This window comes from Telluria sp. ZT3P39 (genome assembly GCF_059685935.1).
In genome coordinates, this window is record NZ_JCASIH010000016.1 from 1 (window position 1) to 57274 (window position 57274).

Below are 57274 nucleotides of genomic sequence, written 5' to 3' on the forward strand. Positions count from 1 at the left end.
GCTTCCTCCCCACGGTCGGTCACCCTTCCGCAGTTGCGTTTCGCTTCGCTCACTGTGGTCAGCTCGCGACGGGACTTTCACCCGCAAGAGTGCGCCCATGCTGGGCGCACAAAAAAACGCCGACCCTCAGGTCGGCGTTTTCATGTCAAGCGCTGACGATCAGGCAGCAAACGCATCCAGCGCCGCGTTGAAGGTCGCGCTCGGGCGCATGATGGCTTTCACCTTGGCTTCGTCGGCCTTGTAGTAGCCGCCGATGTCGGCCGGCTTGCCCTGCACTTCGAGCATCTCGGCGACGATCTTCGCCTCGTTCTCGGAGAGCTGCTTGGCCAGCGGCGCGAACTTGGCTGCCAGTGCGGCGTCTTCCGTTTGCGCGGCCAGCTCCTGCGCCCAGTACATCGACAGGTAGAACTGGCTGCCGCGGTTGTCGAGCTCGCCGGTCTTCGGCGATGGCGACTTGCGGTTGTCCAGCAGCTTGCCGGTGGCGGCGTCCAGGGTCTTGGCCAGCACGGTAGCCTGCTTGTTGCCGGTCTTCAGGCCCAGGTCTTCCAGCGACACGGCCAGTGCCAGGAACTCGCCCAGCGAATCCCAGCGCAGGTGGTTTTCTTCGGTCAGCTGCTGCACGTGCTTCGGTGCCGAGCCGCCGGCGCCGGTTTCGTACATGCCGCCGCCGGCCATCAGCGGGACGATCGACAGCATCTTGGCGCTGGTGCCCAGTTCCAGGATCGGGAACAGGTCGGTCAGGTAGTCGCGCAGGATGTTGCCGGTCACCGAGATGGTGTCCAGGCCGCGCTTGACGCGCTCCAGGGTGTAGCGCATGGCGCGGACTTGCGACATGATCTGGATGTCCAGGCCGGTGGTGTCGTGATCCTTCAGGTAGGTGCGCACCTTTTTGATCAGCTCATTCTCGTGCGGACGGTACGGGTCGAGCCAGAACACGGCCGGCATGCCCGAGTTGCGCGCGCGCGTCACGGCCAGCTTGACCCAGTCGCGGATCGGCGCGTCCTTCACCTGGCACATGCGCCAGATGTCGCCCGTCTCGACGTTCTGCGACAGCAGCACTTCGCCGGTCGCCAGGTCGGTGATGTTGGCCACGCCGGCTTCCGTGATCTCGAAGGTCTTGTCGTGCGAGCCGTATTCTTCGGCCTGCTGGGCCATCAGGCCCACGTTCGGCACGGTGCCCATGGTCTTCGGATCGAAGGCGCCATGCCATTTGCAGAAGTTGATGATCTCCTGGTAGATGCGGGCGAAGGTCGATTCAGGGATGACGGCCTTGACTTCCTTGAGCTTGCCGTTCGCGTCGTACATCTTGCCGCCGGCGCGGATCATCGCCGGCATCGAGGCGTCGACGATGACGTCGTTCGGCGAATGGAAGTTGGTGATGCCCTTGGTTGAGTCGACCATGGCCAGCGCCGGACGGTGTTCCTGGCAGGCGTGCAGGTCGCGCTCGATTTCTTCGCGCTGCGAGGCCGGCAGGTCGGCGATCTTGTTGTACAGGTCGGCCATGCCGTTGTTGACGTTGATGCCGAGGCTGTCGAACAGGGCGCCGTGCTTTTCGAAGGCTTCCTTGTAGAACATGCGCACGCAGTGACCGAACACGATCGGGTGCGAGACCTTCATCATGGTCGCCTTGACGTGCAGCGAGAACAGCACGCCGGTCTCTTTCGCGTCGTCGATCTGGGCCGCGTAGAATTCCAGCAGCGCCTTGCGGCTCATGAACATCGAGTCGATGATCTCGCCGTCCTGCAGCGCAACCTTCGGCTTGAGGACGATGGTCTGGCCGGACTTGGTCAGCAGTTCCATCTTGACTTCACGGGCGCCGTTGATGGTCATCGACTTTTCGCCGTGGTAGAAGTCGCCGTGGGTCATGTGCGACACGTGGGTGCGCGAGGCAGGCGACCATGGGGCCATCGAGTGCGGGTTCTTGCGTGCGTATTCCTTGACGGCGCGCGGCGCGCGGCGGTCGGAGTTACCTTCGCGCAGCACCGGGTTGACCGCGGAGCCGATGCACTTGCCGTAGCGTGCCTTGATGGCTTTTTCTTCGTCGGTCTTCGGGTTGGCCGGGTAGTCGGGCAGGTTGTAGCCCTTGGCCTGCAGTTCCTCGATGGCGGCGACCAGCTGGCCCACCGACGCCGAGATGTTCGGCAGCTTGACGATGTTCGCGCTCGGCTCGAGGGTCTTCTTGCCCAGCTCGGCCAGCGAATCCGGCACGCGTTGTTCCGGCGTCAGGTTTTCCGGGAAGGCAGCCAGGATACGGGCCGCGACCGAAATGTCGCTCTGCTCGACCGTGATGCCGGCCGGCTTGGTGAAGGTGCTGACCACTGGCAGGAAGGCGTGGGTCGCCAGCAGCGGCGCCTCGTCGGTCAGGGTGTAAATGATGGTCTGATCACTGCTCATACGCTTTTTCCTCGATGCGCGCGGGTTGGCGCGTTGTCTAAAACAGGTGGTATTGCTCAGGTCTTCTATAAGACATAAGACGGGCGTTTCACATTATGCACCAGTATTTTACTGGGCGCCACGGTTTTAGGGTATCCGCCATTGGCCGGGAGGGACGCCCGGGAGGCCTGCCCGCAGGCCCGGCGGCCCTGACGCTTTTCGTAGGGTGGGCGGCTCTGCCGCCCGCGCGTTCATCCCGAGCGTGCAAACCGGCTCGGCATTTCATACGTGATTTGAACGCGCGGGCGGGAGGACCCGCCCACCCTACGATACAACGGCAGATTCGGCTTTATCCCCTGCCCTTCCCACTTGCGGCAAGCAAAAAAACCCGCCGAACCAATGGTCGGGCGGGTCTTTCTTCTGCACAGAACTGCCTGCGCGGCCGAGGCCGCACGCACGGGGCTTAGGCCGACAGTGCTTTCAGGGCTGCAGCCAGGCGGCTCTTGTGGCGCGCTGCTTTGTTCTTGTGGATGATCTTCTTGTCAGCGATGCTGTCGATCTTCGACACGGATTGCTGGAAGATAGCGGTTGCAGCTTCTTTGTCGCCAGCCTGGATCGCCTTGCGGGCAGCCTTGATTGCGGTGCGCAGGGTCGAACGCTGTGCCGAGTTATGTGCGTTTTGCTTAACTGCTTGACGAGCGCGTTTGCGCGCTTGTGCGGTATTTGCCATGAAATTTCCTAAATCGGGGTCAAGTTGCGTTGGCAAACATTAGCGAGTGAAACCGGCGCTTTCAGTGCCTGCCCAACGATTGGTGTCTGCTAACAGAATTCAGTACAGCCCACGATTATAGCGAAGGAATCGGGTGACGGCAATTCATAAATCAATAATTGTCGTCTGCACCACACCTGTAAACCGAATAAATTGCCCGCGCGGCCCTGTGTGCCGGGACCGGCGCGGTGTTGCCCAAGTATAATCCCCGCCCATGAACCTGCTCCGTACCCTCGCCGCCATTTCCAGCATGACCATGGTGTCCCGCGTCACAGGCCTGTTGCGCGACAGCCTGTTCGCGGCCGCCTTCGGCGCCTCGAATTTCACCGACGCCTTCAACATCGCCTTCCGCCTGCCCAATTTGCTGCGGCGCCTGTTCGCCGAGGGCGCGTTTTCCCAGGCTTTCGTTCCGATACTCACCGAATACAAGACCAAGCACGGCCAGGACGCCACCAAGACCCTGGTCGACCATGTCGCCACCGTACTGATCTGGGCCACCATATTGGTCAGCATCGCCGGCATCGTGGCCGCCCCGGTACTGATCCTGTGGATCGGCGGCGGGCTGCAGCGCGAGCCGGCGGCCTTCGACGCCGCGGTCGTGATGACCCAGATGATGTTCCCCTACATCGCCTGCATGGCCTTCGTGGCCCTGTCGAGCGGCATCCTCAACACCTGGCGCCAGTTCAAGATCCCGGCGATTACCCCGGTGCTGCTGAACCTGTCGTTCATCTTTGCCGCCCTGGTGATGTCCGATTATTTCGAACAGCCAATCTATGCGATGGCCGTGGGCGTGTGCATCGGCGGGGTGCTGCAGGTGGCGGTGCAACTGCCTTCTCTGATCAAGCTCGGCATGCTGCCGCGCATTTCGCTCAATCCGCTGGTCGGCCTGCGCGACGCCGGCGTGCACCGCATGCTCGGCAAGATGGGGCCGGCCGTGTTCGCCGTCGCGGCGGCCCAGATCAGCCTGCTCATCAACACCACCATCGCGGCCGCGCTGGCCGCCGGCGCCGTCACGGCCCTGCAGTATGCCGACCGGCTGATGGAGCTGCCCACCGCGCTGCTTGGCGTGGCCCTGGGCACCATCCTGCTGCCGGGCCTGGCCAAGGCCAATACCGAGGGCGACACCCACGAATACTCGTCCCTGCTCGACTGGGGCCTGCGCCTGACCTTCCTGCTGTCGATCCCGTCGGCGGTGGGCCTGGCCACGCTGGCCACGCCGATGATCGCCACCCTCTTCCACTACGGTAAATTCGATGCGGCGGATGTCGCCGCCTCGTCGATGCCGCTGATGGCCTATAGCGCCGGCCTGCTCGGCTTCATCCTGGTGAAAACCCTGGCGCCGGCCTTCTTCGCGCGCCAGGAAGTGCGCACGCCGGTCAAGATCGCGGTGGGCGTGCTGGTGGCGACCCAGCTGATGAACCTGGTGTTCGTGCCGCTGTTCGGCGTCGCCGGCCTGGCCCTGTCGATCGGCGTCGGAGCCTGCATCAACGCGGCCTTCCTGTACGCCGGCCTGCGCCGCCGCCGGATCTACGTGCCGCAGCCGGGCTGGGGTAAATTCCTGTTCAAGCTGCTGGTCGCGGTGACGGTAATGGGCGCGGTCTCGTGGTTCGCCCAGGCGCAGTTCGACTGGATCGCGCTGCGGGCCACGCCGCTGCTGCGCGCCGGCCTGTTGGCGGCAATCATCTCGGCCGCGGCACTGGCCTATTTCGCGGTCTTGATCGCGCTGGGCTTCCGGCCGCGCGACTTCAAGCGACGGGCAAAGTAAGCGGCAAGTGCCCAGAAGCGCTCAGCGCCTGGCCTTCTGCGCGGGGATCGACACCATCGATGGCTTGCTGGGGTCGGGTACATAACTGAGCTTCATGTCCTCGCCCGTGCCCTGGTTGAATTCCATCGTCACGTTGCCGTCGCCGGAGACGAATTTGTTCTTCGACACTGCCTTGAGCCGCATCGGCTTTTCGGTATCGATGGTCGCGTCGATGTATGCCGGCCTGCCGCTCACTTCCAGTCGCCAGCCATTGGCCATGTCATAGGTTCCCGCAATCTGCTTGATTTCGTCAGGCATGAGCCGGATCGCCTTGGCAGGGGCCGTCACCGTTACGGTCGAGACCGGCGCAGTATCGGGCCTCGGGTAGGGTTGGGTCTGCGCACCGGCGCCAGCGGCAAGCACGAGCAGGGATGCGGACATCAGGAGGGATAGGGGTCGCATGATCGTTCCTTCGCAAAGCAGAAACCTTTGGACAGGCGTCACGCCGAATCAGCCTTGTGGCGGGCGTCGGATGCCGCAAAGCCGGCGTTGGCCTTGCGGTACTTCAGTCTAGGTCAGCGTCCATCCAGGACAAGGAAGGCAGGCGCGCGTATCACGAAACTGTCTCGAAATGGAAAAAGTCATATCCGCGCGAAATGAGCTCAGGCGGCCGGCACCGGCATGCCGCGTTTGCAATCAGGCCTTTGCATCCTCGAGGGACTTTCCAGATGCGATCCACGTCTTGACCCATGCCGGCTGGCGCCCCCGGCCACTCCATTGCTGGTTCGGATCGTCCGGATTGCGGTAGGTGACCTGCACTCGACCCTGCTTTGGCGTTTTAGCGACTTTGACGGCGCGGAGCTGCTTTTCAGACAGTCCGGCGTTCCGAGCGATGTGAAGAATTTGCTCACGCGCTTTGCTCACACTAAGGAAATGTCGAGTTTTTAACTCATCGATGATTTGTACGTCGAGGGCGCGAAGCTGAGCCAGGGAATATTTGGATAGGTCGTGCATTTTTTCGTAGTGTGTCCTGAGAATGAAGCTGCACCCTACCATGAACGAAGGCCCAAGGGCAGCTCGCCAGTACGGCGAATGCCTTACGCGAATGCAAATCTTCGTAGAACCATCTGATAGAGAGACAATCCCAGGACGGCAGCCGGAGCATTTGCATTACAGCTGAGGATGGTCCGCCTTTAAAGCCCTTGGCATGCTGCTGGGTGTACGCAGGAGTACGTGCCTTCTTCCGGCCAGTACCAGCCGATTTTCACCGGCTGCTTCCGACCGTCGGTTCAACATCACGAAATGTTTACCGGCGAAGCAATTCGTCTCAGGATTGGGTTATACGTGACTGCAGCTCGCCGCGGGTATCAATTCTTAACACTGGTTAAAGTGGCTGGAAGCCTCAGGTTTTGCCCGACTGCCAACGCGTGTCGAACAGATGAGTGATCTCTGAGCGTAACTGCGCCTCGGAAATGTGAAGCGCGCTTGTCGGGTTCGGGGTGTAGCAATCTAGAGCGGTAAAGGCTTGGTCCAGTACTTCGCATAGCTCTCGTTCGTCCGCATTTACGCCATTGCCGGTTTGAATCGCCTTCCATTGTGCGTCACGATCCGCGCGCCACTGGTCAAAGAACCGTTGCTCGAACTCTGCCACGCCAAGTGACCGATGGATGAAGTTCTGCATAAGATTACGGTAAAGATGCTCGTTTGAAAGATATGGCATTTGTTCCCCAATGACCGCTTGTGGCTGTGGATTCAACCGGTCCACGCCACCGCCGCCTCGTGCCTGACTTTGAGTGTGGCCGCATTTTTTTAAAGCGGCAGCAGGGCCACTAGCGCGACTGCTGGTCCGGAGGTTCCTTCGGCTCTTCCTTGTCCTGCTCCTCCTTCTTCCCATCGTCCGACTCGTCCTGCTCGGGCGGAACTTCCGTGGGCGGCTCCGGCTCCGGTTCTGGCTCGGCCTGGCGCGGCGGCGGCGCCACTTCCTGCATCGGGGCCTGGGCCGCGACTGCGGCGGCGGCCGGCGCGTCCGGCAACTCCGGTGGGCGCTCCATCGTGATCTGCGGCTGGAGCTGTGGCATTCCCGGGCGTGGCGCGGGCACGGCGCCCTGCCCCGCGGCCATGAACTTCCAGTCCGCCAGATGCGCCTTGTTCTCGAAATTGGCGAAGCGCTCGTCGAACTTCGCGAGCTTCAGGGGCTGCGCCTGCGACAGGCTATGCACCCCGAGGATGCGCCCACCCTCGCCCGCGCGCACCAGGCCCCATTCGGCCTGTCCGGTGACCGGGTCGACGAAGATCTTGCGCAGGTGGCGGCGCGGATTGGGGAAGCGCGGATCGCGCAGCAATTCCTGCAGCGTCAGCGGCTGCGGCGGCTGGCCGCGCGGGGTGGCCTCGGCATAGCTCTTGAGAGCGGTGCTGAACTGCGCGCCGATCTCCAGCAACTCGTTTTCGGCCTGGGCACGCTGCAGCAGCGCGCCGATCTTCATGGTCGCCGCGCCCACCATCCCGATGATGAAGACAAAGATGATCAGGCCGAGGTAGGTGAACCCGGCCTGATGGCGGCGCATGCTTGCCCGCACCTCACCACTCCGCGTAGGCCGTGCCCTTGCGGCCGGCGCCGGGCGCGCCGCTGCGGACATTGCCGACCGCGCCCTGCTCGCCTTCCGGAGGCGGCTCGACGATCCAGCCTTCGCGCGATTCCAGGATCGGGTCCATCGGCAGCTCGCGCAGGTATTTTTTCTCGACCAGCTGCTCGAGCGACTCCGGATAGCGCCCGGTATCGGCATGGAACTGGTCGATGATGGCGCGTGTGTTGCGCAGGTTCTCGAGCAGGATGGTTTCCTTGGTACTGTCGATGCTCGGGAAGAAGCGCGGCACGGCGAGCGTCAGCAACAGGGCCACGATGCCCAGCACCACCAGCAGCTCGATCAGGGTAAAGGCGCGCAGGCGCCGCGGGAGGAAGCGCATCGTGCTCACCACTTTTTGTAGGGGATACCGTTCAGGCCAAGCTTTTCGGAGCTCGAGTACACGTCGTAGACGTCGTCGCCCTCTTTCGGCTCGTCCGGTTCGCTGGCGTAGCTGCGCTTGCCCCAGGTGGCGGCGTCCGCCAGTTCCGGATCGGGATTGAAGGGGTCGCGCGGCAGGCGCCGCATGAAGTAGATCCTGGCCTGCCTGGGGCTGCGCAGGTCGCGCACGCCCTCGGCCAGCAGTTCCAGGCGCGGCGGATAGCCGGAGCTGCCTGCAGTCTTGGCCACCCGGCCTTCATCGCTGGCCTTCTTGTAGGCGTCGATCCCGGCGCGGATCTCGCGCAAGGCGCGGCGCAGCTCCACCTCGTCGCGGCGCTGGGCCGTGACCTGGGCCACCGGCAACACCAGCGTTCCCAGCAGGGCCAGGATCGCCAGCGTCACCAACAGCTCGATGAGCGTGAAGCCGCGCGTTCTCATTGCATCATTGCTGGGTGGCTGGCGTGGCCGGCGGAGGCGGCGGGACCGGAATGACCTGGATGGTCACGGGCGGCGCGGCCGGCTGCGTCGTGCCTGGCGCGGGCGCGGGCACGGCGCCGGGCGGCGCCGATGGCGGCGAGCCGACCTGCGGCGTCACCGGCAATTCGGACGGCGGCACCGAGACCGGCGCGGCCGGCGCGCCAGGCGTGGCCGCAGCACCAGCCGGAGGCTGCACCGTGCCCGCGGCGCGCGCCGCGGCGGCGGCAGCGGCGGCGCCGGCCACGCCCGGCAGCTGCACCGGTGCGCGCACTGTGCTGTCGGGACGGCGGCGGAAGCTCGCCTCGGTGCCGGCGCCGAATTCCGATGCCGACGCGGGCGGGCGCTGCACGGTGCGCACCAGGCGCGGCGTGATCGACAGCACGATCTCGGTGCGGTCGTTCTGGTCGCGGGTGCTGCCGAACAGGCGGCCGACGATCGGCAGGTCGCCGATACCCGGCACCTTGCTGCCGCTGGAGCGGTCTTCATTGCTGATCAGGCCGGCCAGCACCTGGTTCTCGCCATCCTTCAATTGCAGCAGCGTGGTCGCCGAACGCGTGCCGATGCGGTAAGCCACGGTGCCCGAACGGGTCGTCACCGATTCGCCCAGGGTGCTCACTTCCAGCGAGATGCGGATCGCCACTTCGTTGTTCAGGTAGATGGTCGGCTCGACGTTCAGGGTCAGGCCCACGTCCACGTAATTCACCGATTCCGACGCGAAGCCGCCCACGCCCGAGGAGATCGTGGTCGAGATGTTCGGGATCTTGTCGCCGATGACGACCTTGGCCTTTTCCTTGTTGCGCACGCGGATGCGCGGATTGGCCAGGGTGTTGGAGTCGCCGTCGGTCTTGTTGGCGTTGACGGTCGCGCTCAATTCGCTGATCACGCCGATGTTGCCGCGGTTCAGGCCGCGCAGGTCGTCGATGGTCAGCGGCGCGCCATCCAGCCCCGCCAGCGGGGCAAAGGACAGCGAACCGGGCCAGGCGATGCCGAGGTCGGTGATGCGGCTGCGCTTGATCTCGAGCACCTCGACGTCGAGCATGACTTCCGGCTCGGGCACGTCCTGCAGGGCCACCAATTGGGTCGCCACGCGCACCGCTTCCGGGCTGTCGCGCAGGATCACGAGGTTGAGCTTTTCGTCCACCACCACGTCGCGCGACTTCAGGATGGTCTTGAAGGTGTTGGCGATGTTCTTGGCGTCGGCATTGGCCAGGAAGAAGGTCTTGACCGTCATCTCCTGGTATTCCTTGAGCTTGGCCGCGATGTTCGGGTAGATCAGGATGGTGTTGCCGTCCATGACCTGGCGCTCGAGCTGGTTGGTCATCAACAGGTAGTACACGGCCGCCTCCACCGTGCTGTTTTTCAGGAAGATCGAGGTGCGCGTATCGGCCTTGACGTCCTTGTCGAAGACGAAGTTCAGCCCCGAGTGGCGCGAGATGATCTCGAACACCTGCTTGAGCGGGGCGTCGCGGAATTCCAGGCTGATCGGTTTGCGGAAGCTCGCGGCCAGCGCGGCTTCGCCTGCGGGCGCGGCTTCGGCCTTGGCGTTGACCTCGAGCAGCAGCTGGCGCGCCGGCTCGTGGCCCGGGCGTTCGGTCAGCACGGCGGCGAGCTTCTGGCGCGCGGTATCGAGCTCGTTCTTCTCGAAGGCGATACGGGCCGCTTCCATCATGCCGTTGTGGCGGCGGTCGGCCTCGATCGCGCGCAGGCCGGCGCGGGCGCGCTCGTTGGCCGGATCGAAGGCCAGCACGCGGCGGTAATCCTGCAGCGCCAGTTCGGCCTGGCCAGCCCCCAGGGCGGCCTCGGCCTGGCCCAGCAAACGCCCGGCGGCGCTGTCGCGCGCGCGCAGGTACGCCGTCTTGTACTGGGCGTTGTTCGGGTCGGCGTCCACCGCCTCCTGGTATTTCACGAGGCCGGCCGCGACCTGGTCCTTCGCGACCAGGGCATTGCCTTCCTGGTAGGCGCGCTGCCCCGCACAGCCGGCCAGCAGCACGAAACTCATGCAGGCTGCCAGCGCGGTATTCCGGATACGAACCATCAGTCGAATACTCCAATATTAAGCTGCTGAACCTGGTTCAGCGGCAGGTAGGTCAGGGTCAGCACCGGCGGCTTGATGGCGTCGACGCGGTAGGTGCCGTCGATGACCATGTTTTCGCGCACCAGGTGGGTACGGTCGCCGCGCGCCAGGTAGATTTCCCAGGCGCCGTCCTGCAGCGACTTGCCGATATAAGTAAAAGGCAGCGGCGGCGCGACCGGGGCCGGCGGCGGTGGCGCCGGTTCGGGCGGTGGCGGAGGCGGCGGCGGCGGGGTCCAGTCCTGGGGACCGAAGACCGCGCCCTTGTCGGCGCCGTCGGCGGCGCCGAAGCGGTCCTCGTCGCCGCCGATCAGGGTCTCGCGCGGCACCAGGCGCAGGATCGCCGGCGCACCGGTCTTCGCTGCAGGAACGGCGTCAATGCCCGCCGGCGCGGTTACGGCCACCGTGGCCGGGACACGCTCGACCGGTTCGGCCACCGCGTCCTCCGGCGTGCGGTCGCCGAACACGACCAGGCCGGCGGCCAGCACCAGCGCCGCGCCCATGGCAAGGTGGCGCGGCTTCATCGCGGCACTCCCGGTGCGGCCGACAAATACAGCGTCATGCGCAGCCGCGCTTCCACCTTGTCGATGCCGATCGCGTCGCGCCGGAAGCTTACGTCGTCGAGCGAGGCATGCGGCACCGCGCGCAGCGCGTCGAAAGCGAACTGCCAGATCGCCGCATAGTTGCCGGTCACCGGCAGATTGATCTGGTAGGTGTACAGCCTGGCGGTGCGGTCATGGCTGCTGCGGTATTCGCCCTGGCGCAGCAGCAGGCCATTCTTTTGGGCCAGCGCGAACAATACCTTGAGCTGGCGCTCGACCTGGGCGCGCTCGCCCAGCGCGCCGTAGAAATGCGCGAGGTTCTGGTCGGCGCTCGGGGGCGGTGCCGGCGCCGGAGGCGGCGCAGGCACCGCCGCCTGCAGGCGCGCCGCCGCGTATTCGCGCGCCACCTCGGCGCGCGCCATGGCGGTCCACATCATGGCGCCGGCCACCGCCAGCAGCAGCACGACGCCAGCTGCGACGAGCGGGTTGAGGCGGCGCAGCGCCAGCTGCAGGCGCAGCCACAGCGTCGGCAAGGCGGCGGTGTTCATGGCGTCCCCCATTGCGCAGCGACCTGGAAGCGCAGCGGCCGGTTCGGGTCCTGCTCCGCGATCTCATGGCGCGTCAACACGACCGAGCCGAACCAGCTTTGTTCCTGCATCCTGGCCACGTAGGCCAGCATGTCGTCGCTGTTGCGGGTCTCGGCGGTGATGCGCAGGGTGCGGCGCTTGGCATCCGGTTCCAGCGCCAGCAAGGCCACGTTGGACGGCGTGGCCGCGCGCACGGCTTCGTACAGGTCGCGCCACGGCACATTGAGCTGCATGACGGCGTCGTTGACCGCCTGCACCTGGGCTTCCGGCAGCGCCAGCTTCGGCTGCACCGCAAGCGCCGGGCGCGCGGCCTGGCTGCGCGCCGCCAGCGCCACATGCAGGGCGTCGAGCTGCTCGCGCTCTTCCCGGTAAGCCTTGAACTGCATCGCCGCGCTGAAGCACAGGGAGGCAATGGCGGCCAGCAGCGCGGCGCTGCTGGCCGGGGTGCGGAACAGGGTGCGCCGCAGCGAGCGCGGCGCGAAATCGATATGGACAGGCTTCATGCGGGGATTCCTGTGCGCGCCAGGCGCACGTGCAGCGGCCAGTCGCCGCTGCTGTCGTCTTCCAGCAGGGTGCAGGCAAATTTCAGACGGCCGGCCGAACTGGCCCAGCCGGCGGGCACCGCCCCGCACAGCTGCAGGCGTTCGGGGCGCTCCGCGCCCACCCGCAGCGCTTCCCGCGCCACGTGGGCTTCCAGCCAGTCGCGGTCGGCCCCGTCCGGAATGAGTGCGGTGCGTACGGCGGCCAGCGCCATGCCCTCGTAGGCCGCGAGCGAGAGCACGCCGCCGTGCACCAGCCCGAACCAGGCGCCAGGCCGGCGCAGGCGGCGCCACGCGTTCATCGCGGCCACCAACTGGGGCACCACCTCGACCAGGGCAAACCGGTGTTCGCGCGCCAGGCCTTCCAGCAGCTCCATCAAGCCGGCGGGAACCGCGGCGGCCAGGAACGGACGGGTGGCGTGCCAGTCGGCGCTGATGCGCCACTCGTGCGCAGGCACGCCGAACAGGCCCTGGAAGCGGAAGGCGGCGGCAGCCTGCAGGTCGCCCAGACGCGAGGCGCCGGACGGGGGCGGCACCTGCCACAGGTGCACCAGCTCGTCGGCCAGCACCACGCTTATTGGCCCACCTTTGGCCAAGCCGCGCGGGGCCTCTTCGCCCAGCAGCGCACGCAGGCCGTTGGCCAGCGCGTCCGGCGCGCCGGCTTCGACCGGCTGCACCGCCAGCACCTCGGCCGAGCGGGTCATCAGGCCGCTGATGCGCAGCAGCGCCAGGCCGTCGGCGGCGATGCCCAGGCGCAGGGATTGTCCGAAACGCCTAGGCATGCAGGGTCACCCGTTTGATTTCGTCGATGGTGGTCGCGCCGCGCTTGACCAGGTCGAGGGCGGCCAGGCGCAGGCTGCGGGTGCCGTTGGCGTGGGCCGCGGCCTTGATGCGGCGGATCGGCTGCTTGTCCACGATCAGTTCGCGGATCTCGTCGTTGAGCGTGAGGATCTCGGCAATCGAACGGCGTCCGCGGTAGCCGGTGCCGCGGCAGTCGCCGCAGCCCTTGCCGCGCATGAAGACATAGTCGAACACTTCGGCGCGCTCCAGGTGCACCGACGCCAGCTCCAGCGCATCGGGTTCGTACTGCACCGCGCAGTGCGGACAGTTCATGCGGATCAGGCGCTGGGCCCAGATGCCGTTCAGCGCAGACACGAAGGCATACGGGTCGATGCCCATGTGGGTGAAGCGGCCGAACACGTCGAACACGTTGTTGGCGTGGACGGTCGTGAGCACCAGGTGGCCGGTCAACGCCGACTGCACCGCGATCTCGGCGGTCTCGCGGTCGCGGATCTCGCCGACCATGATTTTATCGGGGTCGTGGCGCAGGATCGAGCGCAGGCCCTTGGCGAAGGTGAGGCCCTTCTTCTCATTCACCGGGATCTGCAGGATGCCAGGCAGCTGGTATTCCACCGGGTCTTCGATGGTGATGATCTTCTCGCGCCCGTTGTGGATCTCGGTCAGGGCCGCGTACAGCGTGGTGGTCTTGCCCGAACCGGTCGGTCCGGTTACCAGGAGCATGCCGTAGGCTTCCTGCGCAAGCGTGCGCAGGGTCGCCAGCGAAGGCGCGTCGAAGCCCAGCGCCTCCAGGGTGAGCGAGCCATAGGATTCGATCATGGCGCGCTTGTCGAGGATACGGATGACCGCGTCCTCGCCATGGATGCTCGGCATGATCGACACGCGCAGGTCGATGTCGCGCCCGCCGGATTCGACCCGGAAACTGCCGTCTTGCGGGATGCGGCGCTCGGCGATGTCGAGTTCGGCCAGCACCTTGATGCGCGAGATGATGTGCTCGGCCAGTTCGATGCCGCCCACCGTGGCCGCATGATCGAGCACGCCGTCGACCCGGTATTTCACCGACAGGCCGCCGGCGGTGCTTTCCAGGTGGATGTCCGAGGCGCCGGCCTTGAGCGCGTCGTACAGGGTCGAGTTGACCACCTTGACCGCCGGGCTGCCCGCTTCCGAGACCGAGGCAAAGGACAGCACCTGGTTGGCCTTGCCGTCGCGGCGCGTCTCGCCGGCGCCGCCGACCAGGTTGTCCACGGCGCGCGCGGATTCTTCCTGCTTCGACAAATAGGCCTGGATATCGGATTGCAGCGCCAGGCACAGGTCGAGCGGGTTTCTCGCGGTGGCGCGCGCCTGCGCGCCCAGCCAGGTCTGCAGATCGAGGTCGAAGGGATCGGCCAGCACGCCCGTCAGGCGGCCATCGAGGCCGCGCAGCAGCACGCAGTGGCGCGACATGGCCGAGGCCAGCGGCAGCAGGTCGAAGGCGGGCGATTGCGCCAGCATGCTTGCTGTTTCCATCACCGCCAGCCCGAAGGGCGCGGCCAGGTCGCGCACGATTTTCCGCGGCTCCTGGCCGGTCAGGCCTTCGAGTTCGGCCACCAGGCCGCGGGTGGAGACCTTGGCCAGTGCGCGGGCGCGCGCCAGCAGGGTTGCATCCAGAACGGGGCTCAAGACATGTCTCCGGCAAGGTCGAAAATCGGCATGTATAGAAGGACCACGATGGCGCCGACCACGAGGCCGATGGCCGCCATCAGCAGCGGCTCGAAGGTGCGGGTGAAGCGGTCGATCCAGCGCGTGATCTCGCCGTCGTAGAAGGCGGCCGACTGGGTCAGCATCGGCCCCATGTCGCCGGTGCGCTCGCCCACGCGCAGCATGCGCAGCGAGATCGGCGTGGTCAGGCCGTTGGCCTCGAAAGCATTCGACAGCGGCTGGCCCGATTCGATTGCCGCGCGGGCATTGGCCAGGCCACGGCGCACGACGCCGGAGACCATCGGCTGCACGGTCTCGATGGCGTTGACGATGGTGATGCCGCCTTCGGTGAGCATGCCCAGGGTCAGGTACAGGCGCGAGAGTTCATAGATGCGGGCGCGCTCGCCGATGCCGGGAATGCGCGCCAGCAGGCGGGCCACGCCGCCGCTGCGCAAGGCGTGCCGCACCCCGGCCACCAGGCTGCCGACCAGCACCAGCGCCGTGACGCCGATGGCGCTGCCATGGCTGGACGCGAACTGGCCCCAGTCGAGCAGCAACTGCGACATCCAGGGCAGCGAGCGCCCTGCCCCCTGGTAGACCTCGGCGAATTTCGGCACCACGTAGCCGATCAGGAAGCCGCTCACGCCGCCCCCGACGATCAGGAGGATGACCGGATAGATCGAGGCGCTGACGATCTTGCTGCGCACGATGTCGATGCGCTGCTGGTAGTCGATATAGCGGGTCAGCGCGCGCGGCAAGTCGCTGGTGCCCTCGGCGGCGCGCACGATGCCGACATATAAAGGGGGGAACAGGTCCGGCTGGGCTGCCAGTACGGCGGAGAAGCGCTTGCCTTCGCGCAGGCCGCCGAGCAGGCGCTCGAGCACGCTGCGCGCGCCCGGACTGGCTTCTTTTTCCAGCAGCGCTTCCAGGCTCTCGACGATGCCCAGGCCCGCATTGAGCAGCGCCAGCAGTTCCTGGCTGAACAGGACGATGGAGAGCTTGCCGGCGCGCTGGCGCGCCAGGCGGGCGCCGCCGCGGGCCGGCTCGATGGCGCTGACGAACAGGCCGCGCGCCTCGACCTGGCGGCGTGCCTCGAGCGCATCGGCGGCGTCGACGACGATGTTGGCGATCGACATGTCGGGCGCAAGGGTACGGACGGCAAACTGCATGGAGGCGTGCCCGGCTCAGTACTGGGAAAGAATGGCGCGAAAGCGGATGGCGCTTACTGCGACGAGATGTCGGCGTTGTCGCCGGTCCCGCCGGGCTGGCCGTCCTTGCCCAGCGAGAGGATCTCGTATTCGGCCTTGCTGCCCGGCGAGCGGTACTGGTAGACGCGGCCCCACGGATCTTGCGGCACGCCTTTTTTCAGGTAGGGGCCGTTCCACTTGGCGCCGGCGCTCGGCGGCGCGGTCATGAGCGCGCCCAGGCCTTCTTCGGCGCTCGGATAGCGGCCGACGTCGAGGCGATAGGTGTCGAGCGATTTGTCGAAGGCCTCGATCTGGGCCTTGGCGACGGTCACTTCGGATTTGCCGAGCTGGGAGAAATACTTCGGGCCGACATAGGCGGCGAGCAGGCCGATGATCACGATCACCACCAGCAGTTCGAGCAGCGTGAAGCCGCGGACGCGCTGGGTCTGATTTTGTTTCATTACTGCATACATCCGACGGACTCCTCTGTTGCTCGACCAATAAGACTTTTGTAGTGCGCCTGTCGCCCCTGCCTGCGGGACGGGCGGCAGGCGGGGACGCCCTGCGCCGAGCAGGCTACCACGCCGGGAATAGTTGAGACAACTTTTCTTTCAGCCTTGAAGCATGCCCTGAATTGCCCATGAGAAACAGCGTGAGGGAGAGAGCCGGGCTTGCCATAAATTCCACCGATTCGCCACCCGACATCTCACGCTTGTCGCATATTTCTGACAAAAAAACCTGATTACTTGAAACTGCACTTTGTTAGGAGAAACAGAATTTTCTGCGGTACATTTGCCCAGCCAAAAAATTTCCTACGTTAAAATTTTTTACATGATCATTATTTCCTTTGCTATATTCGGTTGCAACCCGTAACGGAAAATGCGGGGTGGAAAAACATTGCCGGGGACCGGCACAGCAATCGGCACTACCAAACATACCAACCAATAAAGGTAACCAGACTGATGAAACGCGAAAACCAAACTACCGCGCGCACCAACGCCGTGCCCGCCGTCCTGAAAAACCTGCTGTGCGCATCGGTCGTCGCCGCCCTGGGCGCCTTCGCTCCTGCTCAGGCAACCGTCCTCACGTTTGAAAACGTCGAGAACGTCGTCACCTCGGCGCTGGGCGAGTTCGATACCGCCTACAACACCGGCGACCAGTTCATGGACCAGCATTTCCTGCTGCAGGTCCAGAACAGCCCGACGGCCGACGCAAGCGATTACGGCCTGGTCGGCGCGCAGATCCAGTCTGCCAACCCTTACTCGTGCACGGTCACGGCTTGCCCGACCGGCGGCGACGGCATGTACTACGCCGGCCTGAACGACGGCTCGCTGAAGATCACCAGCACCCTGGCCAACAGCTGGTTCCAGCTGCAAGGCCTGTCGTTCGCCTTCGTCGGCCCGGTCCCCGGCCTGGTAAACGCCAGCTACGGCCGCCTGCTCCTGCGCGGCACCACCGCCGCCGGCGCAACGATCTCCACCGCCGCCGAGTTCCCGGGCCAGGACGCGGGCGGCAACTTCGTGTTCGGCGATTTCTCGGTCGGTAGCGCCTTCAACTCGGCCGTCCTGACCAGCCTGACCATCAGCTCCTGCCTGTTCGACGAAGCCGGCGCGTGCCAGCAGGCGCGCGACTTCACCCGGAACCAGGCCCAGTTCGGCGTGGACAACATCACCCTGTCCGAAGTGCCGGAGCCGGCAACCATCGGCCTGATGCTGATGGGCGTGGCCGGCCTGAGCGCCGCCCGCCGCCGCAAGAGCGCCAAGTAAGCGCTTGCCGACCCTCATAGAACAAGGAAAAAATCACATGAAACTGCGTCCTGTTTCCCTCGCCGTACTCGCGCTGCTCTCCAGCGTGGCAATGAGCGCCTCCGCCGACGAGGTGCGCCGCTCCTATATCGTGCAACTGGCCGACAAGCCGGTCGCCTCCTACACCGGCGGAGTCGCCGGCCTGCCTGCAACCAAACCGGCCGCCGGCCAGCAGCTCAACGTCAGCGCCGGCGACGTGCAAGCCTATGTCGCCTACCTCGACCAGAAGCAGGACAGCGTGCTGTCCAGCGTCACTGCGGCCCAGGTCACCCACAAGTACAAGGTCGTCTTCAACGGCTTCTCGGCCATGATGACCGAGGACGAAGTCAAGGCGCTCAAGGGTAACCCGGCCGTCGCCAACATCACCGCCGACGAAGCGCGCACCCCGGACACCAACTTCACCCCGACCTTCCTGGGCATCGACAAGAAGGACGGCACCGGCCTGTGGAGCAAGTCGGCCGGCGGCCAGGCTGGCGAAGGCATCGTCATCGGTATCGTCGATGGCGGCATCTGGCCCGAGAACAAGGCATTCGCCGACCGCGTGGACGCCAATGGCGACCCGACCTTCGACGCATCGGGCGAACTGGCCTTCGGCGCGGCGCCAAGCGGCTGGAACGGCGCCTGCGTCACCGGCGAAGGCTTCGCCGCCTCGCATTGCAACAACAAACTGATCGGCGCGCGCTATTTCAACAAGGGCTTCATCGCCAGCGGCCGCCCGATGCACTGGACCGACTTCGTGTCGCCACGCGACTCGGTGGATGGTCCTAGCGGCCACGGCGGCCACGGCACCCACACCGCCAGCACCGCCGGCGGCAACAGCAATGTCGCCGTCACCATGAACGGCATTGCGATGGGCAAGGCCAGCGGCATGGCGCCGCGTGCCCGCATCGCCGCCTATAAAGTGTGCTGGACCTTCCCGGACGCGACCAACCCTGACGGTTCGGGCACCCGCAACAGCTGCTACAACTCGGACACCGTGGCCGCGATCGACCAGGCCGTCATCGACGGCGTGGACGTGATCAACTTCTCGATCAGCGGCTCGCAGACCAGCGTGGCCGACGCGGTCGAACTGGCCTTCTTCGGCGCCGCCGACGCCAACGTCTTCGTGGCCGCCTCGGCCGGCAACAGCGGCCCGGCGAATGCCGTCGCCCACCTGAGCCCATGGGTGACGACGGTCGCCGCATCGACCCACAACCGCCTCAACGGCGCTACCGCCACCACCGGCGCCGGCACCAGCTACATCGGCGCGTCGCTCAACACGACCGCCCTGCCTGCGACCCCGGCCATTTCGGCGCGCGATGCCGGCCTGGTCCCGTTCGCTACGCTGAGCGCAGCCGACCAGCTGGCGCGCCGCCTGTGCTACACCGCGGCCGACCGCGTCACCTTCGGCGGCTCCCCGGCAGCTGCGCTGGACGCCAGCCTGGTCGCCGACAAGGTGGTCTTGTGCGAGCGCGGCAACAACGCCCGTACCGACAAGAGCCGCGCCGTCGCCGCAGTCGGCGGCAAGGGCATGGTCCTGATCGACACCGCCAATTCCCTGGTGGCGGAAGTACACAGCATTCCGACCGTGCACATCAGCCTGACGAACGGCACTGCCCTGCGCACCTACGTGCAAGCTGGCAACAACCCGACCGTGTCGATCGGCACCTGGTCGGCACAGGTCGGCAGCGCCGCTGCCCCGATGATGGCCGGCTTCTCGTCGCGCGGCCCGAACAAGGGCTATACCAGCATCCTCAAGCCTGACCTGACTGCGCCTGGCGTGGACGTCATCGCCGGCGTCACCCCGGTCAAGACCCAGGCCGAGCGCGATGCCATCGCCAACGGCAGCGCAGTACCGGGCGCCGCATGGGCGTCCTACCAGGGCACCTCGATGTCGAGCCCGCACGTGGCCGGCCTGGCCGCCGTGCTCAAGCAGCAGCACCCCGAGTGGTCGCCAGCCGCCATCAAGTCGGCCCTGATGACCACCGCCGCCAGCACCTTCAACGACGGCCAGGCAGGCGCCGCCAACGGCCTGCTGCCTTGGGGCCAGGGCGCCGGCCACGTCGTGCCGAACAAGGCAACCGACCCGGGCCTGGTGTACGACGCCGGCACCACCGACTACCTGCGCTTCATGTGCGGCGTGGGCGGCATCGTCGGCGCGGCGACCTGCTCGCAGACCGGCAGCATCGCGGCGCACAACCTGAACCTGCCGTCGCTGACCTCGGGCAGCGTGCTGGGCAAGCTGACCATGACGCGTACCGTCACCAACGTCAGCGGCCAGCCGCAGACCTTCAACGCGACCGCCTCGCTGCCGGGCTTCACCGTCACCGTCAGCCCGGCCAGCCTGACCCTGGCGCCGGGCGCCAAAGGCACGTTCAACGTCAGCCTGACCCGCACCGACGCCGTGATGAATGCCTACAGTTTCGGCGCGCTGGAATGGCGCAGCGCCGACAGCAAGTATGTGGCGCGCAGCCCGCTGACCGCCCGGCCACAGGCGTTCACCGCTCCTGCCGCACTGCATAGCGAGCAAGTGACCGGCAACCAGGTGTTCACCGTCGGTACCGGCTTCAGCGGCAAGCTGAGCGCGGTCAAAGGCGGCCTGAAGCCGGCAACCCTGGCGGTGCAGACCGTTGGCCGTACCCTGGCAGCCGATGGCGGCGTGCTCGAGTGCAAGAACGGCGGCGCAGCCGGCGTAACTGCCACCAGCGTCACCGTTCCTGCGAATACGATGGTGGCCCGCTTCTCGCTGCGCGATATCGACACCAGCGGCTTCAAGGCCGGCAAGTCGGACGACCTCGACCTGATCGTGTTCAACTCGGCCGGTGTCCAGGTCGGCTACAGCGGCAACGCGACCTCGAACGAAATGGTCACCCTGGCCGCTCCGGCAGCCGGCACCTACCGTGTCTGCGTGGCCGGCTATGCACCGAACGGCGGCAGCTCGACCTACACCCTGGCATCGTGGGTGGTGGGCAGCAGCGACACCGGCGGCGACATGAAGGTCAGCGTCCCGGCCAGCGTCTTCGTCGGCGGCACCTCGTCGGCCAGCGTCAGCTGGGGCAACCTGGTCGCAGGCCAGCGTTACCTGGGCGCGGTGAACTACCTGATGAATGGCACCACCAACATCGGCACCTCGCTGGTGACCGTGGATGCGACCAACCCGGTCCCGGTCCCAGCGGCCGAAGGCAAGGAAGTGGCAGCCAACGGCAACGTCCTGACCGGCGCAAACTAAGCGCCTGACCCGGCCGGCCCTGCCGGCCGGGTTGCAGTAGATACAAAAAAAACGCTGCGTGCCCCAGGGCACGCAGCGTTTTTTTACGTCTGGAAGAAAATGATGAGTTGGCCGGTGCTCAGCTCGCCGCGTTCTGGGCGCTGCCGAGCTGGCAGGTACCGGCCGTGCAGACCGCGCCCGGGTCGGGCATGAATCGGCAGGTGGACACCATGCCCGACTTGGCATTGGCCGCCCGGGCTTCCTGCTGGTGCTGCTCGGCCAGCGCGCGCAGCGCCGCCTCCTTGCCGCCCGCAGTCGAATACGCCAGATAGCCCTCGGGGCCGCCGCATGCGCGCGCGCCGACCGGCAGCGTGCGGCACTGGCCGCTGTCGGTGCAGGCTGCGCTGCCGACGGCGGCGCGCAGGCGCGCCAGCGTGTCCTGGCCTGGCGCCGGTGCGGTGGAAGAAGCCGGCGGAGTCGCCGGCGGATTGATACGGCCCGGATCCTGCGCCTGGGAAGTGCAGGCAGTGCAGCCGAGCATGAGGATGAGGAGGAGTTTTCGCATGGCCCCATCTTCGCCCGGGTCAAAGGCGTGGTCAAGCGAATCACAGAGTTGTCAGGAGTTCTTTTCCAAAGAGAAAAACATGTTTCCGCCGTCGTTGGCAAGCAACATTCGCCTGTTGACTCAGCGCACTATTTTCTATGAAGAATTTTTTATTGCTCTGAGGATATATGCCCTAATCTACATTAACTTCTGGAAACTCCGTTCAACACGCTTTCCAATTCTTAACATTGCAACTTATTTATCAAAATAAATTGAGCATCGGAAAAATTTACTCACTACAATAGAACCTGTTACCGACGAGCTCGCTCCAAAACGATCATGAACTCCTTCAGCTTCCGTACTGTCTCCATTATCGCCTTGAGCGCCCTCCTCACCGCCTGCGGTGCCGGCCAGCAGGACACCCAGACCACGATCCAGTTCGCCCCGATGCAGCTGGCCGCGACGGTGCAAAGCCCTGCCGCCGCATCGGCCTCCGGCACCAGCGCCGGCAGTGCCGGCATGGTCGCCACCGCCGCCGGCCCGAACAGCCCGACGCCGGACTGCGCCGCCGAAGGCTGCGCCAGCCTGCGCATCATCGACGGCAATGCCGAAGCCTACCGCATCGACGCCATGCGCCGCGCAGCAGCCGACGACAGCAGCCAGTCCTGATTTTCCCCAGGCGCCGCACAGGCGTCCTGCCCAAAGAAAAAACACACCAGCCTTGCGGCATGGTGTGTTTTTTTTATTCCGCGGCGCGCAGCCGCCTTCCCCTGCTTAGCGGGCCGAGCGGCGCAGCGTGAAACCCAGCAAGGCCAGTCCGGTTGCCATCAGCAGCCAGTCCGACGGCTCCGGCACGGCCGCGGTGACCGCGCCGATCGTGGTGAAGTCGCCGGTCACTGCCGCATCGACGCCGACACCCGGGATCAGCTCGAAGCGGGCGATGATGCCATCCATGCTGCCGAGAGCGCCGGCGTCATTGAACAGGCCGACCGTCAGCGTGCTGCCGTCGGTGCCGGCATCCAGGCTGTAGTCGTCGCTGAACAGCACGTCGAAGCCCAGCAGGCCGCCGAAGCCGACATTGAAACTCAGGTAGCTGCCGAAATCCGGGCCGTTGGCGAGCGTGAAGCTGCCGTCGGCGTTCAGGACCACGTTATCGAGGATGTCGGCCGCGCCGAAGGCGCCGCTGAAATTCGAGAAGGTGGCCGTGGCAGGCAGCGCCGGGAGCAGCCCGTTGAACTGCAGGTCGAGGAAGCCGCCGTCGGCCAGCGTGCCGGTGTCGACATCGACGTGGAAACTGATCGGCGCGGCCAGGGCTGCGAGCGAGCTGCTTGCCAGGGCCAGGGCCACGAGCGCCTGGCGCAGGAAACGGGTTGGATTGAACATGGTCTGTCTTCCTTAGAATGAACCGGAATAAATGGTCGCGCTGTAATTGATGCCGACCTTGGATGGGTTGTTGAACACGGTGGTCAGCGTCACGCTCGCACCGGGTGCGATCGAGGCCGCAGTGGCCGTGATGTAGGGCAGGCCGTTGCGGGTGCCGCTGGCGTTGGCCAGGGTCACGCCGGCAGGCAGGCCGCCCACTTCGACCTGGAAGGGTCCGTTGATGGCCGCGCCGGTCGTGTTGGTGAACCGGTAGGTGCCGCTGTACTGGCCGGTGGCACGGTTCAGGGCCAGGCCCGAACGGTAGACCGAGAAGCTTGCCGTCACGTTCGAGAAGGTCGGGGTCAGGGCCAGGCTGACGATCACCGGGTCGTGGTCCGATGCGCGGTAGGCATTGTTGGCGTACAGGTCCTGCGGCTTGTCCTCGAGGTTATAGTCGATGACTTCCGGCTCGTCGGCATTGTTGTGCCATTCGGCCGCGCCGGCCACCTGGGCGCTCAGCGACGGCGTGGTCAGTGCGTGGTCGAGGTAGCCGCTTTCGCCGCCGAAGACATACGAATATGCCATGCCGTCCGGGCGCACGAAGCGCTCGAGCTCGTTGACCAGGCCGGCGCCGGTCATGGTCGCGATCGGGTCTTCGAAGCCGTAGGCATTCATGTCGCCGATCACCAGCACGTCGTCGTCGCCCGCACTGGCCTTGACCTGCGGGATGAAGACGGTGGCAAGACGCTGGGCCTGCTGGACGCGCAGGGCGTTCCAGCAGCCCTGACCGTCGCCGCGGTCGGTGTCGGGACCGGTGCCGCCCGGGCAGCCGGCCTTGGCCTTCAGGTGGTTGACCACGACCGAGAACCTGGCGCCGTTGTTGGCCTTGAAGGTCTGCGCCATCGGCGCACGGTTGTTGAGGCCGTCGCCGTCCGACATCGACGCGCCGGCCAGCGTGAGCGCCGACGGCTTGTAGATCATGGCGACGCGGATGGCGTCGGTGCCGGTTGCAGGCGGCTTGGGCACCACCGCGTACACCGGGCCGCCCAGCGCCTCGTTGAGGCTGCCGACCAGGTAGGAAACGGCGGTGTCGCCGTTGTTCTGGATTTCCATCAGGCCCACCACGTCGGCATTCAGGGCTACCAGGGACTTGACGATCTTGTCGCGCTGGCGCACGAACTCGATCATGTTGTTCGCGCCGCGGCAGTTGGTGGCGCGGGTGGTGGTGCCGATGGTGCAGCCCTGCCCCGTGGCGCCGTTGACGTCGCTGCCGTTGTAGAAGGTGGTAAAGAAGTTCAGCACGTTGGCGCTGGCCACCTTGACGCCGGCCGGCAGCACTGGTGCGCCGGTGCGCGGGTTGCTGCGCGAGAACACCGGTGCAATCGTCGGCTGCAGCTTGAAGCCGCCGCCGCCGCCGCCGAGGGCGCCGAAATCGAGCACGCCTTCCAGGCCGGTGACGGTGTCGCCGGTGCGCACGGTAGCATCTTCACCGATGTAGGGGATGATGGTCGGGGTGACGAACAGGCCGTCGTCGAGCACGATCTCGTTGCTGGCATTGGCCGCTGCCAGCGCCAGCGCTTCCGGGGTGCCCGGGCGGTAGCGGTTGGTCGGGATTTCGCGACGGCCGCTCGACAGGGTGAGCTCGCCGCGCGCGCCGACATAGGCGTTCTGGTTGACCGTCAGCGGGCCGGTGAAGCGCACCAGCATGCCTTCGAAGGGCTCGAGGCTGGCCGCGGGCAGTGCGATGTTGGTGGCGCTGATCGCCGGGCCGGCGCCGACCACCGACGAGGTGGTATTGGTCAGTTCGGTGTAGCTGCCGGTCGAGCCCGAAGGGGTGTATTCGGTCACCAGGCCGGTGACGCGCACCAGGTCGCCTACCACGCCTGCGGTGGTACCGAAGACGAAGATGCCGTCCGAGGTCGTCGGATCCTTGTCGCCGGCGGCGTCCTGGATGAAATAGCCGCTGCCGACCTTGGCGGTGATCACGCCTTCGGTGGTCTGGATCGTGCCGGTGTAGCTGCTGGCCGCGCCCGCACCCTGAATGACCGGGATGCTGAGGTTGCCGCTGCTGCGCACGGTGACGGTGCAGCTCTTGGCCTGGCTGCCGTCGTTGGTGAAGTTGATCGTCACCGCGTGGTTGCCCGCGGCCACCGAAGCATCGGCCACCAGGGTGACCGTGGCAGTGCTGTTGTTGCTGCCGGATGCGGTGAAGTTCTCGAGGCGGATGCCGGCGACGGCGCCGGAGGTGATGACGGCGCCGGTGACGCGGCTGTCCTTGTCGATCGCGCTCAGGGCGCCGGACGCGCTCTCGTTATACGGGCGCAGGATCGATGCCGGGCAGGTGGCGATGATCGGCTCGGCGACCGCGCCGCCTCCGCCGCAGATATTGACCGGGCTGTCGCTCTTGCGCGGGGTGATGGTGCCGACGGTGAAGTCGCCGCTGTTCGAATCGGTGTCCACGCAGCCGAAGGTCTTGCGCGAGGCCGAGGTGGTATTGGTCAGGGCGGCGGTCGGGGCGCTGCCCTCGAATGCATTGGCGCCGCCGTAGCCGACCAGGTCGACCACCGGGGCGCCGGTCGGATTGGTGCCGCTCAACGCCGTCTTGGCGCTGACCAGCGCCACCTTGCCGGCGCCGCCGGCCATGGGGATCGTGCCCACGATGTCCGACGGCACGTCGGTCGTGCCGCCCGAGCCCGCCGCTTCGCGGATCATGTAGTACTGGCCCGGCTGCAATTCCACACCATCCGGGATCGCCGTCACTTGCCAGCTGTTGCCGGTGCTCGATGCGTACTGCACGCTCCAGCCGCCAATCGTCACCGCGGTGCTGCCGCGGTTGAAGATCTCGATGAAATCGTGGCGGAAGGTCGCGCCGGTGTTGCCGCCGCCCCCATACACCTGGCTGATGACGACGTTGGCCGGTTCGGCGAAAGCGGAGACCGACAGGCTGGCAAGAAGCGCGGCCAGCACGGTGCGCCGTCCGGGAGTGTGTATCGAAGCGAGGAACTTGTTCATGGGGATCCTGGTAAGGTAGAACGGATAATTGTCACAGAACATTTGTTGGCAGAACGTAATTTACCATTAGCAAAATGCATAGTAAATAAATAATTTGACAACTTGATGACAAGAAAAGAAAGCTTACAGGGGGAACTGCCGAATTAGCCCCGCGCGCACGCGAACTGTCGGGAAAGCGCGACAGTTCAAGAAGGAATACGGGGACAGGAAAACGGCAGGCGCTAGCGGCCACGATACGGCGCCGCCAGCGGCTCGCCGATGAACAGGCCCTGGGCGGGCCAGGCCACGCTCTTCCAGTAGGCTTCGATGGCGCTGTCGCCGCCGAGGTAGCGGCGCAGCAGGACGGAGGGATTCGGGAATTTCTGCCAGTGGTTGCAGGGCTCGCTCACGGTGCCGTAGCTGGCGGTGGCGCCCGCCTCGAGCCAGCGCAGGCTGCTCATCTGGCTGCTGCCGAGCAGGTCGCCACCGAGCGAGGTCAGGTGATCGGCCAGGGCGCCGGGGACGAAATGGAGGGTTTCGAGTTTGGCGACCTCGGCCATGCCGGTCTGGTAGACCAGCACGTCCTGCACGCCTTCGAGCACGTCGCCCTGCACCTGCTTGATGGCCAGGCGGCGCGCGGCCACGCGGCCAGGGGGCGGGAAGAAGCCGGCGCGGCTGTTGCGCGCCTTCTCCGAGGTGACCAGGTAGTAGGCCGTGGCCGGCACGGTGCGGAAACCCGCCGCGATACCGCGGTCGACCAGGTCTTTCGCGCCCTGGCGCGAAGGCGCTCCTTGCGCACCGGGCGCCTGCAGGCTGGTAGGCAGCAGCATCGAGGGGCGCAAGCCGTGCTCGCTCCAGGGCCGCGCCGACCTGCTGTTGAAATAGGGGCTGGGCTGGCCGGCGGCGCAGGGTTTCATGCACTGGCTGCCGTCGAAGCCGAGGGTATAGGCGCTGGTAATCGAATTGCATTCCACCGCATACGGCGCGGTCCAGACCATCAGCACGGCCTGCACGTCGGGGCCGAGCTTGTTGTCGATCTCTTCTTTCAGCAGACGGAATTGCGCGGCGCCGATGCTGCGCGGCTTGCCCGGGATCCGCACGTGCACCACATTGGCGGCGGGGATCTCGCGCCGCTTGCGGTAGTACTCGCCGACGGCCACGCTGTCGGGGTCCGCGTCGTTGATGACGATCGCCAGCTGGGCCGGCTTGAGGGCGGCGCAAGCATCACGCGGGTGGAGGGCGCCAAGGGCAAGGGCGAGGACGAGGCAGGACGGCAGGACGGCGGAGAAGCGTGGTCGCATGGAGGATCGCTGGATGAACGAAAGGCAAGGCCGGGCTCAGCCGCCATCATGCCACAGGGACGGCCGGCCCCGTTCACGGATGAGCGCACGCCCTGCCCTGCTTTGCCCGCGGCTCAGCCTTGGCGGCGGCGGCGCATTCCCGCCCAGCCCAGCACGCCCAGGCCGGCGGCGAGCATGGCGCTCGTTGCCGGTTCCGGGACGACCGACACCGAGTACATCTCGAGCGCATCGACGCGGAACAGCTGGCCGCCGCTGCTCAGGTCGATGATGCTGCGTCCCTCGGTTTCGCCTTCGAGCAGGCCGTACGAGACTTGCCAGGACAGGGCCGTATCGAGCCGGTCGTTGACCAGGAGGTCGGGGCCGGCCCCGAAGGTGGGGCCATGGTCGGGCACGTTATAGGTCTGGCGCGCGCCCCGGCTCGGCAGGACGTCATCAAGCGCCACCTGGCGCCAGACCCGCGGGTCGGTGTAGTTGAAGATGAAGGCGGTGCGCTGCCAGGAGCGCTCGGTGACGTGCCAGCCGTCCGTCGAGGACCAGCTTTGCGGGTTGTAGCCGCCGACCAGCCAGCTGTCGCCGCTGGCGTTACTCACCTGCATCAGTGTGAAGGTGGTGCCGCGGCCGTCCACGGCGGCGTGGAAATCGAGCGAGTCGTCGCCTTCCCGGCGGGTGTAGAGGTTTTGCAGGTCGAGCCGGCCGGCCCCGAGCCAGCGCTCGAGCTGGCCGTAGAGCGTGAGGTCCAGCAAGGGCGCGCTGCCTTGCGCCTGCACCGCCGGCGCCGCCAGGACGAAGGCGAGAGCTCCCGCCGCAACGATCGATTTCATGATGATCCCCCCGCTCGGTTCTCGTCAGGGGATTGTATGCCTGCTATCCGGCGTGGGTAGATTCGCTTGTTTTGGGCAATTGTTTTGCGCAAAAAAAGCCGCAATGGATGGAATACCGTTCAGTTTGCAAAAAAACGTAGGGTGGCCGGGTTTTCCCGGCCGCGCGTCCAGCTCCGATTTGATTTGCCACAGCGCATCGGTGATGTGAACGCGCGGCCGGCAAAGCCGGCCACCCTACGATGATCTGACCGCCATGGTCTTCCATGGCGGGCTGTGCAGCAGATGCGCGTGGGTCAGGCGCGTTTGTAGATGTCCTCGAAGCGGACGATGTCGTCCTCGCCCAGATAACTACCGGATTGCACTTCGATGATGTGCAGCGGCAGCTTGCCCGGGTTTTCCAGGCGGTGGTTCATGCCGATCGGGATATAGGTCGATTCGTTTTCCGACAGCAGGCTGACCTTTTCGCCGCAGGTCACGCGCGCGGTGCCCGACACCACGACCCAGTGCTCGGCGCGGTGGTGGTGCATCTGCAGCGAGAGCTTTTCGCCCGGTTTCACGGTGATGCGCTTGACCTGGAAGCGGTCGCCCGCATCGATGCCTTCGTAATGGCCCCACGGGCGGTAGACCTTGGTGTGGTGCAGGTGCTCGGTGCGCGAGCTGGACTTGAGGTGGTCGACCACCTGCTTGACGCGCTGGACCTGGCTCTTGTGGGTGACCAGCACCGCGTCCTGGGTCTCGACCACGATCAGGTCTTCGACGCCGACCACGGCCACGATGCGGCTTTCGGCGCGCACCAGCGAATTCTTCACGCCATCCAGATACACGTCGCCGCGCCGGGCGTTGCCGTTCTCGTCCTTCGGCTGCACTTCCCACAGCGCCGACCAGGAGCCGACGTCGTTCCAGCCGATGTCGGCCGGCACCACGGCCGCGTGGCGGGTCTTTTCCATGACGGCATAGTCGATGGAATCGGACGGGCTGCCGGAGAAGGCTTCTTCTTCCAGGCGGCAGAAGTCGAGGTCGCGGTAGCCGGTGCGCACGGCCTTCTCGACCGCTTCGGCGATGTTCGGCGCGTGCAGCTGCAGTTCATCGAGGAAGCGCTGGGCCCCGAACATGAACATGCCGCTGTTCCAGTAATAGCCGCCTTCGTCGAGGAAGGACTGGGCGGTGGCGGCGTCCGGCTTTTCGACGAAACGCGCCACCTGGTAGCAGTCGCCGCAATTGGCGACGGCCTCGCCGCGGCGGATGTAGCCGTAGCCCGTTTCCGGGCCGGTCGGCACGATGCCGAAGGTGGCCAGGGCGCCCTGCCCCACCAGGGTCACGGCGCGTTCGACCGCGTCGCGGAAGGCGGCGCCGTTCTCGATGACGTGGTCGGCCGGCAGCACCAGCATCAGCGCTTCCGGATCGATGGCTTTCAGGAAGTTCGCCGCCGCCGCGACCGCCGGGGCGGTATTGCGGCCGACCGGCTCGAGCAGGATGCCGAGCGGCGTGATGCCGATCTCGCGCATTTGTTCGGCCACCATGAAACGGTGATCATTGCCGCACACGACCAGCGGCGCCATCACTCCGGGCCAGCCGGCCACTCGCTGCGCGGTTTCCTGCAGCATGGTCTTGTCGGCCACCAGCGGCAGCAGCTGCTTGGGCAGCACGGCCCGCGACAGTGGCCACAGGCGCGTGCCCGCGCCGCCGGAGAGGATGACTGGATAAATTTTCATGCGCTGACTTTCTCTTTCATTTTCTCGGATTCGTTCTCATTCTGGCCATCGCTTTCAGACCGTCCCGAGCGGCGGCGGTCGCGTGCATTGAGCCACTCCCGTGACGAGTACTCGGACGCATGTTTCATCTCGCCCTTGCGGTCGACACTGTAGTCCTTGAAAACGATCATTTCATGCAATGTTACATCATGCAACACCCGTGTGTATTCGAACAACACGCTACGAATCACTTCCGCGCCTTCGCAGATGTGGCTGCCGTGGCCGATCCAGGTCGGGCCGACGATGCGCGAGCCGGCTTCGATCTTGACGTTGGAGCCGATATAGACCGGGCCTTCGATGGTGGTGCCTTCCCAGTTGATGCTGGTGTTCAGGCCGGTCCAGACGCCCGGCTCGATCTGGATGCCCGGCACGTCCATGTGGTTGACTTCGCCGGTCAGCACGGTCTGCAGCACTTCCCAGTAGTCGCTCATGGTGCCGATGTCGAGCCAGTTGAACGGGCGGCCCTGGGCATAGAACGGCAGGCCGCGCTCGGCCAGCAGCGGGAACAGCTCGGAACCGATGTCGAAGGACACGCCCGACGGAATCAGGTCGATCACTTCCGGCTCGAAGATATAGATGCCGGTGGAGATGAAATTGGATTTCGCTTCTTCTTCGGTCGGCTTTTCCTGGAACTCGACGATGCGGCCGTCGGCGTCGGTGACCACTACCCCGTAGGACGAGACTTTGTCCCAAGGTACTTCCTTGGTGATGACGGTAGCCATCGCGCCCTTGCGGCGGTGCTCGAGCAGGGCCGCTTTCAGGTCGAGGTCGATCAGGGCGTCGCCGCACAGCACGATGGTGGTGTCGTCGAAGAAGCCGCCGAATTCCTGGATCTTCTTCATGCCGCCGGCCGAGCCGATCGGCTCGGGCACGACTTCGCCGTCGTCCTTGATATAGCCTTCGAAGGAATAGCCGATCTGGACGCCGAACTGCTCGCCTTCGCCGAAGTATTCTTCGATTTTTTCGTGCAGCCAGCTGACGTTGACCATGATTTCGGTCACGCCATGCTTCTTGAGGTGTTCGACCAGGTAAGCCATCACGGGCTTGCCCAGCAGGGGAATCATCGGTTTCGGCAGGTCATAGGTCAGCGGGCGTACGCGCGTGCCCTTGCCTGCTGCGAGAATCATGGCTTTCATGTGGCTGTCCTTTGGATTATTTGGCTGTGGTTTGATAGCGCCAGGAGTCGGCGCACATTTGAGCGACGTCGCGCTCGGCAGTCCAGCCCAGCTCTTCGCGCGCCTTGGCCGGGTCGGCGTAGCACTTGGCCACGTCGCCCGGACGGCGATCGACGATCTGGTAGGCGATCGGGCGCCCGCAGGCGGCCTCGAAGGCGTGCACCATTTCCAGCACGCTGTTGCCGCGGCCAGTGCCGAGGTTATAGGTCAGGATGCCCGGGCCCTTGGCCAGGCGGTCCAGGGTCTTCACGTGGCCGATCGCGAGATCGACCACGTGGATGTAGTCGCGCAGGCCGGTGCCGTCCGGGGTCGGGTAGTCGCCGCCGAAGACGGAGAGCTTCTCGCGCTGGCCGTTGGCGACCTGGGCGATGTAGGGCACGAGATTGTTCGGGATGCCGTTCGGCTCTTCGCCGATCAGGCCGCTTTCATGGGCGCCCACCGGGTTGAAATAGCGCAGCAGCGCAATGCGCCAGTCCGGCTCGGCCTTGGCCAGGTCGCGCAGGATGTCTTCGATCATCAGCTTGCTGCGGCCGTAGGGATTGGTGGCCGACAAGGGGAAATCTTCGCGGATCGGCACCGAGGCCGGGTCGCCGTACACCGTGGCCGAGGACGAGAACACCAGCGACTTGACGCCGAACCTGGCCATCGTCTCGAACAGGATGACGCTGCCGTTGACGTTGTTGTCGTAGTAGCGCAGCGGCTCGGCCACCGATTCGCCGACCGCCTTCAGGCCGGCGAAATGGATCACCGAGTCCACCTTGTGCGCGCCGAACACGCGCTCGAGGGCGGCGCGGTCGCGGATGTCGGCTTCTTCGAAGATGAAGGACTTGCCGCTGATTTTCTGCACGCGGTCCTGCACCGATGCGACGGCATTCGACAGGTTGTCGACCACGACCACCTCATGGCCCGCGTTCTGCAGTTCGACGACGGTATGCGAACCGATATAGCCCATGCCGCCAGTAACCAGAATCTTCATGTCGTTTCGCTCTCTGTGATATGTAATATGTATTAATCAGGCACTTAATGATGCCGCAGCGAATCACACCTGCCTGCCCTTGAGCGCTTCCTTGACGAACAGGCGAATGAACGCCATGTCCTCGATGAAGTAGCGCCGGAACATGCGGCGCGGCTCCTGCAAAAACCGGTAGAACCATTCCAGCCCTGCGCGCTGCATCCACACGGGCGCCCGCTTGACCTTGCCGATGGCGACGTCGAAGGTGCCGCCCACGCCCATCGCGAAGGGAATCCGCATGTGCGCCTGGTACTGGCCGAGGAACTGCTCCTTCTTCGGCGAGCTGATCGCCACGAACAGCAGATCGGCCCGGCTCGCGCGGATCTGCTCGGCCACCAGCGCTTCTTCTTGCTCGCCCTTCCAGTAGCCGTTGCGGTAGCCGGCCAGCACCAGGCGCGGATACTTGCGCGTATACGTGTCGGCCACCTTGCTGACGACTTCCTCGCGCGCCCCCAGCAGGAACACGCGCCAGCCCTTCTCGCCCGCCCGCGCCATCAGCGCCTCGAACAGATCGACCCCGGCGACCCGCTCCTTGAGCGGCCTGCCCAGCAGGCGCGAGGCCCATACCACCGGCATGCCGTCCACGTTCACCAGCGCGCAGTCGTTGATGATCCTGCACAGTTCGGGATCGCGGCTGGCCTTGACCAGCTTGTCCACGTTGACCACCACGTGCTGATGGGGCAGACCGGTCGCGATGAAACCTTCGACCTTGTCCAGCGTCTCTTCCATTGTCAGGTTGTCGACCCGGCAGCCCATCAGCGTGATGCGTTCAGTCATGCGCTTTCCTCCACTAGGCCTGCTGCAATTCCTTCGCAAGGATGGCCACGATGCGTTCGGCCGCCCGGCCGTCCCACAGGTGCGGGCGGCGGCCCTGCTTGCCCTCGCCCGCCAGGACCTTGCGCGTCTCGCGCACGATGGCCGTGGGATCGGTGCCGGCCAGCACGTTCGAGCCTTCGTCGACCGTGACGGGGCGCTCGGTGTTCTCGCGGATGGTCACGCAAGGCACGCCCAGCGCCGTGGTTTCTTCTTGCAGGCCGCCGCTGTCGGTCAGCACCACGGCCGCGTCCTTCCACAGGTTAAGGAAAGCCATGTAGGCCTGCGGGCCGGCGAGCAGCACGTTCGGCCCCAGGTCGATGCCGAATTTCTCGATGTTCGCGCGGGTGCGCGGGTGCACCGGGAAGATCAGCGGCAATTCGTTCGAGATCTCTTTCAGCGCCCCCGCGATGCGGGCGAAGGTCGCCGGCTCGTCGACATTGCTCGGGCGGTGCAGCGTCACCACGCCGTAGCGCCCGCCGGCGGCCTGCCGGGCCGCTTTATACGCGCTGGTGTCGAAGCCGGACGTATCGGTTCGCTCCAGCTTGTCCGCCTGGTAGAGCACGTTGTCGACCATGACGTGGCCGACGTAATGGATGGCCGAGCCCGGCTTGCCTTCGCGCTGCAAGTGTTCGACCGCGGCCGGTTCGGTGGCGAAGAACCAGTCGGAAATCGCGTCGGTGACGAGGCGGTTGATTTCTTCCGGCATCGACATGTCGCCGCTGCGCAGCCCGGCCTCGACGTGGGCCACGGGAATGCACAGCTTCTTGGCCACGATCGAGCAGGCCAGCGTGGAATTGACGTCGCCCACCACCAGCACCGCGGCCGGGCGCTCGGCCGTGCACAGCTCTTCGAAGCCGACCATGATCTTGCCGGTCTGCTGGGCATGACTGCCGCCGCCGGCGGCCATGAACACGTCCGGCTGCGGAATGCCCAGCTCGTCGAAGAAGACCTCGTTCATGTCGCGGTCGTAGTGCTGACCGGTATGAATGATCTTGAAGCCGAGGACCGACTGGGCCTGCAGCGCGCGCACGATCGGCGCGATCTTCATGAAGTTCGGGCGGGCGCCGGCAACCAGGTAAATTAGCATGATGACATTTCCAGTCGTTAAGGAATTGTTAATGCAAGAACGTTATTGTAAACCTGCATTCGACCGGGACGGCGGACGATACGGTAGTGATACGGAGCACTTCGCAGGGCCGCTTCGATTCATAGGTGCGCGAATACCAGCCCAGCGGCGGATTCTCGGCGCCGCGCACCAGTTCGAGCTGCAGGTCGGCGCCGCTAGCCTGCATCTGCAGCACGAAGCGCTTGCCGCGCACCGACAGGCCGTGGCTGGTCAGGCGCACGTCGAGTTCCGGGGCGAAATGCCAGAACAGCTCGACTTTATGTTGTTTGCGCGCCGACACCTCGTCGCGCACGACCAGCGCGTTGCTGGCGCCGTCGAAGCGCACGCTGCGCAGGTGGCGCACCGGGTCGGATAGCCGGGTATAGCCGTCGTGCGAGCCGCGGAATTCGAATTCGTGCGGCGAGGTCGGCATGCGCTCGATCCGGGCCTCGGCCTTGCGCAGCCACATGAAGCGCCCGCCGCTGACGGACTGGTCCTGTCCGTCGATGCGCACGGTGTTATGGGCGGAGGTGCCGCGGAAATAGTCGCGCCACTTCTGCTCCTGCCAGTACGAGAAGGTGCCGGGGTCGACCAGGCATTCCTCGCCGGCCACCGACAGGGTCAGGGACAGCGCGTCGGCGTGGCCGTGGGCGGCGATGCCGAGGTAACCGACCGGGCCGCAATCGAGCATGCCCTTGATTTCGCTCGCTTCGCCGAAGTGGTTGCCGAACAACAGGTAGCCGCCGTCAGGGAAAGCCCAGCTCGTCGCGACTTCGTGCGGGTCGCAGTCCGGGCGGGCGCCGGGCAGCGCGTGCAGCAGCCAGCGCACGCCGGGGTGATTGTCGGCCTGGGCCCCGAACACGGTGTCGCCCAGCGCCAGCAGCTGGCCGGCCCGGTCCATGCCGGAGGCGTCGAGCCGGAACACGCAGCCGTCGTCGGCGTCGCCCACCGCCGGCACATTGCCGCTGGAGTCGCGCACCGAGCGCAGGAAGCGCAGCGCGCGCTGCAGCGCCGCCCAGTAGGGGCGCTGGAAAGGATTCCTGCTCGCCTGCCCGAACAGGCCGGCCACGAACAGGAATTCGCTCGAGAACACGTGGTAGGCGAAGGCCTGCTCGCGGTTGACGCCGTCGCGCGAGAACTGCGCCACGGCCTCATGCTCGAGTTCGCGCCGCGCCTGGGCGCACCACTCGCTCGACTCCTTCCAGCACGGCCAGGTGCTGGCGCCCACGTACAGGCCGGCCAGTTCGCCGATCAGGTGGTTGTTGGCCGAGGAATGGCGCGACAGGTGGCGCGCGATGCCGCGGCAATGGGCGTGGATGCTGCCCAGCCAATCGGCGCGCAGCTTCTGGCCCGATTCGCCGGCGAACAGCAGGCTGGCCTCGCCGCCGACGAGCTGCCACAACAGGCTCCAGTTGATCAGGCGAATGCCCAGTTCCAGCGAGCTGGTCCAGTTGGGGCCGGTCAGCGGCGGGCATTGGTCCAGCCAGCTGCGCAACTGCTGGCCGAGCGCATGCAGCCAGCGCAGGTCGCCGCTGACGGCCCAGGCCTGGGCCAGGCGCACCAGGTGCAGGTGGCGGTTCAGCTCCCAGACGTGCTTGATGTCGCCGACCTGTTCGCGGTTGGTGATGGCGATGTCGCCGGCGTAGATGGCCGGACCGGTGACGCCGGTCTCGGGGTCGCGGTTCCAGGCGGTGGGCACGCCGACGTCGAAGCGGCGCTCGGCGAACAGCACCACGTGGCCGGCGCAGATGCGTTCGGCATCGAGCAGCAAGGCCTCGACTTCGCCTGGATCGAGCGCGGGGGCGCCGTGCACGGCCAGGGTGAGCGCGCGCGGCAGCGGCGCGGGCGCCGTGCGGCCGGCCAGGCGCCGCCCCATGCGGGTTGAAGCCGCCTGGCGCATCCGGTAGCCCAGTTCCGCCGCCGACATGCAGCGCAGCCGGTTGACCAGCCACCCTATCCTCAGTGTTGCGTTCATCGATCTCCCCGGCTCGCGCTCGTGGCGCGAAGTTGTTCGTAGACTGCGGCTATCCGTCCGATCACCACGCCGGACTCGAATTGTTCTTGTATGGTGGCGCGCGCCCGCTCTCCCAGGCGCCGCCTCTCCCCTTCATCTCCCAGCAGGCGCCCCAAGGCCGCCGCCAGCGCCTTCACGTCACCCGGCGGCACCAGGATGCCGTTCTCGCCATCGCGCACCGCGTCCGGAATGCCGCCCACGCCAGTCACCACGATCGCCTTGCCGGCCGCCATGGCCTCCAGCATCGCCATCGGCAAACCCTCGGCATGCGAAGGCAGGCAGAAGATCGACGCGCGCGCCAGTTCATCGGCCTTTTGCGCGGCGTCTATCCAGCCCAGTTCGGTCACCCGGTCGGCCACGTTCAGCTCCTGGGCGCGGCGCCGCAGTTCCGGCAATGCGCCCTGCCCGCCGACCGCCAGCTCGATCCGCGGGAAGCGCTCGCGCAGCAGGGCCACTGCCTCGACCAGCTCGAAAATCCCCTTGCGCGGCTCGACCTGGCCGAGGAAGAGGATGCGTCCCGGCTCGGACGGCGCCGCCGCGAGTCGCGGCAAGGGCACCGAATTCGGGACCACCACCACCCGGGCGCCGGGCGCGAACTCGCGCAGGAAGCCGGCCCAGCGCGTCGACAGCGCAATCACGACCGAACTATGTTCCAGCGTGTGGCGAATCCAGCGCCGCATCAGGGGCCTGGAGCCCGCAATAAAATCATCGAAACAGGCGCCATGCAGGTGGAACACGGTATTGCACCCTGCCGCGCGGCCCAGCGCCAGCAGCACCGACTTGCGCACGAAGCTGCCCTTCGAGGCGGCGTGCACGTGCATCACTTGCGGGCGTTGCCCTGGCGCGCGCGCCAGGCAGGCCAGCGTGCGCAGCAGGCCTGTCAGTGCAGTGCCGGCCTTGGCCAGGCGCGAACCTTCCGCATGGGTCGGCACGTAGACCACGCCTTCGCGCTCGAACAGGCCGCTTTGGCGCAGGAGCGAGACCACGGTGGCGACACCGCCTCGCCCGCCGGGCTCGGTGCCGAGCATCAACACCCGCGGCGCCCGCTTCATGCCCTCCAACCTGCCGTGTGGAGTTTGCAAAATAGAAATTGTTTTGGATAATACAACAGTGTTGTCTCCGGGAAGCGCACGATTCAATGTCATGCGCATAACACAATGAGGACAGCCTTATTTCCTCTCGGGCAGGATTTTTGTGTACGTTTCTGCAACTGTTCGGCCGAGAATAGCATAGGTCCGGTGGCGCCGGACGTAAGGCGGACCACGTTGGGCCAGGGTTGCGGACAGTTCCGGGTCATCCAGCAGGCGCCGTACGGCGGCGGCGAACGGCGCCGCCTGCATCGGCACGCACAGCCCTGCCCCGCTCTGCTCGATGACGAGCTGCTGGTCGGGAATGTCGTTGGCGACGCTGGGAATGCCCAGCGCCAGGTATTCGACCAGCTTGGTGGGCGAAGAGACGTCGAACAGGGTGCCGCGCGGGATCGGCGACAGCCCGACCTCGGCCCGCACCGCATAGCCGAGCGCGGCGCGCTGGGGCAGCCAGCCGGTCAGCAGCACGTGCTCCTGCACGCCGCGGCGCGCGATCTCGGCGCGCATCCAGGCCATTTCGTCGCTGGAAGCGGCGTCCCCGGCGATCACCAGCAGGATATCGGGGACTTCGCGCTTGAGTTCGGCAGCGACCTCGAGCAGGAAGCCGGAATCGCGCGATTGGGCGATGCGCCCCAGGTAGATGATCACGCGCCGGCCCGCCAGTCGCGGGTCGGTGCTCGGCTCGACCGTGGCGCGGTCGAACATGCTTGCGTCCACGCCCATCGGCACCGCCGTCATGCGGGCGCGCTCAAAACCCTGGGCCGCCAGCCAGGCCGCCATGGCCTCGCTCTGCACGAAGATGTGGCGCGCGCCCGGCAGCACCAGCCGGTAGATCACGAAGCGCGAGGCGCGGGCGCGCACCGCATGCGCGAACCAGGCCAGGCCCCGCCTGCGCTGGCCAATCTCATCGCGCCGCACCTCGAAGCCTTCCACGATCGGGAAGGACATCCAGTACACAAAAGGGACATCCAGCATTGCTGCCGCGATGCGGCCCAGCAGGCCGGAGGCGATCTTGTCGCGCACCTGAATGCAATCGGGGCGCACGCGGCGCGCCGCCTGCAGCAGGCCGCGCAAGTCCCATAGCGGCGAGAGCACGCTGGCGAAGCGCGAGCGCAGGCTGCCGACCGCGTGCATGCCGCCGGCCGCCCAGGGCGCCGCAGGCCGGTCGCCGCCGGCCTGGCCGACGATCTCGCTGTGCACGCCGTAGCGCGGCATCTCTTCCCCGAACAGGGTCAGCACGTCGGCGCGGGCCGGCGGCAAGGGGTCGCGGATGATGTAGGCGATCGACAGCGGTGTGCGCATGCGGAGCTCATTCCGTCAGGACAGGCCAGCCGATTCTAGCCCAGCAACCGGCGTGCACGTTTCAGTTGCGCGGCCTGAATATGCGGTTCAGCACATCAGCGCTAACAAAAGGCGTTCGGCCCCGCCTCCCGCGTTGTCGAAAAAATATTTTCCATTGTCTGCATCCGGCGCCCCGCGCCGCGCGTAGAGTAGAGACCGGTTCGATGGCGAGCCGGATTCCGTATTGCCGCCAACCAAGTTCATGTTGGGGCAATGCACCACGCGTTTCACTGAAACCAAAGCCGCTTCGCCAACAATCGAGCGGCGTGTCGAGGAGAGTCACCGTGAGAAAACCAGTTATCCTGGCGCTTGCCTGCGCCCTTGCCGCCCTGCCGGCAATCCCGGCCGTGTCGGCCGACAAGGCCCCTTCCGAAAAAGCCCGCCCCGCCTGCCTGAACGACAAGCGCGGCGGCGGTCCGCTCGCGGTGGTCGGACTGACCGCCGACATGCAACTCGTCTGTTTCCGCGAAAAGCATCCGGAACATGCCCGCGCGATCGGCACGGTCACTGGCCTGATGAATGGTGACGTGCTGGTGGGGATCGACTACCGCGTCCAGGACGGCGGCCTGTATGGCGTCAGCCGCAGTGGTGGCGTGTACCGGATCGATCCCGGCACCGCCGTGGCAACCCGCGTCAGCACGCTGACGGTTGCCCTCGATGGGACCTCGTTCGGCGTCGACTTCAATCCTGCCGCCGACCGCCTGCGCATCGTCAGCGATACCGGGCAGAACCTGCGCCACAACATCAACACCGGCGGCGTCACGCTGGCCGACGATCCGCTGGACTACCCGCCCGCGACGCCGGTCAATGCCGTCGGCCCGAACGCGGTCATGGTAACCGGCTCGGCGTATACCAATAACGACTTGTCCGCCACGACAGCGACCACCCTGTACGCGCTCGACACCATGCTGGACCAGGTCGCCCTGCAGTCGCCCCCGAACGACGGCACCCTGGCCGCGACCGGCAAGCTGGGCCTGGACGTAGCCGCCGAAACCGGCTTCGACATCTACAGCAGCGTGCGCAATGGGGTGACGGTCGAGCTACGTGCCCTGGCCTCGCTGGCCGGCGCGGACGGCAAGAGCAGCCTGTTCGGCATTGACCTGCCAACCGGCAAGGCGACCTTGCGCGGCATGTTCCCGGCGCAGTTCCGCGTGATCGGGATCGCGATCCCGCTGGACCAGTAGCATAAAAAAAACCCGCAGCGCGTGCTGCGGGTTTTTCCCTGGCTGACGGGACGCGCCCGGTACGGCGTCCTAGTTCAGCGTCACCGTCTGGCCATCCACCGTAATGGTGCGCACCGAACCCGCGCTGCCCATGGTCACCGCCGGTTTCTTGCAGCCGACGTCGAGCAGCACGATGAACTCGGCTGTCGCGTTGGCCTCGCCCTTGAGGTAGAAGGCGCCGTGGTCTTCCACCACGTTGGTCTTGGCGCCCGGGCCGATCCACTTGGCGAAGGTCGCCGCCGTGTTCAGCGAACGCACGCACAGGGTCTGGGTGCCGGCCGCCACCTTGACGTTCAAGGGATTTTCGATCGCCATGATGGCCGGGGTGTGCATGTTCCACTCGTAGGTGCGGGCCACGGTGCTCGACAGGCGGTCGCGCACCAGCACCGCGTTGCCGGCGCCGCGCAGATGCCAGACCTGGCGCTTGGCCATGGTCAGCTGGCCACCGTAGGCCGGGGTCGCGTCGCCTTCCGTGTAGTCGTAGGTCGGCTGGGCGGTGAAGGCGGTGATCTTGCCGTTGCGCTGCAGCTGCTCGCGGTAGCCGTTCACCAGCTGGCCCTTGCCGCCGTCGAAGGTGATCGCGTTCTGCGAGCGGGTCTGGTGATACCAGTCGCTCCAGTAAGGCGAACCATACCAGTCATACCAGCCGGCCTTGACCAGCAGCGGCTGGCCGGCGCTCGACAGCAGCAGGCCGTTCTGGTCGCCGTGGCTGTGGTTGAACGAGCCGTAGGGGCTGGACTTGAAGAAGGTCGAGATGCGCAGGGTCGAGGCCAGGTCGCTGTGCATCGCCACCCAGCCGATGCTCGGGTAATAGGCCGAGTTCGACGGCGCCTGGTAGACCGTGGTGTCCTTCACCGGCAGCGGATACTGGGCCGACAGCAGCGACATCGCGTCTTCCATGCCGGTGGTGTTCTTCACGAACCAGGCGGCGCGCGGGGACCACATGCGCGAAGCAAAAGCGCGGAACACGCGGGCATCCGGTTTGGTTTCCGATGCGTCGCCGAAGGCGTGCACGCGCGAACCCGGCGGAATGAATTCCATCGCGAAGTCGAGGAAGCCGAGCGTCCATGGCTTGCCGAAGAAGTTCACGCCGCTGGCGTGCGAGAGCGGGTCCCACAGCGCCAGCAGGTAGGCGGCCGAGTATTCGGCGTAGGCGGTGCCATTGGCGTAGCCGCCTTCCGGGCCGCTCCATGGGTTCGGGCTGAGCGCATAGGCGCGGAACGAGAAGTCGAACCACTTCTGGGCGTCCGGGATGTCGCCCAGCGACAGGCTCGAAATCAGGACCAGGAACACCAGGCTGGTATTGCCGTGCGAGTCGAAGGGGAACTGGTCCAGGCGGCCATTGTCGCCGGCCAGGTTGTCATACATGACGGTGGTGCGGGTCTTGACCGAGGCCAGCCAGCGCGCCTTGCGGGTCGCGTCCAGCGCGCCGGCCAGCGAGTCGATGCCCTTGATCAGGCCCCAGGCGATCTGGCGCGTGGCCTGGTCCTGGTTGACATAGCTGGTCGGGCCGTTCGGGTCGAGGGCAGCCAGTTCGTCGCCGCGCTTGAGCGCTTCGGTCAAATAGATCGACTCGCCCTTGATGCGGTACATCAGCGCCGCCGCTTCCAGCTGGCGGGTCGCTTCGTTGATGCGCTGGCGCACGTCGGTCTGCTGGGCCGCCATGGCGGCGGTCAGCGGGCTGGTGATCACGATCGACCAGCGCGAGTCCGACAACGCGGGCACGGCCGTGATCTGGGCCTTGACTTCATTGCCGAGGCGGCTCAGGTAAGACTCCAGGTCGGTCTTCTTGGCCGTGCTCCAGGTCGAGAACGGGGTCACCGAGGCCGGCAGCGAACGCGGGCGGGCCTTGGACAGGATGCGGTTGCGCACGGTGGCGTTGTCTTGCACTTCGAACACCGTCGACTTGCTGGTGATCGAGAAGGTGCGCGGGTTGGACCAGTCGCTGGTGCCGACCGGACGCACGCGCCAGGTGTAGTTACCCAGGGCCATCGCCTTGGTCGGCAAATGCCAGTTGCGCTCGACCACGACCTTGGTTGGCGTACCCCCGACCGGGGTGATTTCGAGCTCGTAGCTGGCCGGGCCGGTGGCGTGGCGCGACCAGGTAAAGCCCGGCGGATTCTGGGCCTGCACCTGGTTCATCTCGGGCTTGGCCTGGATGACCAGTGGATCGTTCGACTGGACCCAGTCGGCGCGGGCGGTGACGCTCGCGAACAGCGAGGCGAATGCAGCGGCCCAGACGAGGCTCTTCCGATGAAATTGCATTGTGGGTACTCCGAGAAAAATATCTGAAATTCTTGCGCCGCGCCGGCAGTGCCGGTGGGCTTGGGAACGCTTGCCTGTTGTTAGCTGCAGCGGCTTACTTGTGGGATTTATAGTATCCCAAAGTAAGTTGAACACAGGCAAATTCCCCAAAGAAAACACAGATTTTTTCGTTGCTTTGCAGAAATCCCACGACAAAAATTCAACTTTTACCGAACAATATTTGCAGGCTTTTAACGGTCATGACCGGCCTGCAAAGACAAAAGCGCAATGCTGTCGGATTGCTAAGGGCTCGGCAGGGCCTGGCCCTCCTGCAGCCCGCGCAGGCGTTTCAGATAGCGCAGGCAGTAAATACCGAAGGCCAGCGGCGCCTTGTCCATGTGGCGGCGGCGCACGTTGAACTCTTCCTGGCGCGCCTTGAGCCGGTTGCTGGATGACACGCTGCCGGCATGGTCGCGGAACACCGTCAGCGGCTGGTCGATCATGGCCGGCTGCGCGGTGGCGCCCAGGCGCAGCCACAGGTCGATGTCCATGGCGTACTTGAGCGTTTCGTCGAACATGCCCACCCGCTCGAACGCGGACTTGCGCACGAACACGGCCGGATGCGGGATCGAACTGCGGCCGGACACGAAGGCGCGGTAGGAGAACGCCGGCATGGCGTAGGGCGGCACCATCTTGCCGTCTTTCAGGATCTGGATGTTCCCGTACACCCAGTCCACTGGTTTACCGGCCAGGGTCGCCTGCTCGAAGGTGCGCTTGACGGTGGCCAGCACCTCGGGATCCTTGTAATAGTCGTCCGAGTGCAGGTGGGCGATGATCTCGCCGCTGGCCGCCTCGATGCCCTGGTTCATGGCGCGGCTGATGCCGCCGCCAACGTCGCGCAGCACGCGCTTGTTGCCGGGATAGGCGGCAATCATGTCCAGGGTGGCGTCCGTCGAGCCGCCGTCCACGAAAATATGCTCGAAGTCCTGGCAGGTCTGCGACTGCACCGAGGCCAGGGTGTCGGCCAGGGTGGCGGCGCTGTTCCAGGTGCAGGTGACGATCGAAAAGCTAGGCTTATTCGGCATAGAACTCCAAGATGGTGGGTAGGGCCTGAGAAACGTCCATCCCGGCGCTGGCCGGCAAGGACCGCTTTGCTGCCGGCTGCGCCAGGGTATCAAGCAGCTGCGTCACCAGCTCGATCATCGAGCCGGCAAGGCGCAGCTGGCCGGGAAAGGATTCGTAGACGGACAACTCGGGATTGCCGCCGCGCGCCAGCGCCAGGCAGGGACGCCCCAGGGCCAGCGCTTCGAGGATGGTGGTGCCGCAGGGTTCTTCCCACACCGAAGGCACCACGCAGGCATGGCTGCCGGCTGCCAGCGCCACCACCTCGGCGTTCGGCTGCCAGCCGAGGAAGCGCACCTGCCCGCTCGCGTACTCCGCCTCCAGCTGCGCGCGCAGCGGGCCGTCGCCGACGACCAGTACCTGCGCATCGGGCGGCAGGCGCCCGCGCGCGGCGGCCAGGAATTCGCCGAAACCCTTGCCGGTGTCGATGCGCCCGGCCACCAGCACCTGGCCCGGACGCGGCGCGGCGGCGCTGCCGGCCAGCGCGGCGAGCTTGCGGTAGTGGATGAAATTGTGGATCACGCGCGAGCGCGACAGGTCGGCATCGGGCAGCGTGCGCAGGAACTGGCGCCGCAAAAAATCCGACACGAAGATGGTCTTGTGGCGCGCAAAGGCGCGCGCGGTCTCGCCCCGGTAGCGCGCGACCGCATGGCCGGAGAGCGCGCGGCGCAATGCGCCCGGCGCCGGGTGGGCGCAGCCCGCGCAGGCGCGGCTGGCGGTTTCCATGCACACGGCGCCTTCCTTGAAGCGCAGGTGGATCACGCATTCGCTGCCCTGGTCGTGGCGGGTCTGGACGAAATTGAGGGCCGGGTCGACGTACAGGCCGATCATCGGCAGGTGGCCGTGGTAATGCACCACGTCGTACCCGCGCGCGTGGCTGGCGAACGCGCGCGCCACCTTGGCCGCGAACCAGGGCCGCTTGGCCGGGTTGAAGAAGCCCAGCTGGGTTTCCTTCCAGCCGACCCGGCGGAAATCGAAACCGGGAATGAAGCGCCCATGGAATCCGATCTCGGCCGCGCTGTCGGCGTGGGCCCGGTCCGAGCGGCCCATGATGTCGACCTCGTGCCCCGCTTCCAGCAAGGCGTTCGACAGGGTGACGACGTGCCTGGCCAGGCCGCCGAGCTGCTCGCCCGGCAAGTCTTCGGACACCATGAGGATCTTCATTCAGCTCCCCGCCGCCCAGCAGGTCTTCAGGCGCGCCCAGGCGAGCAGCCGGTCGTCGCGCTCGAGCACGAACAGCAGGCCGTGCACGCCCAGCAGCAGCGCGGTGAGGCCGAGAATGAGCGCGAAATCCCAGGCCCCGCCGTCGGACAGCTGCTCGGCCGTGGTGGCGGCCACGGCGACGAGCGCCACCCCCAGCAGGCCGGGCGCATAGCCCCGCGCCAGCAACCGGGCGAGCCGGGTCGGCACGGTGCGCCCGTGCACGTAGGCCAGGAAGGCGCAGGTAAACAGCAGCGAGCCTGCCAGGTGTCCCCAGGCGGCGCCATCGATGCCCCAGCCGGCCACGCCCACATACACGATGCCCAGGCCGGCCAGGGCCCTGGCGACGGCGAACAGGCCGGAGATGCGCGGGTGGCCCATGCCGTCGTTCACCAGCGACGGCAGGCTGGTGAGCGAATCGACGAACTGGGCCAGCGCCATCACGGCCAGCACCAGGGCGCCATGGCGCGCGAACTCCTCGTTCATCCAGTAGCGCAGGATCTGGTGGGCGAATACCGCCACCAGCACCAGGACCGCGGCGTTCAGGAAGGCCACGTAGCGCGTGGCTTTTAAATAAAGACGGTCGAGGCGCGCCAGCTCGCCGGCTGCGGCCAGGGCGCTGGCGGCCGGGAACAGCACGCCGGACAGGCGAAAGCTCAGGCCCAGCACCCGGTTGGCCAGGGTCGCCGCCACCGTGAAATAAGCCAGGCCCGTGACACCCACCAGCGCGCCGATGATCAGCTTGTCCGCATGCACGTAGGACAGCGTGGCAAAGCGCGATAAAAATGAATAGGCCGAAAAGCCCAGCAACTCGTTGCGGATGCGCGTCCGCGGCCAGCGCCAGCGAAAGTCCGGCACCAGGCGCAGGATCGCGCGCCACAGGACCAGGCAATGCACGCTGCTCGCCACCACCCGCAGCAGCACCACCTCGAACAGGCCGTAGCCAAGCAGCAGCACGGCGACGGTGGCCAGCGGCACCAGGCTGCCGAACACCATCTCGACCCGCGCCGAGATGTCGTAGCGCATCAGCGATTGCGGCACGCTGTTCAGGTAGACCTGGACCTGGCCGAGCAGGAAGCCGAGCGCGGCCAGTTTCAAGGTGGCGATCGCTTCGGGCACCAGGGAGGCCGGCACCGAGAACACGCCCGTGATGAACCACCCTGCTCCGACGAACAGGCCGAGGGCCCCGAGCAGGCCGATCAGCGCGTACACCGCCAGGCCGAAGGACATGGTCTCGACGACCTTGTCCTGGTCGGCGCGCGCATGGTGTTCGGCGATGTACTTGACCGAGCCCGCGGTAACGTTGATGTCGATCACCGCGAAATAGCCGACGATGGCCGTCACCAGCGAATACACGCCATAGCCCGATTCGCCCAGTCCCTTCACCACCAGCGGCACGGTCGCCAGCATGACCAGCGCGGGAATCGCCGCGCCGAGCAGGTTCGACCAGGCGTTGCGCACCAGGTTGAGGGACAGGTTCGCGCTCATCAGGCGGGCACCAGGTGCGGCCGCGGCACGGAGGGCTGGCGCGCCGGGTGCGCACTCGGCACCGTCTTGCTCACCGCCATCGCCAGGTAGGGCAAGGCCAGGCAGAAGGCCAGCATCTGGGTGGTGCGCACCTGCGGGAAGGGCGTGCCGATCAGGAGGTCGGGAATCATGAAGGCGATGCCGGCCACGCCGGCCGTGCCGACGCCGAGCAATTCGGGCGGCAGCTGCTTGAGTGCGCGGCGCGCGAACAGGACAAAAGCGATGATGGTGCCCAGCAGCAGCGCGGTGCCCACCAGGCCGCTCTTGAGGGCGATGTGCAGCACGCCGCTGTGCAGGAACAGGCCGCCGTCAGCGTTGTTCTGCCATGAGATGTACTGGTAGCCGGTGTAGCGGCCCCAGGAACCGATGCCGGTGATCGGCTGCGACAGGAAGTCGGCCAGGGCGAACTTGAGTTCCATCACCCGCTCGCTCTCGCGCCCGAAGCGGCGCGACTGCATGTCGTAGACCAGGCTGGACAGCCCGCCGGCCGCGCCCTTGGTCTGGGTCATGCGCTGCATCCCGACATAGGCAAGCGCCGCGCCCACGACCGGGAGGCCGGCAGTCATGAGCTTCATGCGGCGCCTGACCGGGAAACGCATCATGATGACCAGGAAGGCCAGCACGAAGCCGATCCAGGCGCTGCGGCGGTAGGACAGCACGATGCACAGCGCGGTCGACACCAGGGTCATCCACTCGATGCCGCGCCAGAAGGCCGGGCGGTCCGTCTTGTGGGCCTGGAACAGGTGGACCGCGGCAATCGCAAACGCAACCGTGCACACCAGGCTGTCGTTGATGTCGAAGAAGGTCAGGCGAATCTTGATCGCGTTCATGTTCGCGTAAACATTGTTCGGGTCGCCCCCGAAGCCCGCCCAGCGCACCAGCCCGAACAGGGCGCGCCCGAGGCCGACGAGCAGGATGAAATGGCTCAGTTCCTGCACGTGCTCGCGGGTGCGGAAGGACAGCAGGATGAGCGAGATCAGCGGCGCCATCCAGATGATGTTCGAGAAGCCTTGCGGCGACAGCGCCTCGCGCAGCGTCACCCCGGACACCATGCCCACGCCGGCGTGAACCGCCAGCAGCACGAACCAGGCCGCGAACCAGGGCCGCAGGTTGCATTCCGGCGCCGGGTAGCGCTGGAAGCTGGCGGCAACGCGGGCGCAGGCCCAGGCGCCGAGGACGTACCACAGCACCAGGCCGAAGAACAGCAGGCCCGATCCGCGGCTGTAGATGGCGCTGGTGGCGAACACGGCCAGGCTGCCGTAGCTTGTGGAATTAAAGCAAAAATAGACGGCCAGGTAGGGATAGACCAAAAAGCGCGGCCACACCAGCCCGATACCGATCCCCGCGACGGTCGCCACCGAGAGCAGGAGCACGAAGGCCCAGGGCAGCGAATAATAGATATAGGGGAGGATCTCGTTCATGGCGCGCCCTCGGCCTTGCCTCAACCCTAGGCCGGGCCGGCGCCGACCAGGCGGGTACGGTCGCGCGGCGCCATCACGCCCAGCATCTCGGTCACGAAGCGGTCCTGCACCCGATAGGCCTGGTTGTCGTCGGCCTGGATGGTCGAGACGCGCACCAGCATGCCGTCCGGGACTTCGCCCGACAGGCCGTAGGCGAGCTTGCGGAGCTTTTGCTGCAGGCCGGCCTTGGTGGCGTGTTCGCCGATCGTGATCCAGTAGGTGATCGGCTCGTTGCGCTCGTGCAGGCGCGCCACCAGGCGCTTGACCGGCACCTGGCCGAAGCGGGTCGGCAGCGCACCGTCGCCCTGCTTGAGCATCTGGAAGCCCTGGGCCACGTAGCAGACCTCGGGCAGGTGCAGCTGCAGCGACTTGCTCTGGTCGCCGCCATAGGCGATCGACAGCATCACGCGCTGTCCCTGGCGGTTGACATAGGTGCGCGACAGGGTCTGGTCGTAGATTTTTTCCAGCATGCCCTGCTGGTCCGGATCCGGGGCCAGCGGCACCACCGAGGGGTCGATGGTCCAGTCGCCGAAGCGGGTGGGTATCATTTGTTCCAGGCTGAAGCGCTCGTGGGCCTGCAGGATGCGCGCCTTGGGCGTGAGGGCCACGGTCAGGGCCGAGGTGCCGGCCATGGCCGCGCCGAGCACCAGGCTGATGGCGAAACGGCGGTTCATGTGGCCTCCTTCATGGCAGGCATGCGCGTCGAACTGCCCGGGCCATCCCCGCCGCCGCCATGCGTTTCACGGCGCTTGATCCACCACTGCAGGCTCGAATCGACCGCCAGGATCAGCAGCAGCGCCGTGACGAACAGCACCATGCCGGCAAAGCCATGCAGGAAACCCTGCCCTGCCGCGTCGCCGAAATAATAGGTAATCAGGGTTAAGGTAATCACGCGGATCACGTTGGCCAAGAACGAGATCGGGATGATCAGGATCGCCAGCCCGATGTTGCGGAAGGCCGAGGGATGGCGCATCAGGTTCAGGTAGAACAGCCCGAGTGCTTCCAGGGTCAGCAGGGTCTGCAGTCCGGCGCAGGCGTCCGCCACCAGCAGCTGGTACTGGCCGATCTGCAGCACCACGCCGGAGCGCGAGATCGGGTAGCCCAGGCCGAACAGGATGGCCTCGGTGGCCCAGGACACGGCCATCTTCATGGGCATGGTCACGGCGGCCACCAGTTCGCCCGGCAGCGGCACCATGAACAGCATGAAGAAGAAGGGGAACCACAGCAGGCGCAGCGTCTTGCCACCGAATTTCAGCAGCACGACGGCGGCCATCGCCATGATGATCGAGCCGACCTCGAACATGAGGATGTTCTGCGAGCGGCCCAGCAGGTGGATCATCAGGCCGACGGCCAGCACCGGCCACCCGATCCAGCTCGGGCGCGCCGGATCGGCCACCGCCATCGCCTCAGGCCACTTGCGCCAGATCAGCCAGATGGCCAGGAAGAAGATGATCGGGCCATGCCCTTGCTCCTCGCCGACCCAGGCGCCGGTGAACAGCCGGTAGAAGGTGGGAATGAACAGCGCCGCCAGCCCGGCCAGCACCGGCCACCATTCGGGCAAGGCTGCGCGCAGGCTGCCGGCAAGCCCAGGCGCCGGCCGGGCTGCCGCTTCGCGCGGGGTCGCCGTGGCCATCTCAGAACTCCACCACCACGGAACCGACGACTTCCGCGCCGGATTCGGCCATCTGCTCGGCCATGCGGCTGATGCTGGCCACGCGGGTGCGGTGCTTGCAGGCCACCAGCAGCACGCCGCCGGCGCGTCCGGCCACCGCCAGCGCGTCGGCCCCGGCCGCGAACGGCGGCAGGTCGTACAGGACCACGTCGTAGCGCGATTCCAGCTGGGTGTTCAGGTTGCGGAAGCCTTCGCGCGCCAGCAGCTCTTGCGGATTGGGCGGCAGGGTTCCGGCGGGCATCAGGGACAAATCGACAAAGGCGGGGACGCGCTGAATGATGTCGAGGTCGGCGCGCCCGGCCAGCAGGTCGGACAGGCCCTGGCGTGGCTTGACGCCGAACATTTCTTGCTGGCGCGGGCTGCGCAAATTGGCGTCCACCAGCAGCGTCTGCTCGCCGAGCTGGGAGAACACCACCGCCAGGTTTGCGGCGAACAGGCTGGAGCCGTCTTCCGGGGTCACGCCGGCAATCGCCAGCGAGCGGCGCCCACGCGCGAACCAGCGCAGCATCAGCTGGCTGCGGATCGCACGCAGCGCCTCGACCTGCGGCGAGAACGGCTCGTAGGCGGCCACCAGCTTGGGCGAGAGGTTGGCCTGCCCTTTCTGCAGATAGGGATAGGAGAACTGGCGCGCCAGCACCTGCTGGATGTCTTCCTCGCTCACCAGCCCGAGGCGCACGGCGGCTTCGCCGAAGCGGATCCCGAGATCTTTCTGCATGCGCAGCACGCGCTCGGCGTTTTCGGGCGTGAGCTTGCCCGAGTCGAGCAGCAGCGCGCCCATGCTCGAGTCGGCGGCGGGGTCCAGCGGCAAGGCGGATAGCACGGATGAATTCATCGTCATTCCTCAGAGTCCTCTTTTGACTTGACCTGGCAGACCTCAGTTCAGGCGCAGCAGGCGGCGCGGTGCCATCAGGGCGCGGATGCCGCCGCCGCGGGGGCGCGACCCACGCCATTCGATGGTGCCCAGCACCGGGATGCCCAGCATGTCCTTCATGTCGCTGCTGGAACGCACCGGGCGGTTCAATAGTTCGAGCAACAGGGCCAGGCCGACGCCCAGGATGGTGCCCAGCAGGATCGAGACCAGGGTATTGAGCAGCACGCGCGGGCCGGACGGATCGGTCGGCGCCACCGCCGGGTTCAGGATCGAGATGTCGGATTGCTCGGACTGGGCCTCGATGCGGGTCTGCGAGAAGCGCTGGCTGGCCGAATCGAAGGCGCGTTGGGCGCTGTCGAGGTCTTTCAGCATCACGCCGAGCTCGTCGCGGGTACGGTTGAGCTCGAGCACGCGGGTCTTTTGCGCTGCCAGCTCGGCGCGCAGCTGGGCTTCGCGCTGGCGATACACCTGGGCGTTGGAGCCGACGCTGCGGGTGACGCTGCCCACCGCGGCATTGAGTTCCGAGCGCATCTTGCCGACCTCGGCGCTGGCCGACTGGTAGACCGGGTGGTTGCGGCCATAGCGCGAGGCCGCTTCGGCCAGCTTGGCTTCGCCGCTGGCCAGGCTCACGCGCAGGTTCTGGATCAGGGCGTTGTTGGCGACGTCGGCCGAGCCCAGGCCATTGGCGTTCTGCTCGCGCGAGTTCGCTTCCATCGCCTGGGTTTGCGCAGCGACCAGCTGGGCCGACAGGTCGTTCAGGCGCGAGAGCTCGACGTCGACCCGGTTGTTGTCGAGGCTGACGATACCCTTCTCCTGCTGGTATTTCGACAGGCGCGCCTGGGCCGCCTCGACGTTGTCGCGCAGCTGCTTGGTCTGTTCGTTGAAATAGGACGAGGCTTTCTTGGCCGGCTCGGTCTTGAGCTGGACGCTGATCTTCTGGTACTCGTCGGCAAAGGCATTGGCGACCGCCGCGGCAAAGGCCGGGTCGGCGCCCTTGAAGCTGATCTCGACCACGCTCGATTCGCGCGACGGCAGGATCTCGAGCTTCTTCAGCAGTAGTTCGGCCAGCCAGTCGCGCACCGAGCCCTTGCCTTCGCTGGCTTCGCGCCATTGGGCCTGCACCGCCGGGCTCGACGCCAGGCGCAGCGAATCGACCACCCGCAGCGCCACATTCTTGCTGCTGATGATGTCGATCTGGGTCGCCATATAGCCCGGCATCAGGTTGCCCGGCATGGTCAGGCCGCTCACCGGGTCCACCCCCTTGTAGTTCAGCAGTACGGATGCGGTCGCCTTGTAGGTCTTCTGCTGCACCAGGCTCCAGCCCAGCGCCAGCAAGACCGTCACCAGCAGCGTCGACAGGATGATCTTCTTCCTGGCAAGAAGAATCAGCAGGAATTGATGAACGTTCATGGCCTTACCTTTGCATCAGTTGCCTTGCAGCGGGGGTGGACAAAACACGACTAGCTCGACCCTGACGGGCAGTCATTGCGAGCCGTTGCTTACTCGTAGGGTGGGCAAGTTCCTTGCCCGCGCGTTCAAATTACGGTACTGCAGCCCGTTCGCCGGTTCATCTTGCAACGATCACCGCGCGGGCGGGAAACCCGCCCACCCTACGATCTCGTCATTCTCCGACGCCAGTCCAAGCGAGCTTTTAAAACCAACTCTCGCGAACGATGATGACATCGTCGACTTGAACCGGATCGCTGGCCTTGACATTGATCGTCACCGGGTTCCCGCTGGCATCCTTGCGGGTGATCTTCATGCCGTTATTGCTGCCGCGCAGGCTCAGGCCGCCACCGGCCGAGACGGCCTGCTGGACGGTCATGCCGCGCTCCAAGCGGAACGGGCCCGGGCGGGACACTTCGCCCGTGACATAGGCACGCGGGGCGCGCTCGACATAGATGATGTCGCCGCCGGCCACTTCGTAGTCCTTGTTCAGCTCGCCCGAGCGCACCATCTCGATGACGTCGATGGTGTCGCGCGTGGTAGCGCCGTTGCGGGTACGCACCAGGTTGATGATGTCGCCGCCGTCCCCGTGCATGCCCCCTGCCATGGCCAGCAGGTCGAGCACCTTGCGGCGCCCATCCACCGCATAGCGGCCGGGACGATTGACGTAGCCCAGCACCGAGACCTGCTGGCTGGCCAGCGTGGTCACCAGCATGTTGACCTGGGCCTTCTTGAGGTAGCCGCCCTTCTCGAGCAGGTCGCCGATCTTCTTCTCGGCCGCCGCCACCGGCAGGCCGCCCACGGCCACCTGTCCCAGCAACGGGAAAGTGATATTGCCGGTTTCGCTGACGCGGGTCTCGATCGAGAGGTCGGGGCTGCCGTAGACGGACAGCTTGACCACGTCGCCAGGCCCCAGCAGGACTTCGGCCGCGCCGGCGATTCCCATGGTCAGTACGAGCGCCGTGGCCATCATCCACTTGATGAATCGTTTCATGATTGCTCCTTTAGTTCCGGGTTATCAGACGGTTGGGTATGCGACTACTTGAGGCCGGCCACGCCACGGTCGAGCGCGGCCTTGTCGGTGCCCGCGGCCTCGGGCGCCGGCGCGACCGAATTCTGGCCGGCAACGGCGGCCGCATCCGGCGCCACGGCAGGCGCGGCCGGCGCGCCGGCCGCGGGGGCGGTCGCCGGGACGGTCGCACCCGGCGTGGTGGCGCTCGGCGTAGCGACGCCCGGGGCGTATTCCTTGTTCAGGTAATCGATCTTGGCGGTGCCGCGCAGGCGCTGGATCTCGGCGGCGGCCAGTTCCTTGTTTTTCCTGTTCATCAGGTATTGGCCAATCTGCGGGGCCGCCACGGCCAGGGTGACCGGCGCGTCGCGCACTTCGGCGATCGAGATCAGCATCGCGCGGTCGCCTTCCTTGACCACGAACAGCTGGCCCTTGGGCATGGCCAGCAGCTTGCCGGAGAGCTGGGGATTGAGGTCGGCGGTGCTGCGGGTGACCTGGGCACGGCCATATTTGATATTGCGGGCGTCGAGGAAGACCGCGACTTCTTCCAGCGACTTGGCACTGTCGGCGGCGGCGCGCACTTCCGGGGTCAGGTCGGCGGCGGGGATGATCAGTTCGTTCATGGCGAACTGCTTGCGGTTGGCGAAGAATTGCGGATTCTTGTTGAAATAGTCTTCCACCTCGGCCGGGGTCGGGCGCACCGGTTCACCCAGGCGTTTCTGCATATAGGCCTGGGCGATGATCAAGGAACGGGCGCGCTCGATGGCCTGCATCACCTTCGGGTCGCGGTCGATCTTTTCCTTGGCCGCCTCGCCTTCGAGCAGCTCGCGGTCGACCAGCGCCTGCAGGATCTGCTTGCTGGCCACCGCCTGCTGCGCCGCCGGCACGCCGGCGCGCTGCATCTCCTCGTTCAGCTGCAGCACCGTGATTTCTTCGCCGTTGACGCTGGCGAGGGCCTGGCCCGGCCTGGATTCTTTTGCCTTGTCGTTGCTGCAGCCGGCCAGGCTCGCCGCGGCCAGCACCAGCGCGGCGGTGGACAGCAGGCGCCGCGGGGCGGAAAAGGATGGATGCTTGCTTGCAAGATGAAAGGTTTTCAAGATAATTTCCTCGACGTTGGTGACGGGCGCCAGCCCGTCTGTTGTTATTCGTTACCCTCAATTAACACTCTGCTGCCGCGCCGGCGGCGAACGCATCCATGCAGCGACAGCTTGCGGGGCAGGCTCCGGCTCCTGGGCCGGCGCCGGGACGGCGTCGCGCTGCTGCCCCGCGCGGAAGGCCCGGTAGGCACGGCGCAGGCCATCGGGCAGCGCCGTGGACGCGCGCCAGCCGAGCGCGGCCAGCTTGGAGACGTCGAGCAGCTTGCGCGGCGTGCCGTCAGGCTTGCCGGCGTCGAACACGATGCGGCCGCGGTAGCCGACCGTGTCGCCCACCAGCCGGGCCAGCTCGGCGATGGTGACGTCCTGGCCGGTGCCCACGTTGATGTGCGAATGCATCGGGTCGGTGTTGGCTGCGTACACCTCGTGCGCCAGGTTCATCACGTAGACGCTGGCCGCGGCCATGTCGTCCACATACAGGAATTCGCGCATGGGCTTGCCGCTGCCCCAGATCACGACTTCGGGTGCATTGGCGACGGTGGCCTCGTGGAAGCGGCGCAGCAGCGCCGGGATCACATGGCTGTTCTCGGGGTGGTAGTTGTCGCCGGGACCATACAGATTGGTCGGCATCACGCTGCGGTAGTCGGTGCCGTACTGGCGGTTATAGCTCTCGCACAGCTTGATGCCGGCGATCTTGGCCATGGCATAGGGCTCGTTGGTCGGCTCCAGGATGCCGTTCATGAGGTATTCCTCGCGGATCGGCTGGGCCGCCAGGCGCGGATAGATGCAGGAGGAGCCGAGGAACAGGAGTTTTTGCACGCCGGCGCGCCAGGCTTCATGGACGACATTGGCCTGCACCATCATGTTGTCATAGATGAATTCCGCCGGATAGGTATTGTTGGCATGGATGCCGCCCACTTTCGCCGCCGCGAGATACACCTGGTCGATGCGTTCGCTGCGGAAGAATTCGCGCACCTGGGCCTGGTCGGTCAGCTCGAGTTCGTCGTGGCGGCGGGTGACGATGTCGGCCTGGCCCTGGGCGCGCAGGACGCGCACGATGGCCGAGCCGACCAGGCCGCGGTGACCGGCGACATAGACGCGCGGCGTGCCGGGTTGGGTGCTTTGTTGCGGCGAGGGCTGCGGATTGTTCAACACGTTTACTCCATTGAAAGTGCAACGTTGTAGCCATGCGATGCGAGCAGCTTGTGGCGGCGCGCCGTATCGAGGTCGTGCGCCACCATCTCGTGCACCATTGCTTCGAAACTCGTGGTGGGTTCCCAGCCCAGGCGCTCGCGGGCACGACCCGGGTCTCCCAGCAGGGTCTCGACCTCGGTGGGACGGAAATACTTCGGGTCGACGGCGACGATGGGCTGGCCCACGGCCACGCCCGGGGCGCGGTCGCCCGCGACGGACGCCACCAGCCCGCGCTCGTCCACACCCTGTCCCTGCCAGGCGATCGTGATGCCGAGCTCGCGCGCCGCCACCTCGACGAAATCGCGCACCGAATACTGGCGGCCGGTGGCGATCACGAAGTCTTCGGGCGTATCTTGCTGCAGCATCAGCCACTGCATCTGGACGTAGTCGCGCGCATGGCCCCAGTCGCGCAGGGCGTCGAGGTTGCCCAGGAACAGCTGCTGCTCCAGCCCTTGGGCGATATTCGCGAGGGCGCGCGTGATCTTGCGGGTAACAAAGGTCTCGCCCCGGCGCGGGGACTCGTGGTTGAACAGGATGCCGTTGCAGGCATACATGCCATAGGCTTCGCGGTAATTGACGGTGATCCAGTAGGCGTAGAGCTTGGCCACCGCATACGGGCTGCGTGGATAGAAAGGCGTGGTTTCGCGCTGCGGCGTTTCCTGCACCAGGCCATAGAGTTCGGAGGTCGATGCCTGGTAGAAGCGGGTCTTTTTTTCCAGCCCCAGGAAGCGGATCGCCTCCAGCAGGCGCAGGGTGCCGATGCCGTCGACGTCGGCCGTGTATTCCGGGGACTCGAACGAGACCGCCACATGGCTCATGGCGCCGAGGTTGTAGATTTCGTCGGGCTGGACCTGCTGCACGATGCGGGTCAGGTTCGAGGTGTCGGACAAATCGCCGTAATGCAGGATGAGACGCGGGTTGTCGGCGTGCGGGTCCTGGTAGATGTGGTCGATGCGGGCGGTGTTGAACAGCGAAGCGCGGCGCTTGATGCCATGCACCTCGTAGCCCTTCTCGAGCAGGAGCTCGGCGAGGTAGGAGCCGTCCTGGCCGGTAACTCCCGTAACGAGTGCTTTTTTCATCTTGTTCCCTCTTGTGCCCTGCTCATCGGTATGGGATGGCTGGAAAGCGGACGCGGCAAGTTGCAAACTCATCAACGATTCTACGCAGGCCTGGAGGCTCTGCAAACACCTGTTTAATCGTGCGCACCAGTTTTAAGGCGAGTTTAAGCGTTTTTTTACTTTTGCGAACTTACTGCAGAGTTAGCGAAAAATGACGGCACTTTAGATGCAATTAATTGATTCCCATCAAAATCGCAACCGGGAAACTTCTGATTTCAGTGCGCGTTTTCGCGGGTCAGCACCACTTTCACCGTCTTCAGGATAATCCACAAGTCCAGCCACAGCGACCAGTTGCGCAGGTAGTCGAGGTCGTACTGGATGCGCGCCTCCATCTTGTCGAGCGTGGCGGTTTCGCCACGCAGGCCGTTCACCTGGGCCCAGCCGGTAATGCCCGGGCGCACCTTGTGGCGCAGCATGTAGCCCTTGATCAGCTTGCGGTACTGCTCGTTGTGGGCAACGGCGTGCGGGCGCGGGCCGACCAGGCTCATGCGTCCCTGCAGCACGTTGATGAACTGCGGCAGCTCGTCGAGCGAGGTGCGGCGCAGGAAGCCGCCGATGCGGGTCACGCGCTGGTCGTTCGCCTTGGCCTGCACGACGTTGGCGCCGTCCTCGGTCACCTTCATCGACCGGAACTTGTAGACATAGATTTCTTCGCCGTACAGGCCATAGCGGCGCTGCCGGAAGATCACGGGACCGGGCGAGGTCAGCTTGACCGCCACCGCCGTCACCAGCATCAGCGGCGCCAGCAATACCAGGATGATGCTGCCGATCACGATGTCGCTGCCGCGCTTGATGACGCTGTTGAAGCCCATGAAGGGCGTCTCGCTGATGGCGATCACCGGCATCCCGCCCACGGTGTCGAAGCGCGCCTGCATCAGGTCGAACACATAGACGTCGGGCAGGAAATACACCGAGGCCGTGGTGTCCTTGAGCTCGTCGACCAGCTTGCGGATGCGCGGCTGGGCCGAAATCGGCTGGCTCACGAAAATCATCTTGATATGGTGCTGGCGTACATAGGCGCAGACATCGGCCATGCCGCCCAGCACCGGATAGCACAGCGCGGCCGGCCGGCGCTCATCCAGACGGTCCTCGAAGAAGCCCTTCACGTCCATGAACAGATTCGGCTGCTGGTCGCATACCTTGGCGAACTTGATGCCGACGTCGTTGCAGCCGACCACCACGATCGAGCGCACCTCGCGCGCACGGTCGCGGCTGCCGGTAGCCTGGCGCACCGCCAGGTGGCTGGCCAGGATGGCCAGCGGCGTGGCGATGAACCAGGCCAGCAGCACGCGCTCGTCGTAGAAATATTTCAGGCCGCTGGCTGTGCCCAAAAAGTACAGCACCGCGATCGTCAGGCACCAGCCGAAGATGGTATCGCGCGCGTACGCCAGCATGCGGCCGCTGCGCCAGGTGCGGTAAGGGTCGACATGCTGGTACACCGAAGAAGAAATGAAGAAGGCCAGGACCATCAGCACCAGCGAGTAGCCCGAGAACGGCTCGCCGTAGTACAGGGTGGCCAGGTACAGGGTCCCCATGATGATCAGGGGGTCGAGCACGCGCTGGAAAAACGAGATGATCGGGATATCGTTGACCGTCATGTCTTACTTCGCAGGCAGTGCGTCAGAACAGCACATTCGCGTTCACCATCACGGTGTTCGCGTCGAAGCTTCCCAGGCCCAGTGCCTGCGAGCCGCTGCGCTGCTGGTGCTGCCAGCCAGCCGAAACCGCCACCTTGCGCTTGACCTGCCAGGTGGCGCGCAGGCTGGCGCGGCGCAGCGAGTCGGTCAGGTCGCCGCCTGCGTTGAAGCTGGCGCGCGGGTTGTAGGCCCGTTCTTCATAGGCGGCATTGGCCTCGACCTTGACCTTGCCGGTCGCCAGCCAGGTCGCGCCCAGGCTGGCGCCGCGGTTGAGCGTATAGCTGACGATGGTGCTTTCGATCGGGGCGAATTCGCGCCACAGCGAGGCTTCGTAAGTGACTTTGCCGCGCGGCGTGTAGAAGGCGTTCAGGCGGCCGT

The 57274-nt window shown here is 66.0% G+C and carries 49 protein-coding genes (1 of these 49 cut by a window edge); 5 read left to right on the plus strand and 44 right to left on the minus strand.

Annotated features, from left to right (window positions below; all coding sequences use genetic code 11):
- Positions 1-159 precede the first annotated feature (159 nt).
- A complete protein-coding gene (locus AC56LR_RS15185; protein WP_497131594.1) occupies positions 160-2394 on the minus strand; it encodes an NADP-dependent isocitrate dehydrogenase in 2235 nt (744 codons plus the stop codon).
- A 442-nt stretch (positions 2395-2836) separates the two neighbouring features.
- Complete coding sequence (rpsT, locus tag AC56LR_RS15190) at positions 2837-3103, minus strand: 30S ribosomal protein S20 (protein WP_497131596.1); 267 nt, start codon at positions 3101-3103, stop codon at positions 2837-2839.
- Positions 3104-3356: 253 nt separating this feature from the next.
- On the opposite strand from rpsT, the gene murJ reads away from it, so the two are divergent.
- Positions 3357-4907: a murein biosynthesis integral membrane protein MurJ gene (gene murJ, locus AC56LR_RS15195; RefSeq protein ID WP_497131598.1), complete on the plus strand. Its 1551-nt coding sequence runs from the start codon at positions 3357-3359 to the stop codon at positions 4905-4907.
- Between the two features lie 21 nt (positions 4908-4928).
- Here the strand turns inward: murJ and AC56LR_RS15200 are convergent, their stop codons facing one another.
- From AC56LR_RS15200 to gspG, 14 genes are all read right to left on the minus strand, one after another.
- Positions 4929-5348, minus strand: coding sequence for a hypothetical protein (locus tag AC56LR_RS15200; RefSeq protein ID WP_497131600.1), 420 nt, complete (start codon positions 5346-5348; stop codon positions 4929-4931).
- A gap of 234 nt (positions 5349-5582) precedes the next feature.
- The gene (locus tag AC56LR_RS15205) at positions 5583-5900 is read right to left on the minus strand and encodes an H-NS histone family protein (RefSeq protein WP_497131601.1); all 318 of its coding nucleotides are present in this window, start codon (positions 5898-5900) and stop codon (positions 5583-5585) included.
- A gap of 388 nt (positions 5901-6288) precedes the next feature.
- Complete coding sequence (locus tag AC56LR_RS15210; protein ID WP_497131603.1) at positions 6289-6651, minus strand: colicin immunity domain-containing protein; 363 nt, start codon at positions 6649-6651, stop codon at positions 6289-6291.
- 64 nt (positions 6652-6715) lie between these two features.
- Positions 6716-7450 (minus strand): type II secretion system protein, encoded by a 735-nt coding sequence (locus AC56LR_RS15215; protein WP_497131604.1) that lies wholly within the window; start codon positions 7448-7450, stop codon positions 6716-6718.
- A 13-nt stretch (positions 7451-7463) separates the two neighbouring features.
- Positions 7464-7850 carry a type II secretion system protein gene (locus AC56LR_RS15220; protein WP_497131605.1) on the minus strand — a complete coding sequence of 129 codons (387 nt, stop codon included), beginning with the start codon at positions 7848-7850 and terminating at the stop codon, positions 7464-7466.
- A gap of 5 nt (positions 7851-7855) precedes the next feature.
- Positions 7856-8326 (minus strand): type II secretion system protein, encoded by a 471-nt coding sequence (locus AC56LR_RS15225; protein WP_497131606.1) that lies wholly within the window; start codon positions 8324-8326, stop codon positions 7856-7858.
- A gap of 4 nt (positions 8327-8330) precedes the next feature.
- On the minus strand, positions 8331-10400 hold the full coding sequence (locus AC56LR_RS15230) for a secretin GspD/PilQ domain-containing protein (RefSeq protein ID WP_497131607.1): 2070 nt from the start codon (positions 10398-10400) through the stop codon (positions 8331-8333).
- Positions 10400-10960, minus strand: a complete 561-nt coding sequence (locus tag AC56LR_RS15235; protein ID WP_497131609.1) for a hypothetical protein — start codon at positions 10958-10960, stop codon at positions 10400-10402. The genes AC56LR_RS15230 and AC56LR_RS15235 overlap by 1 nt, the downstream gene beginning before the upstream one ends.
- On the minus strand, positions 10957-11526 hold the full coding sequence (locus tag AC56LR_RS15240) for a hypothetical protein (protein WP_497131610.1): 570 nt from the start codon (positions 11524-11526) through the stop codon (positions 10957-10959). Before AC56LR_RS15240 ends, AC56LR_RS15235 begins: the two co-directional genes overlap by 4 nt.
- Positions 11523-12068: a PilN domain-containing protein gene (locus AC56LR_RS15245; RefSeq protein WP_497131611.1), complete on the minus strand. Its 546-nt coding sequence runs from the start codon at positions 12066-12068 to the stop codon at positions 11523-11525. Before AC56LR_RS15245 ends, AC56LR_RS15240 begins: the two co-directional genes overlap by 4 nt.
- Entirely contained in the window at positions 12065-12886 is an 822-nt protein-coding gene (locus tag AC56LR_RS15250; RefSeq protein WP_497131613.1) for a hypothetical protein, read from the minus strand. The genes AC56LR_RS15245 and AC56LR_RS15250 overlap by 4 nt, the downstream gene beginning before the upstream one ends.
- On the minus strand, positions 12879-14561 hold the full coding sequence (locus AC56LR_RS15255) for a GspE/PulE family protein (protein WP_497131615.1): 1683 nt from the start codon (positions 14559-14561) through the stop codon (positions 12879-12881). The genes AC56LR_RS15250 and AC56LR_RS15255 overlap by 8 nt, the downstream gene beginning before the upstream one ends.
- Complete coding sequence (locus AC56LR_RS15260) at positions 14558-15748, minus strand: type II secretion system F family protein (protein ID WP_497131617.1); 1191 nt, start codon at positions 15746-15748, stop codon at positions 14558-14560. Before AC56LR_RS15260 ends, AC56LR_RS15255 begins: the two co-directional genes overlap by 4 nt.
- 53 nt (positions 15749-15801) lie before the next feature.
- Positions 15802-16227, minus strand: a complete 426-nt coding sequence (gspG, locus tag AC56LR_RS15265) for a type II secretion system major pseudopilin GspG (RefSeq protein ID WP_497131619.1) — start codon at positions 16225-16227, stop codon at positions 15802-15804.
- A gap of 501 nt (positions 16228-16728) precedes the next feature.
- On the opposite strand from gspG, the gene AC56LR_RS15270 reads away from it, so the two are divergent.
- Both AC56LR_RS15270 and AC56LR_RS15275 read left to right on the plus strand, forming a co-directional pair.
- Positions 16729-17532, plus strand: a complete 804-nt coding sequence (locus tag AC56LR_RS15270; protein ID WP_497131621.1) for an NF038120 family PEP-CTERM protein — start codon at positions 16729-16731, stop codon at positions 17530-17532.
- Between the two features lie 37 nt (positions 17533-17569).
- The gene (locus AC56LR_RS15275) at positions 17570-20779 is read left to right on the plus strand and encodes a S8 family serine peptidase (protein ID WP_497131622.1); all 3210 of its coding nucleotides are present in this window, start codon (positions 17570-17572) and stop codon (positions 20777-20779) included.
- Between the two features lie 118 nt (positions 20780-20897).
- Here AC56LR_RS15275 and AC56LR_RS15280 read toward each other — a convergent pair whose 3' ends face one another.
- Positions 20898-21323 carry a hypothetical protein gene (locus tag AC56LR_RS15280; RefSeq protein WP_497131624.1) on the minus strand — a complete coding sequence of 142 codons (426 nt, stop codon included), beginning with the start codon at positions 21321-21323 and terminating at the stop codon, positions 20898-20900.
- A gap of 318 nt (positions 21324-21641) precedes the next feature.
- Here AC56LR_RS15280 and AC56LR_RS15285 point away from each other — a divergent pair, with 318 nt between their 5' ends.
- Complete coding sequence (locus AC56LR_RS15285) at positions 21642-21971, plus strand: hypothetical protein (protein ID WP_497131626.1); 330 nt, start codon at positions 21642-21644, stop codon at positions 21969-21971.
- 105 nt (positions 21972-22076) lie between these two features.
- On the opposite strand, the gene AC56LR_RS15290 is transcribed toward AC56LR_RS15285, so the two are convergent.
- The 12 genes from AC56LR_RS15290 to AC56LR_RS15345 all read right to left on the minus strand — a co-directional run bounded on the left by AC56LR_RS15290 (position 22077) and on the right by AC56LR_RS15345 (position 38040).
- Positions 22077-22685 carry an NF038129 family PEP-CTERM protein gene (locus AC56LR_RS15290; RefSeq protein WP_497131628.1) on the minus strand — a complete coding sequence of 203 codons (609 nt, stop codon included), beginning with the start codon at positions 22683-22685 and terminating at the stop codon, positions 22077-22079.
- Between the two features lie 12 nt (positions 22686-22697).
- Positions 22698-25676 carry an ExeM/NucH family extracellular endonuclease gene (locus AC56LR_RS15295; RefSeq protein WP_497131629.1) on the minus strand — a complete coding sequence of 993 codons (2979 nt, stop codon included), beginning with the start codon at positions 25674-25676 and terminating at the stop codon, positions 22698-22700.
- 221 nt (positions 25677-25897) lie between these two features.
- A complete protein-coding gene (locus AC56LR_RS15300; protein WP_497131631.1) occupies positions 25898-26956 on the minus strand; it encodes a TIGR03790 family protein in 1059 nt (352 codons plus the stop codon).
- A gap of 113 nt (positions 26957-27069) precedes the next feature.
- Positions 27070-27777 (minus strand): PEP_CTERM-anchored TLD domain-containing protein, encoded by a 708-nt coding sequence (locus AC56LR_RS15305; protein ID WP_497131632.1) that lies wholly within the window; start codon positions 27775-27777, stop codon positions 27070-27072.
- Positions 27778-28070: 293 nt separating this feature from the next.
- A complete protein-coding gene (locus tag AC56LR_RS15310) occupies positions 28071-29489 on the minus strand; it encodes a mannose-1-phosphate guanylyltransferase/mannose-6-phosphate isomerase (RefSeq protein WP_497131634.1) in 1419 nt (472 codons plus the stop codon).
- Complete coding sequence (locus AC56LR_RS15315) at positions 29486-30664, minus strand: nucleotidyltransferase family protein (RefSeq protein WP_497131635.1); 1179 nt, start codon at positions 30662-30664, stop codon at positions 29486-29488. Before AC56LR_RS15315 ends, AC56LR_RS15310 begins: the two co-directional genes overlap by 4 nt.
- Before the next feature lie 16 nt (positions 30665-30680).
- On the minus strand, positions 30681-31679 hold the full coding sequence (gene galE, locus AC56LR_RS15320; RefSeq protein ID WP_497131637.1) for a UDP-glucose 4-epimerase GalE: 999 nt from the start codon (positions 31677-31679) through the stop codon (positions 30681-30683).
- A gap of 63 nt (positions 31680-31742) precedes the next feature.
- Complete coding sequence (locus AC56LR_RS15325; protein ID WP_497131639.1) at positions 31743-32492, minus strand: WecB/TagA/CpsF family glycosyltransferase; 750 nt, start codon at positions 32490-32492, stop codon at positions 31743-31745.
- Positions 32493-32505: 13 nt separating this feature from the next.
- Complete coding sequence (wecB, locus tag AC56LR_RS15330) at positions 32506-33618, minus strand: non-hydrolyzing UDP-N-acetylglucosamine 2-epimerase (protein WP_497131640.1); 1113 nt, start codon at positions 33616-33618, stop codon at positions 32506-32508.
- 28 nt (positions 33619-33646) lie between these two features.
- Positions 33647-35611, minus strand: a complete 1965-nt coding sequence (locus AC56LR_RS15335; protein ID WP_497131641.1) for a heparinase II/III family protein — start codon at positions 35609-35611, stop codon at positions 33647-33649.
- Positions 35608-36702, minus strand: coding sequence for a glycosyltransferase (locus tag AC56LR_RS15340; RefSeq protein WP_497131643.1), 1095 nt, complete (start codon positions 36700-36702; stop codon positions 35608-35610). Before AC56LR_RS15340 ends, AC56LR_RS15335 begins: the two co-directional genes overlap by 4 nt.
- A 117-nt stretch (positions 36703-36819) precedes the next feature.
- On the minus strand, positions 36820-38040 hold the full coding sequence (locus tag AC56LR_RS15345) for a glycosyltransferase (protein ID WP_497131645.1): 1221 nt from the start codon (positions 38038-38040) through the stop codon (positions 36820-36822).
- A gap of 323 nt (positions 38041-38363) precedes the next feature.
- Between AC56LR_RS15345 and AC56LR_RS15350 the strand changes: the two genes are divergently transcribed.
- A complete protein-coding gene (locus AC56LR_RS15350) occupies positions 38364-39263 on the plus strand; it encodes a DUF4394 domain-containing protein (protein WP_497131647.1) in 900 nt (299 codons plus the stop codon).
- Positions 39264-39332: 69 nt separating this feature from the next.
- Here the strand turns inward: AC56LR_RS15350 and AC56LR_RS15355 are convergent, their stop codons facing one another.
- The 15 genes from AC56LR_RS15355 to epsL form a co-directional block, all read right to left on the minus strand.
- Positions 39333-41567: a heparinase II/III domain-containing protein gene (locus AC56LR_RS15355; protein WP_497131649.1), complete on the minus strand. Its 2235-nt coding sequence runs from the start codon at positions 41565-41567 to the stop codon at positions 39333-39335.
- Between the two features lie 281 nt (positions 41568-41848).
- Entirely contained in the window at positions 41849-42631 is a 783-nt protein-coding gene (locus AC56LR_RS15360; RefSeq protein ID WP_497131651.1) for a glycosyltransferase family 2 protein, read from the minus strand.
- Entirely contained in the window at positions 42621-43832 is a 1212-nt protein-coding gene (locus AC56LR_RS15365) for a glycosyltransferase family 4 protein (RefSeq protein WP_497131653.1), read from the minus strand. The genes AC56LR_RS15360 and AC56LR_RS15365 overlap by 11 nt, the downstream gene beginning before the upstream one ends.
- Complete coding sequence (locus tag AC56LR_RS15370; protein ID WP_497131654.1) at positions 43833-45356, minus strand: oligosaccharide flippase family protein; 1524 nt, start codon at positions 45354-45356, stop codon at positions 43833-43835. It abuts the gene before it with no gap.
- On the minus strand, positions 45356-46816 hold the full coding sequence (locus AC56LR_RS15375; protein WP_497131656.1) for an O-antigen ligase family protein: 1461 nt from the start codon (positions 46814-46816) through the stop codon (positions 45356-45358). Before AC56LR_RS15375 ends, AC56LR_RS15370 begins: the two co-directional genes overlap by 1 nt.
- Positions 46817-46842: 26 nt before the next feature.
- A complete protein-coding gene (epsI, locus tag AC56LR_RS15380; protein ID WP_497131657.1) occupies positions 46843-47529 on the minus strand; it encodes an exosortase-associated protein EpsI, B-type in 687 nt (228 codons plus the stop codon).
- Positions 47526-48488, minus strand: coding sequence for an exosortase B (gene xrtB, locus AC56LR_RS15385; RefSeq protein ID WP_497131658.1), 963 nt, complete (start codon positions 48486-48488; stop codon positions 47526-47528). The genes epsI and xrtB overlap by 4 nt, the downstream gene beginning before the upstream one ends.
- 1 nt (position 48489) lies before the next feature.
- On the minus strand, positions 48490-49359 hold the full coding sequence (gene epsG / locus AC56LR_RS15390; RefSeq protein ID WP_497131660.1) for a chain length determinant protein tyrosine kinase EpsG: 870 nt from the start codon (positions 49357-49359) through the stop codon (positions 48490-48492).
- Positions 49360-49401: 42 nt separating this feature from the next.
- Entirely contained in the window at positions 49402-50808 is a 1407-nt protein-coding gene (epsF, locus tag AC56LR_RS15395) for a chain length determinant protein EpsF (RefSeq protein ID WP_497131661.1), read from the minus strand.
- A gap of 241 nt (positions 50809-51049) precedes the next feature.
- The gene (gene epsE / locus AC56LR_RS15400) at positions 51050-51838 is read right to left on the minus strand and encodes a polysaccharide export protein EpsE (protein WP_497131663.1); all 789 of its coding nucleotides are present in this window, start codon (positions 51836-51838) and stop codon (positions 51050-51052) included.
- Between the two features lie 44 nt (positions 51839-51882).
- Positions 51883-52950 (minus strand): EpsD family peptidyl-prolyl cis-trans isomerase, encoded by a 1068-nt coding sequence (locus tag AC56LR_RS15405; RefSeq protein WP_497131665.1) that lies wholly within the window; start codon positions 52948-52950, stop codon positions 51883-51885.
- Positions 52951-53007: 57 nt separating this feature from the next.
- Positions 53008-54102, minus strand: coding sequence for a GDP-L-fucose synthase (gene fcl, locus AC56LR_RS15410; protein ID WP_497131667.1), 1095 nt, complete (start codon positions 54100-54102; stop codon positions 53008-53010).
- A 2-nt stretch (positions 54103-54104) separates the two neighbouring features.
- Positions 54105-55220: a GDP-mannose 4,6-dehydratase gene (gene gmd, locus AC56LR_RS15415; RefSeq protein WP_497131668.1), complete on the minus strand. Its 1116-nt coding sequence runs from the start codon at positions 55218-55220 to the stop codon at positions 54105-54107.
- Positions 55221-55474: 254 nt separating this feature from the next.
- A complete protein-coding gene (locus tag AC56LR_RS15420; RefSeq protein ID WP_497131670.1) occupies positions 55475-56857 on the minus strand; it encodes an undecaprenyl-phosphate glucose phosphotransferase in 1383 nt (460 codons plus the stop codon).
- A 22-nt stretch (positions 56858-56879) separates the two neighbouring features.
- Positions 56880-57274 carry the end of an XrtB/PEP-CTERM-associated polysaccharide biosynthesis outer membrane protein EpsL gene (gene epsL / locus AC56LR_RS15425; protein WP_497131671.1) on the minus strand. 832 nt of this gene lie beyond the right edge of the window, so the window shows 395 of its 1227 coding nt (coding positions 833-1227); its start codon lies off the right edge, out of view — the gene reads right to left on this strand; it ends in the stop codon at positions 56880-56882.

What these genes read in the sequence shown, in the direction of transcription:
- AC56LR_RS15185 (WP_497131594.1), bottom strand. Translation starts at nt 2,394, where the DNA reads ATGAGCAGTGATCAGACCATCATTTACACCCTGACCGACGAGGCGCCG.
- rpsT (WP_497131596.1), bottom strand. Translation starts at nt 3,103, where the DNA reads ATGGCAAATACCGCACAAGCGCGCAAACGCGCTCGTCAAGCAGTTAAG.
- murJ (WP_497131598.1), top strand. Translation starts at nt 3,357, where the DNA reads ATGAACCTGCTCCGTACCCTCGCCGCCATTTCCAGCATGACCATGGTG.
- AC56LR_RS15200 (WP_497131600.1), bottom strand. Translation starts at nt 5,348, where the DNA reads ATGCGACCCCTATCCCTCCTGATGTCCGCATCCCTGCTCGTGCTTGCC.
- AC56LR_RS15205 (WP_497131601.1), bottom strand. Translation starts at nt 5,900, where the DNA reads ATGCACGACCTATCCAAATATTCCCTGGCTCAGCTTCGCGCCCTCGAC.
- AC56LR_RS15215 (WP_497131604.1), bottom strand. Translation starts at nt 7,450, where the DNA reads ATGCGCCGCCATCAGGCCGGGTTCACCTACCTCGGCCTGATCATCTTT.
- AC56LR_RS15220 (WP_497131605.1), bottom strand. Translation starts at nt 7,850, where the DNA reads ATGCGCTTCCTCCCGCGGCGCCTGCGCGCCTTTACCCTGATCGAGCTG.
- AC56LR_RS15225 (WP_497131606.1), bottom strand. Translation starts at nt 8,326, where the DNA reads ATGAGAACGCGCGGCTTCACGCTCATCGAGCTGTTGGTGACGCTGGCG.
- AC56LR_RS15230 (WP_497131607.1), bottom strand. Translation starts at nt 10,400, where the DNA reads ATGGTTCGTATCCGGAATACCGCGCTGGCAGCCTGCATGAGTTTCGTG.
- AC56LR_RS15235 (WP_497131609.1), bottom strand. Translation starts at nt 10,960, where the DNA reads ATGAAGCCGCGCCACCTTGCCATGGGCGCGGCGCTGGTGCTGGCCGCC.
- AC56LR_RS15240 (WP_497131610.1), bottom strand. Translation starts at nt 11,526, where the DNA reads ATGAACACCGCCGCCTTGCCGACGCTGTGGCTGCGCCTGCAGCTGGCG.
- AC56LR_RS15245 (WP_497131611.1), bottom strand. Translation starts at nt 12,068, where the DNA reads ATGAAGCCTGTCCATATCGATTTCGCGCCGCGCTCGCTGCGGCGCACC.
- AC56LR_RS15250 (WP_497131613.1), bottom strand. Translation starts at nt 12,886, where the DNA reads ATGCCTAGGCGTTTCGGACAATCCCTGCGCCTGGGCATCGCCGCCGAC.
- AC56LR_RS15260 (WP_497131617.1), bottom strand. Translation starts at nt 15,748, where the DNA reads ATGCAGTTTGCCGTCCGTACCCTTGCGCCCGACATGTCGATCGCCAAC.
- gspG (WP_497131619.1), bottom strand. Translation starts at nt 16,227, where the DNA reads ATGAAACAAAATCAGACCCAGCGCGTCCGCGGCTTCACGCTGCTCGAA.
- AC56LR_RS15270 (WP_497131621.1), top strand. Translation starts at nt 16,729, where the DNA reads ATGAAACGCGAAAACCAAACTACCGCGCGCACCAACGCCGTGCCCGCC.
- AC56LR_RS15275 (WP_497131622.1), top strand. Translation starts at nt 17,570, where the DNA reads ATGAAACTGCGTCCTGTTTCCCTCGCCGTACTCGCGCTGCTCTCCAGC.
- AC56LR_RS15280 (WP_497131624.1), bottom strand. Translation starts at nt 21,323, where the DNA reads ATGCGAAAACTCCTCCTCATCCTCATGCTCGGCTGCACTGCCTGCACT.
- AC56LR_RS15285 (WP_497131626.1), top strand. Translation starts at nt 21,642, where the DNA reads ATGAACTCCTTCAGCTTCCGTACTGTCTCCATTATCGCCTTGAGCGCC.
- AC56LR_RS15290 (WP_497131628.1), bottom strand. Translation starts at nt 22,685, where the DNA reads ATGTTCAATCCAACCCGTTTCCTGCGCCAGGCGCTCGTGGCCCTGGCC.
- AC56LR_RS15295 (WP_497131629.1), bottom strand. Translation starts at nt 25,676, where the DNA reads ATGAACAAGTTCCTCGCTTCGATACACACTCCCGGACGGCGCACCGTG.
- AC56LR_RS15300 (WP_497131631.1), bottom strand. Translation starts at nt 26,956, where the DNA reads ATGCGACCACGCTTCTCCGCCGTCCTGCCGTCCTGCCTCGTCCTCGCC.
- AC56LR_RS15305 (WP_497131632.1), bottom strand. Translation starts at nt 27,777, where the DNA reads ATGAAATCGATCGTTGCGGCGGGAGCTCTCGCCTTCGTCCTGGCGGCG.
- AC56LR_RS15310 (WP_497131634.1), bottom strand. Translation starts at nt 29,489, where the DNA reads ATGAAAATTTATCCAGTCATCCTCTCCGGCGGCGCGGGCACGCGCCTG.
- AC56LR_RS15315 (WP_497131635.1), bottom strand. Translation starts at nt 30,664, where the DNA reads ATGAAAGCCATGATTCTCGCAGCAGGCAAGGGCACGCGCGTACGCCCG.
- galE (WP_497131637.1), bottom strand. Translation starts at nt 31,679, where the DNA reads ATGAAGATTCTGGTTACTGGCGGCATGGGCTATATCGGTTCGCATACC.
- AC56LR_RS15325 (WP_497131639.1), bottom strand. Translation starts at nt 32,492, where the DNA reads ATGACTGAACGCATCACGCTGATGGGCTGCCGGGTCGACAACCTGACA.
- wecB (WP_497131640.1), bottom strand. Translation starts at nt 33,618, where the DNA reads ATGCTAATTTACCTGGTTGCCGGCGCCCGCCCGAACTTCATGAAGATC.
- AC56LR_RS15335 (WP_497131641.1), bottom strand. Translation starts at nt 35,611, where the DNA reads ATGAACGCAACACTGAGGATAGGGTGGCTGGTCAACCGGCTGCGCTGC.
- AC56LR_RS15340 (WP_497131643.1), bottom strand. Translation starts at nt 36,702, where the DNA reads ATGAAGCGGGCGCCGCGGGTGTTGATGCTCGGCACCGAGCCCGGCGGG.
- AC56LR_RS15345 (WP_497131645.1), bottom strand. Translation starts at nt 38,040, where the DNA reads ATGCGCACACCGCTGTCGATCGCCTACATCATCCGCGACCCCTTGCCG.
- AC56LR_RS15355 (WP_497131649.1), bottom strand. Translation starts at nt 41,567, where the DNA reads ATGCAATTTCATCGGAAGAGCCTCGTCTGGGCCGCTGCATTCGCCTCG.
- AC56LR_RS15360 (WP_497131651.1), bottom strand. Translation starts at nt 42,631, where the DNA reads ATGCCGAATAAGCCTAGCTTTTCGATCGTCACCTGCACCTGGAACAGC.
- AC56LR_RS15365 (WP_497131653.1), bottom strand. Translation starts at nt 43,832, where the DNA reads ATGAAGATCCTCATGGTGTCCGAAGACTTGCCGGGCGAGCAGCTCGGC.
- AC56LR_RS15370 (WP_497131654.1), bottom strand. Translation starts at nt 45,356, where the DNA reads ATGAGCGCGAACCTGTCCCTCAACCTGGTGCGCAACGCCTGGTCGAAC.
- AC56LR_RS15375 (WP_497131656.1), bottom strand. Translation starts at nt 46,816, where the DNA reads ATGAACGAGATCCTCCCCTATATCTATTATTCGCTGCCCTGGGCCTTC.
- epsI (WP_497131657.1), bottom strand. Translation starts at nt 47,529, where the DNA reads ATGAACCGCCGTTTCGCCATCAGCCTGGTGCTCGGCGCGGCCATGGCC.
- xrtB (WP_497131658.1), bottom strand. Translation starts at nt 48,488, where the DNA reads ATGGCCACGGCGACCCCGCGCGAAGCGGCAGCCCGGCCGGCGCCTGGG.
- epsG (WP_497131660.1), bottom strand. Translation starts at nt 49,359, where the DNA reads ATGAATTCATCCGTGCTATCCGCCTTGCCGCTGGACCCCGCCGCCGAC.
- epsF (WP_497131661.1), bottom strand. Translation starts at nt 50,808, where the DNA reads ATGAACGTTCATCAATTCCTGCTGATTCTTCTTGCCAGGAAGAAGATC.
- epsE (WP_497131663.1), bottom strand. Translation starts at nt 51,838, where the DNA reads ATGAAACGATTCATCAAGTGGATGATGGCCACGGCGCTCGTACTGACC.
- gmd (WP_497131668.1), bottom strand. Translation starts at nt 55,220, where the DNA reads ATGAAAAAAGCACTCGTTACGGGAGTTACCGGCCAGGACGGCTCCTAC.
- AC56LR_RS15420 (WP_497131670.1), bottom strand. Translation starts at nt 56,857, where the DNA reads ATGACGGTCAACGATATCCCGATCATCTCGTTTTTCCAGCGCGTGCTC.